Genomic DNA, 56879 nt, shown 5'->3' with positions numbered 1-56879 from the left:
ACTGGAGCACCTCCACGAGCAGTTCGACGTGGAGACGCTGGCGGCACGCGCGTACATGAGCAGGCGTACGTTCGACCGCCGGTTCCGTTCGCTCACCGGGAGCGCTCCCCTGCAATGGCTGATCACGCAGCGGGTGCTCCAGGCGCAGCGGCTCCTGGAGACGTCCGACTACTCGGTGGACGAGGTAGCGGGGCGCTGCGGATTCCGTTCGCCGGTGGCGCTGCGCGGGCACTTCCGCCGCCAGCTCGGCTCCTCACCCGCGGCGTACCGCGCCGCGTACCGGGCGCGCCGCCCGCAGGGTGAGAAGCACACCGACCCGGACGGTCCACCGGCACCGCCGCCGCCGGTGCTCCAGCAGGAGGCGCCCGTCCCGTTCCAGACCCGTCGTACGGCGGCCGCCCACGCGGTCGGCCCGGCGACGTCGTCCCTCTCCACGGATCCGGGACGCGCGGGCGCGGAACTGTATGCGGCCGGGCGGCACAGCCTGCCGGGCCAGCGGAGCGCGCCGTAGTACGTAGTGGCGTCGTGTGCCGGCCCCGGACCCGCTGCGGTCCGGGGCCGGCGCCGTTCGCGGCCCCGTGCCCCGTGCCCCCGCGGCAACGACTGCCGAGGTCCCGGGCCTGCCCGGGCGGGGAAGCGGGCCGTAGGGTGAGCCCATGAACGATCGCATGGTGTGGATCGACTGCGAGATGACCGGTCTCTCGCTGTCGGATGACGCGCTCATCGAGGTGGCCGCGCTGGTGACCGACTCGGAGCTCAACGTGCTCGGCGAGGGGGTGGACATCGTGATCCGTCCGCCGGAAGCCGCGCTGGAGACGATGCCGGAGGTGGTGCGCACGATGCACACGTCCTCCGGGCTCCTCGACGAGCTGGCCGCGGGCACGACCCTGGCAGCCGCCGAGGAGGAGGTCCTCACCTACATCCGTGAGCACGTCAAGGATCCGGGCAAGGCCCCGCTGTGCGGGAACACGGTGGGCACGGACCGGGGCTTCCTCCTCCGGGACATGCCGACCCTTGAGGGCTACCTCCACTACCGCATCGTCGACGTCTCCTCCGTCAAGGAGCTGGCCCGCCGCTGGTACCCCCGGGCGTACTTCAACAGTCCCGAGAAGAACGGCAACCACCGGGCGCTGGCCGACATCCGCGAGTCGATCGCCGAGCTCCGTTACTACCGCGAGGCGATCTTCGTACCCCAGCCCGGACCCGACTCGGACACGGCCCGCACCATCGCCTCGAAGCACGTCCTGCCTGCGGGGTAGCCCCCACGGCAAAGTCGGGAGCGAGCACCCCTTCCGACCCTGTACACTTTTTCTCGGCCGGTCGGTGAACCACTTACGGTGAACCACACGCAGAATCGCCGGTCATGGTGGGTGTAGCTCAGCTGGTAGAGCACCTGGTTGTGGTCCAGGATGCCGCGGGTTCAAGTCCCGTCACTCACCCTGATAATTCGAGGGCCGAACCGCGAAAGCGGTTCGGCCCTCGAATGCTTTCCGGGCCGGCGCTCCACTGCTCCCGGCCGGGCGGTCCGGCCCTACGACGAGCGCCGTGCCACCAGTTCCGTGGGCAGGACCAGCTGCCGTCGCTCCAGGCCCCGGGAGGCCGCCGGGCGGCGGTCCGCGATCTCGTCCATCAGCAGGCCGAGCATCGCGCGGCCCATCTCCTCGATCGGCTGGCGCACGCTCGTCAGGGGCGGGTCCATGTGGCGGGCGATCGCCGAGTCGTCGTAGCCGACGAGGGCCACGTCGTCGGGTATACGGCGGCCCACCTCGCGCAGGACCTGCCGGGCGCCGGCCGCCATCACGTCCGACCCGGCGAAGACCGCGTCCAGGGTCGGGCAGACGGAGAGCAGCTCGGTCATCGCTCGACGGCCGCCCTCCTCCGTGAAGTCCCCGGACACGATGAGGCGTTCGTCGATCTCGTGGCCCGCGTCGAGCAGTGCCGCGCGGTAGCCGTCGACGCGGCGCTGGGCACCGAACACGTCGAGGCGTCCCGCGAGGTGGGCTATGGTGCGGCGGCCCTGGGCGATGAGGTGCTCGACGGCGAAGCGGCCGCCGCCGAAGTTGTCCGAGTCCACGGACGGCAGCGTCTCCTCCGCCGACCTGCGGCCGCTGATCACCGCCGGGATCTCCAGCTGGGACAACAAATCGGGAAGCGGGTCGTCCGCGTGGACCGAGACCAGCAGGACCCCGTCCACGCGGTGCGCCGCCAGGTACTGGGCCAGCCTGCGCCGCTCCCGGTCACTGCCGGCGAAGATCAGCAGCAGCTGCATCTCGGTCTCGGAGAGCGCCGCGCCCACGCCCCGCAGCATGTCGGAGAAGTACGGCTCGGCGAAGAAGCGGGTCTCGGGCTCGGGGACGACCAGGGCGATCGCGTCGGTGCGGTTGGCCGCGAGGGCACGGGCGGCCGTGTTCGGTACGTAACCGAGTTCCGCCACCGCCGCCTCGACGGCCGCGCGGGTGGCGTCGCTGACCCGTGGAGAGCCGTTGATCACGCGGGAGACCGTGCCTCGGCCCACACCTGCGCGCGCGGCGACCTCCTCAAGAGTCGGCCGTCCGCCGCTCCGGCTCCGCGCTCCGTGGACTGCCATGACCCGCCTCCCGTTCGACACGGTCAACACCGCGTTCGGCCTGGAATCTAACAGCCGTGATCGAGGCCGGGCCGCCGAGGAGCACACCTCGCTCCCACGGCCGTACCTCGCCACGCCGACCGCCGGACAGCCGTGGTGAGCGCCCGGCGGCCCGCGCCGGGACCCGGCCCCGGCGCCGCGGAGGACCCGTTCCTCCGATCTCCACCGGCGTTTGCTAACAGCCCGATAACTGAAGACACATCTCTACGCCCTCTCCCTTGACACCCCCGCGCCGAGCGGCGAACCTTCAACACATCACCTGTGGGAGCGCTCCCACAGTACCTGACACATACACAACCCGCACGTTCCCCGCCCGAGCCGCAGCGTGAACAAACGGGCCCAACAATGCAGTTGGCCGGGGGGTCGGCACGTCAGGGCAACAGGAGGACGCAATGCGCACGAGTACCCGCGGGTCCCACAGGCTGATGGCCCTCGCGGCCGTCGCCGCGCTGGCGACAGGACTGCTCGCCGGCTGCGCCGAGGACTCGGACGACGGCTCGTCGAACTCGGACGGCGGTAGCGGAGGTGGCAAGACCACGCTGACCGTCGGCACGTTCGGTGTCTTCGGCTACAAGCAGGCCGGCCTCTATGACGAGTACATGAAGAAGAACCCGGACGTCACCATCAAGGAGAACGTCACCACCCGTACCGACGTGTACTGGCCGAAGACCCTCACCCGCCTGCAGGCCGGTGCCGGTACCGACGACCTCCAGGCCATCGAGATCGGCAACATCGCCGAGGCGGTGCAGACCCAGGCCGACAAGTTCGTCGACCTCGGCAAGGAAGTCGACAAGTCCCAGTGGCTGGACTGGAAGACGGCGCAGGCCACCACCAAGGACGGCAAGACCATCGGGCTCGGCACCGACATCGGCCCGATGGCGGTCTGCTACCGCAAGGACCTCTTCAAGACGGCGGGTCTTGAGACGGACCGCACCAAGCTCGCCGCGCAGTGGAAGGGCGACTGGTCCAAGTACGTCGACGTCGGCAAGAACTACATGAAGAAGGCGCCGAAGGGCACCAAGTTCGTGGACTCCGCCGCCTCGATCTACAACGCGGCACTCGGCGGCGAGAGCGAGCGCTACTACGACAAGGACGGCAACGTCATCTGGGACAAGTCCTCGGGCGTGAAGAAGGCCTGGGACACCTCGATGGAGGTGGCGACCAGCAACATGTCGGCGAAGCTCAAGCAGTTCGACAAGCCGTGGGACCAGGCCTTCGCCAACGCCAAGTTCGCGACGGTGGCCTGCCCCGCATGGATGCTCGGCTACATCCAGGAGAAGTCCGGTGACGCCGGCAAGGGCAAGTGGGACGTGGCGGCGGCGCCCACCGCGGCCAACTGGGGCGGCGCGTTCGTCGGTGTGCCCACGGCGGGCAAGCACCAGAAGGAGGCCATCGCGCTGGCGAAGTGGCTGACCGCTCCCGAGCAGCAGGCGAAGGTCTTCGCCAAGCAGGCGAGCTTCCCGTCGATCCCGGCGGCGTACCCGACCCTGAAGCCGCAGGCGGCGACCACGGCGTTCTTCTCGAACGCGCCGATCACGCAGATCTTCTCCGACTCGGCGAAGACCATCCCGACGCAGATCTTCGGCGTCAAGGACCAGCCGATCAACACCGCCATCTCGGACATCGGCATCCTGCAGGTCGAGCAGAAGGGCAAGACCCCGGACCAGGGCTGGGACGCGGCCAACAAGGAGATCAAGGACGTGCTCGGCCAGTGACAAGCTCCAAGCAGGCTCTCGCGCAATCCGCGACGAGCGCCGACGCCGCGCCCGGCTCCCAGCCGGGCGCGGCGCGCCGTGCTCAAGGTCGCGGTACACCGCCCCCGGGCCCCGGCTCCTGGCGCAGCCGGCTGTACCGCTGGGACATGAAGGCGTCGCCGTACGCGTTCATCACCCCCTTCTTCATCTTCTTCGGTGCCTTCGGGCTCGTCCCGCTGCTGTACACGGCCTGGTACTCGCTGCACAACGTGCAGCTGTCCAACCTGGACCAGCAGACCTGGGTGGGCCTGGACAACTACAAGAACCTGATGTCCTCGGACTTCTTCTGGGGAGCGCTGGAGAACACCTTCACCATCGGTGTGATCTCGACCGTGCCGCAGCTGGTCATGGCGATCGGCATCGCGCACATGCTCAACTACAAACTGCGCGGCTCGACCATGTGGCGGGTAGTGATGCTCACCCCGTACGCCACCTCGGTGGCGGCGGCGACCCTGGTGTTCGTCCTGCTGTACTCGTGGGACGGCGGCATGATCAACTGGCTGCTGAACTTCGTCGGGGTCGACCCGATCAACTGGCGTGAGTCCAACTGGGGTTCGCAGTTCGCCGTCTCCTCGATCGTGATCTGGCGGTGGACCGGCTACAACGCCCTGATCTACCTCGCGGCGATGCAGGCGATCCCCGCCGACCTGTACGAGTCGGCGGCCCTGGACGGCGCGGGCCGCTGGCAGCAGTTCCGCCACGTGACGATCCCGATGCTGCGGCCGACGATCCTGTTCACGGTGGTCGTCTCCACGATCGGCGCGACGCAGCTGTTCGGCGAACCGCTCCTGTTCGGCGGGGTCAGCGGCTCCAAGGGCGGCTCCGAGCACCAGTACCAGACGCTCGGCCTGTACATGTACGACCAGGGCTGGATCATCGGCAACCTCGGCAAGGCGTCCGCGATCGCCTGGACGATGTTCCTGATCCTGCTGATCGTCGCCGCGATCAACCTGCTGATCACCCGACGGCTGAGGAAGTCCCAATGACCACAAGTGAACTGACGCCCCCTCAGGCGAAGGCGAGCGACGCGGCGGAAAAGGGCGACCGGGCCGGCTCCGTGCGCCGCCGGCTGATGGGCGCGGGCAAACAACTGCACGCGGGACCTCTCACGTACGTCGCCCTGGCCGTCCTCGCCTTCGTCTCCCTCGCGCCGCTGCTGTGGACGGTGGTCGCGGCCTCGCGCACCAACCAGCGGCTCGCCGAGACGCCGCCGCCGCTGTGGATCGGCGGGAACCTGTTCAAGAACCTCCAGAGCGCGTGGGAGGAGGGGGGCCTCGGCACCGCGATGGTCAACAGCACGATCGTCGCCGCGACCATCACCGTCGGTACCGTCCTGTTCTCCACGCTCGCCGGGTTCGCCTTCGCCAAACTGCGGTTCAAGTTCTCCAACACCCTGCTGCTGCTGACCATCGGCACGATGATGATCCCGCCGCAGCTGGCGGTCGTACCGCTGTACCTGTGGATGAGCGAGCTGGGCTGGTCCAACCAGCTGCAGACGGTCATCCTGCCGACCCTGGTCAGCGCCTTCGGTACGTTCTTCATGCGGCAGTACCTGGTACAGGCGCTGCCCAGTGAGCTGATCGAGGCGGCGCGGGTCGACGGCGCGAGCAGCCTGCGCGTCGTGTGGCACGTCGTCTTCCCGGCGGCGCGGCCGGCGATGGCCGTGCTCGGGCTGCTGACGTTCGTGATGGCCTGGAACGACTTCCTGTGGCCGATCATCGCGCTCAACCAGCAGAACCCCACCGTGCAGGTCGCCCTCAACTCGCTCGGCACGGGCTACGTCCCCGACCAGGCGGTGATCATGGCGGGCGCGCTCCTCGGCACCCTGCCGCTCCTCATCGCCTTCCTGCTGTTCGGCAGGCAGATCGTGGGCGGAATCATGCAGGGCGCGATCAAGGGCTGAACCGCCGCGCCTTCTCACGACAGACCCGGCCCCGCGATGCCTGCCGGACGGGGCCGAGCCGCCGCGCCCGGCCGACGGGGGTCGAGCCGCCGCCTCGACCCCTACTACCGCCTCCGACCCCATATCCCTGGTCTCATACGACCTTCCTCCCATGGGAGCGCTTCCATGCCTGAGCCCGAAACACCTGTGACCTTCCCGCCCGCGTTTCTCTGGGGCGCGGCGACCTCCGCGTACCAGATCGAGGGGGCGGTCCGGGAGGACGGTCGTACGCCCTCGATCTGGGACACCTTCAGCCACACGCCCGGCAAGACCGCGGGCGGCGAGAACGGCGACATCGCCAACGACCACTACCACCGCTACCGCGACGACGTGGCGATGATGGCGGACCTGGGCCTGACCGCGTACCGCTTCTCGGTGTCCTGGTCCCGGGTGCAGCCGACAGGGCGTGGCCCCGCCGTCCAGCGCGGCCTCGACTTCTACCGCAACCTGGTCGACGAGCTGCTCTCCCACGGCATCAAGCCGGCCCTCACCCTCTACCACTGGGATCTCCCCCAGGAGCTGGAGGACGCGGGCGGCTGGCCCGAGCGCGACACGGCGCTGCGTTTCGCCGAGTACGCGCAGATCGTGGGCGAGGCGCTCGGGGACCGGGTCGAGCAGTGGATCACGCTCAACGAACCGTGGTGCAGCGCGTTCCTGGGCTACGGCTCCGGCGTGCACGCTCCCGGCCGTACGGACCCGGAGGCGTCCCTGCGCGCGGCGCACCACCTCAACCTCGCGCACGGCCTCGCCACCTCGGCCCTGCGCGCCGCGATGCCCGCCCGCAACAGCGTCGCGGTGAGCCTCAACTCCTCGGTGGTCAGGCCGCTGACCCAGGACCCCGCCGACCTGGCGGCGGTCCGGCGCATCGACGATCTGGCCAACGGGATCTTCCACGGCCCGATGCTGCACGGCGCGTACCCGGAGAGCCTGCTCGCGGCGACCGCCTCGGTGACGGACTGGTCGTACGTGCAGAGTGGCGATCTCGCCCTGATCAAGCAGCCGTTGGACGCGCTCGGGCTGAACTACTACACGCCGGCGCTGGTGTCGGCCGCGCCGGAGAACGGGTCGGCCCCGCGCGCGGACGGCCATGGGGCGAGTTCGTTCTCCCCCTGGCCGGGCGCGGACGACGTGGCCTTCCACCAGACTCCCGGTGAGCGCACGGAGATGGGCTGGACGATCGACCCGTCCGGCCTGCAGGACCTGATCATGCGCTACACCCGGGAGGCGCCGGGGCTGCCTCTGTACATCACGGAGAACGGTGCCGCGTACGACGACAAGCCTGACCCGGACGGCCGCGTCCACGACCCGGAGCGGATCGCCTACCTGCACGGACACCTGCGCGCGGTCCGCCGCGCCATCGCCGAGGGCGCGGACGTGCGCGGCTACTACCTCTGGTCCCTGATGGACAACTTCGAGTGGGCGTACGGCTACGGCAAGCGCTTCGGCGCGGTGTACGTGGACTACGCGACACAGGAGCGTACGCCGAAGTCCAGCGCTCTCTGGTACCGGGAAGCGGCCCGGACCGGAGAGCTGCCGCCGGTGAACCCGGTCGAATAGACGCCCCTCCTGGGGGAGGTGGGCGAAAGCGGGGCGCGGCACCGGTGAGGGGAGTGCCGCGCCCCACGGTGTTGGTGCGCTTCGCTGTGTGCGCGCTTCGCTGTGTGCCCGCTTCATGGTGTGCGCGTGCCCCGGCCGGGTGGGGGGAAGGCCGGCCGGGGCGCGCGACCCCCGCGTGAACATGGCCTGCGGGGGCGTTCGGGGCCGCCACTCAAGGACCGCCGCTCAAGGGCCGCCGCTCAAGGGCCGCCGCTCAAGGGCCGCCGCTCAGGGGCTGCCCGTAGGCGCTTGCGGGCGGCGGATCGAGGGCTACTTGTAAGCGGCGAAGGCCTTCGAGAAGGCGTTGGCATCCTGGAGGATCGAGCTGCAGGTCGCGTCGGCGGAGGGCTTGGTGCCGCCGGGGCACTGCTTGTCGCGGGTGGCGGACCAGAGGGAGAGCCAGCCGATCCCCTTCGACTTGGCGAAGTTCACGAGCTGGGTGGCGTCGTCGACCTTGAAGATCTCTGTCGTCACGTCGTTGACGCCGATCATCGGGGTGACGGCGACCGCCTGCCAGGCGGCGGCGTCGGAGAGCCCGAGGACTCCCTTGATCTGCGCCTGGGTCGCGGTGGCGGCCTGCTCGGCGTAGGTGCCCATGTCACCGCTGTACGCCGGTCCGTAGTCCATCGCCATGATGTTGACCGTGCCGATGCCGACGCCGTTCGACTTGGCGTCGGCGAGCAGGTTCACACCGTCCTGGGTGAGGCCCTCGGGCATCACGGGCAGGGTGTACGAGACGTCAAGGCCGGGGTGTTCGCTCTGGAGCCGTGCGATCGCCTTCGCCCGGCGGGTGTTCGCCGCCGTGTCCGGGAGCGCGCCGCCCTCCACGTCGAAGTCGACCTTCGTCAGCTTGTACGCGTCCACGACCTTGCCGTACGCCGCCGCGAGGGCGTCCGCCGACGAGCAGTTCAGCGCCAGCTCGGAGCCGGCCGCGCCACCGAAGGAGACCCGGACGTCTCCTCCCCCGGCGCGGAGCCCGCCGATCTGCGCGGCGACCGCGTCGCTGCCGAGGTCCGTCACACCGCCCCACTTGGGGGTGCAGCCGCCGCCGTCCGTGACGAAGGCGAGGTTGTAGTTCTTCACTCCGGTGGCCTCGGCGTGGGCGAGCAGGTCGAAGGCGGGATAGAGGGAGGTGTCGACGTAGGGCGCGAAGCCGGCGGTGGCGGTGGTGCCGCTGCCTGTGGTCCCGGAGGACGTCGGCTTGGGGCTCTGGCTCCGGGTCGCGGTGGCGGTCGCGGTGGCCGTCGGGGCCGCGGTGGGTTTCGCCGGCGCCGGTGACTTCGTCGATGTCGGGGACTGCGTCGGACGGCCCGTGGGCTCCGGCGCCGCCCCGTCGTCCACCGAGCACTTGGCGCCGTCGACGAGACAGCCGGCCGGGTCGCCGGATCCCTTCACCACGAAGCCGACGGTCGCCGCCTCGCCCTTGGCGAGCCCGTCCTTGTCCCAGGACGGTGGCGTCACGGTGACGTGCCGGCCGCTCACCTTCGACTCGGCGTTCCACAAGGAGCTGAGCCGGGCACCGGACGGCAGGTCGAACTCCAGGGTCCAGTCCGTCTTCGCACCGGCGCTGTCGTTGGTCACGACGTACTGAGCGGTGTAGCCCGTCGACCAGTCGCTGGTCCTGGTGTACGCGGCGCCGACGCCGGCCGCCTGTGCCGTACCGGAGAACACGAGGGCTCCGCCGCCGGCCACGGCCGCGGCGACCACACCGCCTATCGCCTTGTTTCTGCCACTGGCCATGCGTCGGTGCGTGCTCATCGCGTGCCTGCCTTCGCTGTTCACGGGGTCCTCGGTTTCCCGTGGAGAGCCCGAGGGTGGGGGTGCGGCAGACGCTAGCGATCCGGAACCGGGCAAAGCGCGTGATCCGGACGCGCGTTGAGGATCTTAGGGTGCGCTTAAGGAAGAGATCGGGAGCGGTTAAAGGTCGAGACCAATCTGGCGGGCCTGCGCCGTCGCACCGACCCCCGATGACCCCGCCGCTCCGGCTCACGCCCGTCCAGCTGGATCCAGATCCTGACCTCGGTCCCGCCCAGGACGGAGCGGCCGATCCGCACGTCCCCGCCCGTCGACTCCGCGAGCCTGCTCACGATGTCGAGCCCCAGGCCGGTCGAGCCGTCGGCGCCGGATCCCCGGCCGCGGGCCATCGCCGCCTCCGGGTCGGCTATCCCAGGACCCGCGTCCGAGACGAGGACGATCACGGCGTCCTCGCCGTTGTGCACGTCGACCGCGAAGGCGGTGCCCTCGGCCGTGTGCCGGAACACGTTCCCGAGCAGCGAGTCGAGCGCGGCGACGAGATCGGCGCGGGCCACGGGTATCCGTACGGGCCGGTCGACCCCGGCCACCCGCACCTTGCGTCCCTCGTCCTCCGCGAGCGCCGACCAGAAGTCCATGCGCTCCCGGACGACCTCGGCCGCGTCGCACCCTGCGCCGACGCCGACCGCCACGGTCTGCGGCTTGGCGTCACGGGCCGTGCGGATGATCGTGTCGACCTCGCGCTCCAGCTGCGCGACCGCGGCCCGGGTCTGCTCGGCGGCGGGCCCGTCGCCGAGTGAGGCCGCGTTCAGCCGCAGCACCGTCAGCGGCGTACGCAGCCGGTGCGACAGGTCGGCCGCCAGCTCCCGTTCGTTGGCCAGCAGCTGGACGACCTGGTCGGCCATGGAGTTGAAGGCGACCGCCGCGAGCCGCAGCTCGGTCGGCCCCTGCTCGGGCACCCGCGCGCCCAGCTTCCCCTCCCCCAGCTCGTGCGCGCTCTCCACCAGGCGCCGCGCGGGCTGCACCATCCGTACACCGAGCCGGTCGGCCACCGCGACCGAGCCGACGATGAGCGCGACACCGACCCCCGCGAGGACGGCCCAGGCCGTGTCCACGCCGTTGGTGACCTCCGCCTCGGGGATGTACACCTCGACAACCGCGATGTCGCCCGAGCTCAGCGCGACGGGCTGCAACAGCGTGGAGCCGCCGGGCACTTCGGTGGTGGAGGCCCGGCCCAGCTTCCGGGTCATGACGATGTCCTTGTCGACGGCACGCTGCCGCCCGAGGTCGACCGCCTGCTGCTCCGCGCCGGCGCCGCCGCCGTCGCTCCCGGGTATGTGCACCGCCATTCCCGCGTCCGAGCCCGCCGAGGCGACGACCCGCTCCAACTGATCCCGGTCGGTGGTGATCGAGAGGGCGGGGGCGATGGCCGCCGCCTCCCGCTCGGCGTTCGAGAACGCCCGGTCCCTCGCCATCTCCCTGATCACCAGACCGAGCGGGACCGCGAACGCCACCACGACCATCGTGGTGACGGCCACACAGACCTTGACCAGCGCCCATCTCATCGCGCCGGTCCCGGGCCGGGCGGTTCCAGCTTCACCCCGACCCCGCGCAGGGTGTGCAGATAGCGCGGCCGGGCCGCCGTCTCGCCCAGCTTCCGCCGCAGCCAGGACAGATGGACGTCGATGGTCTGGTCGTCCCCGTAGGACTGCTGCCACACCTCGGCGAGCAGCTCCTTGCGGGCCACGACGACACCGGGCCGCCCGGCGAGGAAGGCCAGCAGGTCGAACTCGCGCCGGGTCAGGTCCAGCCGTACGCCGTCCAGTTCGGCCTGGCGGCGCAGCGGGTCGATGGCGAGACCGCCGACCCGGATCTGCGGTGCGGACGCGGGCTCTGTGGCCGAGGACCGGGCGCGGCGCAGGACCGCCGCCATCCGGGCCGACAGATGCTCGACCGAGAACGGTTTGGTCAGATAGTCGTCCGCGCCGTCGTTCAACAGCCGGACGATCTCCGTCTCGTCGTCCCGCGCGGTCGCCACGATCACCGGCACGTCGGTGATGCCGCGCAGCATCTTCAGCGCCTCCGACCCGTCCAGGTCGGGCAGGCCGAGATCCAGGATCACGACGTCGAAACGGAAATGGGCGACCTCGCGCAGCGCCTCCAGGGCCGTACCGACACTGCGCACGGTGTGCGCCGCCTCGGTCAGATGCCGGATGAGGGCGGAGCGTACGAACTGGTCGTCCTCGACCACGAGCACACTTGCCATGGCCCGCACCGTACGCCATACGGGGAAGCGGTTCCGGGGCCTGTGGACAACTGCCCGCGGCTCTCTCCGGGTGTGCTCGCACGGGGACACACACGGGGCTTGTGGGGCAGGATGGCCCGCGATGCGCAGAGGACTCGTACACGTACTGGCCTGGTCGCTCGCCACGGGCGCGGCGGTCACGCTGTCGTGGTGGGGTGTGCACACGGTCATGACGGGGACGGCCTACGATCCGCCGCGGGCGCTGCCGATCACGGCGGGCGGGGCCACGCAGGGGGCGAAGCCGTTGTCCTCCTCGACGAGTCGGCCCGAGACCCCATCGGGCTCGAAGCCCGCTCCGTCGACGAGCCGTGAGCCGAGCGCGAGCCGTTCGCCGTCGGCCACACCCTCGGCGGCGTCGCCCTCGCCCTCGAAGCCGGCGGGGTCCGCTCCCCGCGCGGGCGCCTCCGGCGAGGTGAAGAGTTACGACACCGAGGGGGGCCGGGTCGTTTTCGACCTCGGGACGTCGTCGGCGTCGCTGGTGTCCGCGACGCCCGCGTCCGGGTGGTCCATGCAGGTGTGGAAGACCGAGACATGGATCCGGGTGGAGTTCTCGTCCGGGGCTGATCGGGTTTCCGTGTTCTGCACATGGCATGACTCTGCGCCGCGGGTCGAGATCAACGATTACTGAGCGCCATCGCCATAGCTCCGTAGCGCCATAGGGAGGGCTCGGGCAGTGATCGTCTGCCGCGCCGGTGGGGGCGCGCCTACTGGAAGGCGGACGGCGGAGGGGCGGGCGACGCCACCGCCACCGCGTCCGTCACGGGGCTTGCTCCTCCGGTGAAGTCCCGCAGGGTTCTGCCGTGTTCGACCCTTGCCGGGTGCGGGTCGGAGGCCGCGCGGCGGGTCAGTTCCGCGATGGGCAGGGGCCGGTCCGAACCGACCAGGACGGCGTTGCCGAAGCGTTTGCCGCGCAGGACCGTCGGGTCGGCGACGAGGGCGAGTTCGGGGAAGACGCCTGCGGCCGTGGCGATCTGGCCGCGCAGATGCGCCAGGGGCGGGCCGTCGGTGAGGTTGGCGGCGTACAGGCCACCGGCCTTGACGACCCTGCGTACGTCGCCGAGGAATTCGCCGGACGTCAGATGCGCGGGCGTACGCGCCCCGCTGAACACATCCGCGATGACCAGGTCCGCCCACCCGTCCGGCACCTTGGCGAGCCCTTCTCGCGCGTCGGCGGACCGCACCCTGATCCGGATGTTCGGGTCCAGCGGCAGCTCACGCCGTACCAGTTGGACGAGCGCCGCGTCCCGTTCGACGACCTGCTGGGTGGAGCGGGGGCGGGTCGCGGCCACATACCGGGCGAGGGTGAGGGCGCCACCGCCGAGATGCACGGCGTGTACGGGTTTGCCGGGCGGGGCGACGAGGTCGATGACGTGACCGAGGCGGCGTTGGTACTCGAAGCTCAGATACGACGGATCGTCGAGGTCGACGTGGGACTGCGGGGCCCCGTCGACGACCAGGGTCCAGCCCCGCGCACGCTCCCGGTCGGGCAGGAGCTCGGCAAGCCCGCCGTCCACGTTCTCGACGACTGCCGCACGTGCCGTACGCCGATTCCTAGCCCTGGCCATCCGTCCATTATCGACTATCGACCCGACAGGCCCGACAGGCCCGACAGCCCCAGCAGACCGGACAGACTGGACAGACCGGCCGGACGAATGCGGCTCAGCGGCAGTTGTCCGCCGCCTCGATCAGACGGGCCGCCTCCCCCAGCGCGGCCCGCAGCACAGCCGGATCCGTGGCCAGATCCGCCTCCCCGGGCGGAAGCAGCCAGTCCGACCCCTCGACGGGCGGCTCGGGCGCCAGTCGGACTCCCCGTCCGTCGGTCCGCGTACACGTACTGCCCGGGACATCCCAGGCGGAGGCCGTGCCGGGCGGCACCAGGAACCCGAGGGTGTCGCAGTTGTCGTCGTGCAGAACGGGCCCGACCGCCTCGGAGGGGGCTCCCCGCCGCAGGATGTCGACGGCCTCCAGCCCCTGCCGGGCAGGCACGGTGACGAGATCGCACAGGTCCTCGGGGCCTTCACCTTGTTCACCGCCGGACGCCGCCTGCGCCGGCGGCGGACAGCGGTCGACGCCCTGTCTGGTCTCCATCCTGGCCTCCACCACGGAACCCCTCCTCGATCGAGCACACCGCCGAGCACACCGCATGGTTCAACGCTCCACCACGTCAACGGCTACGGCGAAACTCGGCCGCAAAGGATGGCAGTTCATGGCAGAACAGGTGTGAGATATCCGGTTTGTAACCAAACTCCGCCTTGTGGGCTCGTCACAGCGGGTACGTTCGTGCCCGCCGGAACACAGGTGCGGCTCGATGGGGATCACCTGGTCAAGTCGCTCTGTTTCCGGTCTGGTTCGACGGTTCGCGAGAGAGGGCCCGGCCATGGCGTCGTCACCGATGACCGCCTCGTCCCAGTCACCTCGGCCGCCGCGGCCGAACCTCGTTTTCCGGCGCCTGCGCGGACAGCGCTCGCCGGGCGAGTTCGCCGCGGCCGTGCGGCGGGCGGCCCGGGAGATCGACGAGCGGGTCAGCTGCGACGCGCGCTACATCGGGCGGGTCGAGGCGGGCGAGATCCGCTGTCCCAACTACGCGTACGCGCGGGTGTTCCTGTACATGTTCCCCGGCCGGACGCTGACCGACCTGGGGTTCGTACCCCGTTCGGCGGTGCGTGGACGGGGGGCGCGCACCGCCGATCCGGCGCCCGCCCCGCACACCACGAGCCTGCCGTACGCCCCGCATGAGACGGAAGGGGCGTACGAGCCGTACGTGACGACGCACGACCCGCACGAGCCGCACGACCCGCACGGCTCGTACGAACTGCATGACCCGTATGACTCGCACGATCCTCATGACCCGTATGGCCTGTATGACCCGCATGACCCGCATGAGTTCGACGATCAGAACCACGAGGAGAGCGACGTGCAACGTCGCGCATTCATGAGCAGTGGTACCGCCACGGTGGCGGCAGCCTCCCTGGGCTCCTGGGGGCTCGCGTTCGGCGGCACGGCCGAGGCCGCGCCGCGTTCCGTGCGCCGGACCGGCGAGGCCGAGGCCGGCGCGCTGGAGGAGGCCGTCCGCAAGATCCGGCTGCTGGACGACCGGCACGGCGCCGACGGGCTGTACCGGAGGGCCGCGGCTCCGCTGCGGGCCGCGTACGCCCTGCTGGATGCCGGAGCGGCGAGGCAGGCGACCGCCGAACGGCTGCAGACGGGGGCCGGTGAACTGGCCATCTCCGTGGGCTGGCTGGCGCACGACTCGGGACGTTTCGACGACGCGCGCTCGCACTACGCGGAGGCGCTCGCGACAGCCCGGGTGGCCTCGGACCCGGCCCTGGAGGCACACGCCTTCTGCAACATGTCCTTCCTGGCCCGGGACGCGGGACGACCGCGCGAGGCGGTGCGGGCGGCGCAGGCGGCGCAGTTCGCGGCGCGTCCCCTGGGCTCGGCCCGGCTCCTGTCGCTGCTCGCGCTGCGCGAGGCGGGCGGCTGGGCGGGGCTGGCCGACCGGACGGGCTGCGAACAGGCGCTGGTGCGGGCGCAGTCCCTGTACGGGCGCGGTTCCTGTGGCGCCGATCCGGAGTGGATGAGCTTCTACGGAGACGCCGAACTGGCCGGCCTTGAGGCTCAGTGCTGGTCGACGCTGGGCGACTGGCCGCGCGCGGCCCACCAGGCACGCCGGGCGACCCGGCTCCAGGACCCGCACTTCACCCGCAACCTCGCGCTGTACACGGCCGAACTCGCCGACGACCTGGCCCGCGCCGGCCACCCCGACGAGGCCGCCGCGGCCGGGCTGCGTGTCCTGGACCTGCTGGACGAGGTCCAGTCGTCCCGGGTGCAGACGATGCTGGCGGGAACGGCCCGGGTCCTGCTGCCGCACCGCCGCGCCTCAGGAGTGTCGGACTTCCTGGAACGGCACAGGTCGCTGCCGAGGTCCGCCTGACGGATTTCCGGAATCCGGAATCCGGAATCTGAAGGCCGGAATCCGAAAGTCAGCAGTCGGCAGTCGGCAGTCCGTACGGGCCGGCTACACGACGAGGTGGCCGCAGTCGTTCCAGGTTTCGATCGCGGGCTCTCCGTAGGCCCAGCCCAGGACGGAGAGGGACGTGGGGTTGAGGCGGACACGGGCCGCGAAGTCGATGCCCAGACCCAGCCAGCGGGCGCCTATCGAGCGCAGGATGTGACCGTGGGCGAAGACCAGTACGTCCCGCTCCTCCGAGCGGACCCACTCGACCACCTCGTCCGCGCGCGCGGAGACCTCGGCGAGGCTCTCGCCCTTGGGCACTCCGTCCCGCCAGATCAACCAGTCGGGGCGGTCGGTCCGGATCTCCTCGGGGGTCATGCCCTCGTACGCGCCGTAGTCCCACTCCATGAGCGCGTCCCAGGGGGCCGCCCGGTCGCCGAACCCGGCGATCTCGCACGTCTCACGCGCGCGTGCCAGCGGGCTGGTGCGGATCTCCACTCCGGGGAGCCCGTCCAGCGGCGCCCGGTGCAGGCGCTCGCCGAGCAGTTCGGCGCCGCGCCTACCCTCGTCCAGAAGCGGGATGTCGGTCCTGCCGGTGTGCTTGCCGGACAGCGACCATTCCGTCTGGCCGTGCCGAGCCAGCAGGATGCGCGGTGCCATGAAGGGGGGCCTTTCCGGGAGGATCGAGCGGCGTGAGCGGTGAACCGCGGAAGAACGAGGGATGGATCACTCCATCATGGCTCACGCGCCCGTGAAGCAACCCGGTGGGCGATCCCAGCGTCTATGAGCACCAGGGGCGCCCCCGCATGGGAGACGCACAGAACGTACATTGGTCCGGCGGCACTGCGGCCGAGGAAGCAGGAGGGGGAGGGATCGGATGTTGCTGCGGACCGATGCACCAGTCACCGAGGCGGCACCACGCACCCGCCTCCGCTGGTGGACCGAGCTGCCCCTGATCCTGCTGGTGTATGCGGCGTACTCGGCGGGACGACTCCTCGCGCGCGGGGACGTGACCCATGCCGTCGACCACGGCCTGGCGATCCTGCGGGTCGAGAAGTTCTTCTTCCTCAACGCCGAGCACCCGCTCAACCGTCTTTTCACACGTCAGCCCTGGCTCGGCATCCCGGCGGACTTCTGGTACGCGTCGCTGCACTACATGGTCACGCCCGCCGTCATGATCTGGCTGTTCCGGTCCCGTGCGGTGCGTTACCGGGCCGCCCGGACCTGGCTGATGACGTCCACGTTCATCGGCCTGATCGGTTTCACCCTGCTGCCGACCTGCCCGCCGCGGCTGCTGTCGGCGAGCCACGGGTTCGTCGACACGATGGCCCAGTACAGCGACTACGGCTGGTGGGGCGGCGAGGCGAGCGCGCCCCGCGGGCTCGGCGGCATGACGAACCAGTACGCGGCGATGCCCAGCCTGCACTGCGGCTGGGCCCTGTGGTGCGGTGTGATGCTCTGGATGTACGGCGGCACCCGGCTCACCAAGATCGCGGCGGTTCTGTACCCGCTGATCACCACGATCGTGGTGATGGGCACCGCCAACCACTACTTCCTCGACGCGGTCGCCGGCTTCGCCGTCATGGGCGTCGGGTTCCTGCTCGTCCGGCCGGTGCTGCGGCTCGCGGACATGGTGCGGGCGCGGTACGGGATCCGTCCCTTCGCACCGTCCATCGGGGGCCCCACAGCCGCCTCTCACGGCGCAGGCTCCTCAATTGTCAGTGCGGGGTGCCAGACTTCCCCGGGTGAGCGACTTCCCCGACAGCGCAAGGTCCCAGCCACCCCGGGTACCACCGAGCCGGGAGCCGATCCTGCGGCCAGACCCGCCGAAGCAGGGGACGAGACTCCGGCAGCGGCTCGCTGAGCTGCGCGGCGCGGCCGTCCCGCCGCAGCCGCTGGACGCGCGTGCCCTGGCGGCGCTCGCCGCGAACCCTGGTTGCCGGCGGCGCGCGATCCTCGACGGGGCGGGCGTGAACAAGGCGGTGCTGGCGAGCGCGCTCGGCTCGCCGTCGGCCTTCGGGCAGTCACAGTTCGCGTTCATGCGGGGCAACGCGTTCGAGGCGCGGGTCAAGGCCGACGGAGGCGCGGAGGTGCTGCGTCTCGTGCACGAGAAGCTGGACGCGGGAGCCGAGCCGCCCGCCACCGGCGCCGTGCCGGACCTCAGCGCCGTCGGGCCCGAGGGCCGCACGGCCCGTACGGCACTGGCGCTGCGCGAGGCCACCGGGGCGGGCGTCTGGACGCTGCTCGACCATCCGTTGCTCGCTCTGGACGTGGCGGGCTCCCCCGCCTTCCTGGAGCCGGACGCGGTGGTCGTGCATCCCGACGGGAGCTGGACGGTCGTCGAGATCAAGTCCTTCCCGATGCTGGACGGTTCGGCGGACGCCGCCAAGGTGGGCGCGGCGGCCCGCCAGTCCGCGGTGTACGTACTGGCGCTGGAGCAGGTCGCGGCCCGGCTGGACCCGGTGCCCGAGGTCCGGTACACGGTGCTGCTGGTCTGCCCGAAGGACTTCTCCAACCTGCCCACCGCGTCGGCCGTGGACGTCCGCAAGCAGTGCTCGGTGACCCGCCGCCAGCTGGACCGGCTGACCCGCGTCGAGGACATCGCCGACGCGCTCCCCGAAGGGACCTGTTTCGCCCCCGACCTCCCTGCCGCCGAGCTGACGGCCGCGGTGGAGTCGGTCCCGGCGACGTACGCCCCCGAGTGCCTGTCCGCCTGCGAACTCGCCTTCCACTGCCGCGGCCGGTCCCGCGCACAGGGCGCTGTGACCACACTCGGCCGGTCCCTGCGGGCGGAACTCGGCGCCCTGACCTCGGTGGACGACGTCCTGTCGGCGGCCCGGGGCGACTCAGGCGACCCGACCGACCCGACGGTCGCAACCCTGCGCAGAGCAGCGAGGCTCCGCGCCGAGGCACTGGGCACTGCGCCGCTCCCGGCTCCGGCCCCGGCTGCCGCAGGGGGCGCGGGGAACTGCGCGACCAGCCACGACGGCGCCGCGGACAACCCACCAGCCCCCGCGGATCGCACGGCGAAACGCCCGGCGGAGCGCACCACCGAGCAGACCGGTCGGGCGGGGGCAGCATGTCCCTGATCACCACCCTCGCCCGGCTGGAGGCCGTGGACACCGGCAGAGCCCAACCCCTCGCCACCGTCCGGCACCGGCACCTCACCGAGCGCCCGCTCGTCCTCGTACCGCTCACCACCGCCGGGGAGGCCGGGGCCCCGCTGGGGGCACTCGTCGGCACCGACCGCGACGCTCCCCGGCTGCTGGTCGTGCCACAGCCCCGGGACCGCGACCTGCGGTTCGCGTTCCTCGCCGAACTGGCGGACATCGTCCTGCCGTACATCGACGGCTACTCCACGGACGTCGAGGCCGCCGAGCGCAGCGAGACCGATCCGGAGACCGGCAAGCGGGTCAAGGTCGAGGTCGAACTGTGCGCGGACGCACCACAACTGATCGTGCCGGGCCGGGCCGGCATCGACCTCGTACGGCTGCTCGGTCGCTCCATGCGCTTCAGGCGCACCGCCGAGCAGGACCCGGAGACCCCGCATCCGGCGCCGCCGCGTGTGCCGCTGCTCGGACGCTGGCTCACGCACTACGGGGAGCGTGCGCGAGTGCCAGGTTCGTCGCTCCTGACCGCCCTCACGGACGTCCTGTCCCGGCACTGGGCCACCGGCCAGTCCACTTTGGAGGACCAGCATCTGGGCGCGCTGCTCGCCTGGATCGACCCGCCGGAGGGCGGGTCCGGTGCCGAGGCGGCGCTGCGGGCCGAGCTGCTGCGGGACGCCCAGGGACAGCTCGTCTGCCCGCCCGCCGGGCCCGCCACCGACCCGGCCTTCGACAACAAGCTGCTCGCCCCCGCCATCGAGCGCTACGACCGCGCGCGTACGGCACTCGCGGCCGCAGAGGACGGAATCGAGGCGGACGACCGGTTCGGTGAACTCGCCGCCGCCGAACGGCACATCCGCGAGCTGGTGGCCAGCCGCACCCGTCCCACCTGGGACGCGGTGTGGCACGGGATCGACCTGCTGCGGGCCCTGCCCGAGGGCCCGCACGCGGCCGACCGGTGGACCCGCGACCGCTGGTCGTTCACCGGCCACCGGGACCGTGTCCTGGCCGGCGAGCCGCCGCAGCCGCGCCGCGACGACGCGGTCACGGCGGCGAACAAGCTCGCCACGCGCGAGCGCGAACAGGCCCGGCTGGAAGCGCAGGAGGCCCTCGACGACCCGCTCGTCATGGCCGGTCGGCGGCTCGCGGGCGAGGCCTTCGCGGGCGAGGTCACCGATGTCGTGATGGCATACAGCGAGGGGAAGCGGCCCAGCCCGCGCCCCCTGGTGACCGTGCGCACGGACGACCGGCCGCATCTCGGCGAGCGCGCGAAGGTCTACCGGTCGCTCGGTGGCAAGCCCCAGGCGGCCGTGTTCGTGGGGTACGAGGGGGACGGCTCGGCCGGCGTTCTTGAGCAGGACGCCTCGCCCGGCCCCGCGAACTCTTCCGAGGACGGGCCCGAGAACGGCGGCGCGCTCATCGTGCTGCGGATCGTCGACAAGATGGGACGTGGCAAGGAGCCGGAGCCCGGATCCGTACCGGAGAAGGGCGATCTGCTCTGCTTCACGCTCTTCGAGCACGAGCAGCGGGGCGGGGCGAAACTGCCCGAACCGGAGGACACCCCGTGGACGCACGGCGGGCCCCCGGAGAGACCGACGCCGCCCCGCGGCCCGACGCCGTGACCGAGGAGGACGTCCTGTGACTCCTGTGACTTCTGTGACCACCGTGTTCGACCCGGGGGCCGAGGCCGCCCGCGCCACCGACGCGATCCTGCGCGACACCCTGCACGGGACGCACCGCGGGGTCGTGGTCGACTCGCCGCCCGGCGCCGGCAAGTCCACGCTCGTCGTGCGGGCCGCGCTCGAACTGGCCGACGCCGGACGCCCGTTGATGGTCATCGCCCAGACGAACGCGCAGGTCGACGACCTGGTGCTGCGACTCGCCGAGAAGAATCCGGAGCTGCCCGTCGGCCGTCTGCACAGCAGCGACTCCGACCCGTACGACAAGGCGCTGGACGACCTGCCGACCGTCCGCAAGTCCGCGAAGGCGGGCGACCTCGCCGGGCTCGACGTGGTCATCTCGACAGCCGCGAAGTGGGCGCACGTCAAGGGGGTCGAGCCGTGGCGGCACGCGATCGTCGACGAGGCGTACCAGATGCGTTCGGACGCGCTGCTCGCCGTGGCCGGGCTCTTCGAGCGGGCGCTGTTCGTGGGCGACCCGGGCCAGCTCGACCCGTTCGCGATCGTCGGGAGCGAGCAGTGGGCAGGGCTGTCGTACGACCCCTCGGCCTCCGCCGTCACGACCCTCCTCGCCCACAATCCGGAGCTGCCACAGCATCGGCTGCCCGTCTCCTGGCGGCTGCCGGCGTCGGCGGCGCCGCTGGTCTCGGACGCGTTCTACCCCTTCACGCCGTTCCGCAGCGGCACGGGCCACGGCGACCGCCGGCTCACCTTCGCGGTGGCGTCGGACGGTTCGGGCCCCGACCGGGTCATCGACGAGGCGGCGGAATCGGGCTGGGGCCTGCTGGAGCTCCCGGCCCGGAACACCCCGCGTACGGATCCGGAGGCGATCCGGGCCCTCGCCCTGGTCGTACGCCGCCTGCTGGACCGGGGCGGCGCTGCGACCTCCGAACGCTCCCCCGACGCGGCCCCTCTGACGGCCGACCGCATCGCCGTCGGCACGGCCCACCGAGACCAGGCGGCGGCCGTCCGCTCGGCGCTGGCCGAGCTGGGTGTCCCGGAGGTGACCGTGGACACGGCGAACCGGCTGCAGGGCCGCGAGTTCGACGTGACCGTCGTCCTGCACCCCCTGTCGGGCCGCCCCGACGCGACGGCCTTCCACCTGGAGACGGGCCGTCTGTGCGTCCTGACCTCCCGCCACCGCCACGCCTGCATCGTCGTCTGCCGCGCCGGTGTGACCGACCTTCTCGACGACCATCCCTCCACCGAACCGGTGCAACTGGGTGTAACGGTCAAGTTTCCGGACGGCTGGGAGGCGAACCATGCCGTGCTGTCGCACCTGTCGGAGCACCGAGTCAGGTGGGAACCGTGAGCAGGCCACCAACTGAAGGCACCGGCACCCTCGGACACCCGATCGCCGGACAGAGTCCGGCACGCCGCCGGAGGCGGCCGATGGACACAGCCCGGACGGCTGGGAGGCGAACCACGCGGTGCTGTCCCACCTGACTGAACACCGCGTGGCATGGGAGCCGTAAGGGAGCGCGGAAGCGTTCAGGGGGCGTGCATCGGGGCCGGTCAGCCGGTACGTCGGGGCCCTCTTGCGCGGCCAGGGAACAATGGACGGTGGCCCACCCACAGGACGGGCCGACCACCCGTACGAGAAGGAGAAGTCATGGCGGAGCCCACGCCGCGTCGGAACGAGCCGCGGCTTCGCCCCGCGCCGCTGCTCTTCGAGCCCGCGGAGTCCGCCGCCGATCCGGAGCACTTCTTCGACCTGGAGTCGATCGACGACCCCCGGGCGCTGCTGATCCGCGCCACGGAGCTGACGCACGCGTTCCGCGCGGCCACCGACCGGGCCGTCGAGTTCCAGGCGATGGCCGCCGCACAGCTCGCCGACCCCCGTCGGTTCGACCGGCTCACTCCGGCAGCGATCGCCGAGCAGGCCGAGTGGACCGAGGACTACGCGAAGAAGATGGTCGAGTTCGGGCGGGAACTGCTGCGCGGCGCGGACGCCGAGGGGTATGCCGACCCGGTCTGAGCCCTGGCACATGCCAGATCGGGCATATGCCGAACGGGCAAGATACTCCACCCCGTCCCCCTTGTCCCGGATTCCGGAATCTCTGGGGAGTCGCTCGCTCACGCCCTGTAGATCTGGGTGCCATGAGCAGCGATCGGAACCTGGCAAGCACCGCGCCCCACGGCCCCGGTGCCGGCACCGGCACTGTCGAGGCACTCCCGGACCTGTTCGACGCCCTCGACAACCTCGACACTCTCGGCGCACCAAAGACCGATGCCACTGAAGTTCCAGAAGCCCTAGAAGCCCTAGAAGCCCTAGAAGCCCTAGAAGCACTAGAAGTCACAAATGTCGTAGAAGTCGCAGAAGCCGCAGAAGTCACCGGGGCCACCGGGGTCACCCCGGAAGGAGCGGCCTGGCTCGCCTCGGCGGGGACCTGTCCGCGCAGCACCCGCATCCTCTGGGAGGACCGGCCCACCGCCCCGGTGGTCCTGGCCTGCGGCTCCGCCTTCGACGTCGTCAACGCCCCCGCGATCTTCGGTCGCCTCATGCTGGACCGGCTGTGGGACGAGGGCCCGGGCTCGGGCCCCGTGGCCGCCCACCGGGGCCGGATGCTCCTGTTCGCCGCCCCGGGAACGGCACAGCGACTGCCCTCGCTCCTGGAGTGGGAGGAGCGGGGCTCGGGCGGCGCCTCCGACCGCTGCCGGGCCATCCCGCCGCTCCTCTGCCACGGCACCGGCGACGCGGTGACGGTCCCCGCGCCGACCCCCGCCACGCCGGCGGCACCGGCCTCCACCACCCGCCTCGACTCCCGCTGGCTCGTCGCCCCCGACACCCGCGATCCCTGGCTGCCGGGCCCGGAGGTCATGCTCTGGGCGGCGGTACGTGCGGCCCGGTCAGCGACCCGGCGACGGTTCCCGGAGCCCTCCCCCACGGCACCGATATCGATTTTTCCTCCCGCCGATCAGGGTGCTAAGGTCTACGACGTCAGCAGGCGCCGCTAGCTCAGTTGGTTAGAGCAGCTGACTCTTAATCAGCGGGTCCGGGGTTCGAGTCCCTGGCGGCGCACAGACGGTGAGAAGCCCCTCGCGAAAGCGGGGGGCTTCTCGCATACCCGCACGCGCCCGGCCCGGCGAGCGGCGCCCGTCCTCGCCCGTCAGCGTCCCGTTGAGATCGTCACCGTCCACGCTCCCGACGCCGTCCGGTCGTGCACCTCGATCCGTACGTCCTCGCCGGGCACGGTGAAGCTCTCGCCGAGGCCGACCGGCGCGTCCGCGAGCGGTCCGTAGACCGAGTCGTCCCAGCAGTCCCCCGAGCCGGGGTGCGCGTCGACGACCTCGATCGGCCCACGGCCCGACTCCGCCCCGCCGCGCACGCGGTAGACGAGTACACCCTGTGAGCAGGCCGCCCGGTCGCTGCCTGCCGGCCCCCGCACCTCGAAGGCGATGACGCGGTCCCGAGCCGTCCGCACCACGGCCAGCTTCGTCGCACCCCCCGATCCCAGCCCCGCCCATCCCGGCCCGGCTGCGGGCGCACCCGTCCGCTCGGACGCCCCCGCCCCCGCCCCCGCCCCCGTCCCGCCCGCCGCGGCCACCCCGGGACGCGCCGCCAACGGCTCCAGCGTCAGCCGCTTACCTCGGCGGCCCGCATCCCGTACGCACGCCACCTGGCGTGGTTCCAGCCACCCGAGTTTCCACTTGTGCCAGCCGAAGAGGTCGGGAGCGAGCCCGAACTGGCTGCCCATGAGATCCCAGTCGCCGACGTACGTGTCCCAGTCGCCCTTGCCGTCGGTGGGCCGGTGGTAGAGGTCGGGCAGATCGAAGACGTGGCCGGTCTCGTGGGCCAGGACCAGCCGGTCGGGCGGATGCTTCTCGAACACCGTGACGACCCGGCGGATGTCCGTGCCGTCGGCCCGCAGCGGCACGTCCATGTTGACCACCTTCGTCGCGTCCGAGTCGACTCCGGGAGCGTCGGGATCGGCGACGAAGTAGACGACGTCGTAGCGGGAGAAGTCGACCCGGCGGTCCGCCACCGTGAGGGCGTCCCGCAGATACGCGGAGCGCGCCGCGGCGTTCCAGTCGCGCTGTATGGCGTACGAGGTCGAAGCGCGGGGCATCTGGATCCACTCACGGAGCGGGTGCGGGTGCAGCCGGAACTTTCCGTACGAGGCCTGTTCGAAGAAGCGGCTGGTGGCCGGGAAGTAGTCGGCCGTCAGTTCGGCGGGCCTGGTCAGCGGCTCGGCATCCGGGAAGGACAGGAACACCATCACCGCGTCCAGCCGGCGGGCGGGGCGCGGATAGGCGGCGTTCCAGGTGTCCAGGCCCTCGGAGTGGTGGGCCGCGGTTCGCTTCAGCGCGCATGTCATCGAGAGCGGCACGGCGACCGAGGGGCCCGCCAGGGAGGTGGCGGCGAGCGCCGTCATGGAGGTGAACACAGCGGCGGGAGCACGCCATCGGTACCACCACCCGTACCGCCGTTCGCACCGCTGTCCGTACCCGCGCCATCGCCGCGCGTTCCCACGGGGTCGGACCCCGTCACGGGTGAGCCCCTTGAGGGGGAGCAGACGCGGCACGTCACCTCCGGATGCGGAATTCGGGATACCGCACCCAGACTGTGATGTTTTGAGCAGCTACGCCCTGTTTATCTGATCCAAAGGAGTGAGAGGGCCGACATCCGACCGAGAGCGTCGGGGAGCACCAGGGGGGCGCCAGGCCGCGCCGACACTTCGAGCACTCACAGAACGTCACAAGTGATCGGCCGGCGAAGGAACCCGTCCATGTGCGGGCAGAAACGATCTGTCAGAAAGGGATGCTCTTCCAGGACACTGGGCAGTAGCTGGAAGGGCTAACGGCCAGCCTCTATGATCGGCACACTTTCCTGCGCGGACACGGCTGGAGCGGCCGTCCACCACCGGCCGACCCCCGACGAGACCTGTTACGACGAACGACTGCACAGCGGGAGCGAACGGTGAGCGGAACGTCCGATGGGCCGGCGCCCACGGCAGACCTCGTTCGGTCGGCCGTCACGGAGAGTCAGATCGCGGCTTCTCCGCGCGCCGGGGCCCCTTCTCACGAGGAACGGGCCCGACGGGTCGAGCCCGTGGTAGACCCCCTGATCGACCCCCTGATCGACCCTCCGGTCGACCTGTCCACCGGGCTCCCGGTCGGCCTCTCGGCCGAGTTCCCGGTCGGTCTGGCGGCAGGACTTCCGGCGAGGCTCTCGGCCGCCGCCCCGGCCTTGCTCTCGCCGCACGCGGAGGCCGACACGGAAGCCGGTACGAGGGTCGATACGGGAGCCGGTACGGAAACCGGCACGGAAACCGGAGGCGGAGTCGATCCGGGAGTCGGCGGGGGATCCGGTACGGAGGTCGATGCCCGTACCTTTCGAGCCACCTTCGCCGCGGCTCCCCTCGCGATGGCCGTCGTGGACCGCGAGGGCCGGATCGTCACGGCCAACGACACCCTGGCCGCGCTGCTCGGCACGGCTTCCGACGGGACCGGTCTCACCGGCCGGATCGCCGCCGACCTGGTGGACCTCGCCTCGGACGTCCGCACCTGGCACGCGTACCGCGAGGTGCTCCGCGGCCGGCAGGCCAGGCTCCGCTGCACCCGACGGCTCAAACACCCCGACGGCCACTCGCTCTGGGCTCAGGTGACGGTCAGTCCGCTGCCCGAGGAGGAGCGGGCCGTACTGATCTCGGTCTCCGACATCAGCGGCCGCCGGGAGCTCCAGGCCCGCCTGCGGCATCTGCAGATGCACGACCCGGTGACGCGGCTGCCCAACCGCACCCTGTTCTTCGAGCGGCTCTCGGCCGCGTTGGAGGCGGAGGCGTACGAAGAGTCCGGCACCGGCCGCATCGGGCTGTGCTACCTGGACCTCGACGGGTTCAAGGCGGTCAACGACACGCTCGGCCACCGCGTCGGCGACCGGCTGCTCGCGGCCGTCGCCGAGCGGCTGACGCGCTGCGCGAACGAGGCCGGGTACGCCAGAACCGCCACGCCGCTGGTCGCCCGGCTCGGCGGCGACGAGTTCGCGCTGCTGGTCGAGGACTCGACGGGTACGGAGCAGCTCGCGGACCTGGCGGATTCCGTACTGAAGTCCCTGCAGGTGCCTTTCGACCTCTCCGGGCAGCGCCTCTCGGTCTCCGCCTCGATCGGTGTCGTCGAACGGCACGCGGCCGGCACCACCGCGACCGGACTGATGCAGGCCGCCGACACGACGCTGTACTGGGCGAAGGCCGACGGCAAGTCCCGCTGGACGCTCTTCGACCCGGAGCGCAACGCCCATCGCATGACCCGTCAGGCACTCTCCTCCACCCTGCGTCCGGCCGTCGAGCGCGGGGAGTTCACCCTGGAGTACCAGCCGTTGGTGTGCATGGAGGACGGGGTGGTGCGCGGCGTCGAGGCACTGGTGCGATGGAACCATCCTCAGTTCGGCACACTGACGCCGAATCGGTTCATCGGACTTGCCGAGGAGGACGGGTCGATCGTGCAGCTCGGCCGCTGGGTGCTGGCCACCGCCTGCCGGCAGGCGCGCCGGTGGCAGCTGGACCACCCGGACGCGGAGCCGATCTTCGTGAGTGTGAACGTGGCGGTGCGCCAGGTCTGGGACTCCGACCTGGTGTCCGACGTGGCGGCGATCCTCGCGGAGACCGGGCTCGCCCCGCGTCTCCTCCAGCTGGAACTCACCGAGTCCGCGGTGATGGGCTCCGCGGGCCGGCCGCTCCAGGCACTGCAGGCGCTCAGCGACATGGGCGTGGGCATCGCCATCGACGACTTCGGCACGGGCTACTCGAACCTCGCCTACCTCAGCCGCCTGCCGGTCTCGGTGCTGAAGCTCGACGGGTCGTTCGTGCGCGGCTTCCAGTACGAGAGCGGGGACTACGAGGGCGGCGACGGCGCCGCCGCGCCGCCCAACCCGGCCGACGAGGTCGTCGTCGAGGCGATGATCCAGCTCGCGCACCGGCTCGGTCTGACGGTCACCGCCGAGTGCGTGGAGACGGCGGGCCAGGCGACCCGCCTGCGGCGCATCGGCTGCGACACCGGCCAGGGATGGCTGTACTCCCGGCCGGTGGCGCCGGATCGTATCTCCGCACTTCTGACCGCGGCGGCCTGCCCTCAGACCTGAGGCGCCCCAGGCAGTCCGTAGGCGTCCGCGATCAGTTCGTACGAGCGCAGGCGTACCGCGCCGCTGTGGGCGTTGCCCGTGAGCATCAGCTCGTCGGCGCCGGTGCGCTTGCGGAGGTCGTCGAGGCCGGAGCGGACCTCGTCGGCGGTGCCGTGGACGACGTTCGCGTTCCACGAGTCGACGAAGTCCCGCTCCATCGGGCTGAACGCGTACGCCTCCGCCTCCTCCGGGGTGGGGACCAGGCCCGGGCGGCCGGTGCGCAGGCGGACCATGTTCAGCGCGGCGGCCATGACCTGGCGGCGGGCCTCCTTCTCGTCGTCCGTCGCGAGGGCGGAGACGCCGATGAGGGCGTAGGGCGCGTCGAGCAGGGCCGACGGCCGGAAGGACTCCCGGTAGAGGTCGAGCGCCGGGACGGTGTTCTGCGCCGAGAAGTGGTGCGCGAAGGCGAAGGGCAGGCCGAGGCTGCCGGCGAGGCGGGCGCTGAAGCCGGAGGAGCCGAGCAGCCAGATGGGAGGCCGGTGCGGGGACTGGACCCCGCCGGGCGAGGTCGACTGGACCGGGCCCGGGACCGCGTGGATGCGGGCGTAGGGGTGACCGTCCGGGAAGTCGTCGTCCAGGAAGCGGGTCAGTTCCGCGAGCTGCTGGGGGAAGTCGTCGGCGCCCTCGTTCAGCCGTTCCGTGCGGCGCAGGGCCGCGGCCGTGGCGCCGTCCGTGCCGGGGGCCCGGCCGAGACCGAGGTCGACGCGGCCCGGGGCCAGCGCTTCGAGGGTGCCGAACTGCTCCGCGATGACCAGCGGGGCGTGGTTCGGCAGCATCACGCCGCCGGAGCCCAGCCGGATACGGGTCGTGTGGGCGGCCAGGTGGGCGAGGATCACCGCCGGTGAGGAGGACGCCACGCCCGGCATGGAGTGGTGTTCGGCCACCCAGTAACGGTGGAATCCGCGGGCTTCCGCGAGGCGGGACAGCTCGGCACTGGTCCGCAGGGCCTCGGTCGCGGTGTGGCCGGCGCCGACAGTGACCAGGTCCAGGACGGAAAGGGGCACCGGGGCGGTGCCCTGTGCGGCGCCTCGGATCTCGTCGGTCTCGGTGGACGTGTGGTCCGGTACCGCCACGGGGTTCCTCCTGTTAGTGCTCGCGTCTTACGCGAGGTGCTAACGGGAGGTTGGCTCCGGTTATTCCTCCGTCCCCGCCGCCCCAGCCCGTCCGGCGTTTGAGGACCGGGGGTTCGGGGGCTGGCCCCCGAGACGGGACGGGCAGGGGCGGCGGGGGCGAGAACAGGCTCACGCCTGCACGCGTGGCTCCTTCGTGAAGAGCGCGCCCAGTTCCGGCGCGTTCACCCGGCGGTCGGTGAGACGCAGGGCCTCCCAGACGGTGACCTGGTTGGCGGTGAGCACCGGCTTGCCCAGTTCCTTCTCCAGGGCCGGGATGCAGGACGCCGTGTGCAGGGCGGTGTCCGGGAGCAGCAGCGCCTCCGCCTCGGGGTGGTCGGCCGCGCGCGCCAGCGCCAGGACCTCCGCCTCACCCCAGGTGCCCACCTCGGCGGCCGTGATGATCCCGGAACCGCGTACGGAGAGGACCTGGAGGCCCGCGTCGGTCAGGAACGACGAGAAGAGCGCGGCCACGTCGTCCGGGTACGTGGCGCCGATCGCGATCCGCTTCACACCCAGCTCACGTGCGGCGTGGGCGAACGCGAAGGACGTCGAGGAAGCCGGCAGCCCCGCCGTCACGGCCAGGGTGCGGACCTGGTCGTGGGCGCCCTGCCAGCCGTACACGAAGCTGCCGCTGGTGCAGGCCCAGATCACCGCCTCGGCACCGGACAGGCGCAGTTCTTCGACGCGGGCTCCGAGGCGGGCGGCCGAGCCCATCTCCAGCAGGGCGTCCACGCGGTGGGCGTCCTCGCCGATGTCCGTGTGGACGACCTGAAGGCGGATGTCGCTCCCGAGGAGCTGCTCGATGCGCGGGTAGTCGTCCTCGGCCGAATGGCCCGGGTAGAGAAATCCGAGAGCCGTCATGCCCAACCTTCCTGTTCTTCCGGTAGTGCGGGCGGTACGGGCCGCTGTCGGGCCGACTCGTCGGTCAGCGCCTGGTACGGCCCCACCGCCCGGGTACCCAGATGGCGCAGTGCGGCCCACATCGTCACCTGGTTGGCCGAGATCACCGGGATGCGCAGCTCGGCCTCCAGCTGCGGGATGACGTCGTACGTCGGGAGGTTGGTGCAGCTGATGAAGAGCGCGTCGGCGGACCCCTGTACCGCGCCGCGGGCCATGGCGACGACATCGCGGTACGGGACCTTCCAGATGTGCCTGGTCAGGCCCATGTAGTCGCGGCCGGTGACCGTGATGCCCGCTTCGGCGAGGTACTCCTCAAGGGACTGGGTGACGGAGACCGTGTAGGGCGTGACCAGGGCGATCCGCCGTACGTCCAGCTCCTCCAGGGCCTGGAGGAGGGCGCCGGACGTGGTCACGGAGGGCACCTCGCCTGCCCGGGTCATGGCCTCGCACATGGCGCGCTCGCCGGGGATCCCGCCGACGAAGCTGCCGGACGTGCAGGCGTAGGCGACGATCTCGGGCTGGACGGCGTTCAGCGCGCGCACCGCGTCGCCGAGCGTCTCGTGCTCGCTGACCAGGCGCGCCAGGTCGAGGCTGACCTCGACAGGCACGAACGGGGTACGGGTGAGGTGCAGCGACACCTCGTCGGGGACCCATCGCCACAGTTCGCGGTCGAGGGCGAAATCGAAGGGAGCGACGACGCCGACACCCCGTTGAGGGTGTGGTCCACCAAGGAAGGAGACGTCCATGAGCAGCCCCAAACTCGGGTCTAACGAGTGGTGGAGACCGGCCGCGGCCGGGGGACACAAGCCGGCGCAGGCCGGGACGTCGGGACAGGAGCAGACGGGATCCCCGGAACCACCAGGAAAAGAGCCCGTGTTGACGAAGGTAGGTTCCGGTGCGAGCGTGGTCAATCCGCCCATCTCAGACGGCTTGCCCGATGTCCCGCAGCAGTACTCCACCCAGAGAAGCGGACCTTCGTTGCGAAATGGTTTCCCCCCGATGACCACTGCCCTGACCTCTCCCCCGTCCCCGGACGTGGCCGAAAAGCCGATGTTGCTGGTGCTGGGGGCCGAGCCGCCCCCCCGGCTCGGCCGGCTCACCGGGCGGGCGCGTATCGAGTACGCGGACGAATCGACGCTGGCCGCGCTGCTGCCCTCGGCGGACGTACTGCTGGTCTGGGACTTCGGCTCGCACGCGGTGCGCCGGGTCTGGCCGGGCGCGGGGCCCCGGCCGCGCTGGGTGCACACGGCGAGCGCCGGCGTCGACCATCTGATGTGCCCCGAACTCGCCGAGTCCGACACGCTGGTGACGAACGCGCGTGGCGTCTTCGACCAGCCGATCGCGGAGTACGTGGCCGCGCTCGTCCTCGCCATGGCCAAGGACCTGCCGCGCACGCTGGAGCTGCAGGGGGCGCGCGAGTGGCGGCACCGCGCGTCGCAGCGGGTGGCGGGCACGCGCGCGTGCGTGGTGGGCTCCGGGCCCATCGGGCGGGCGATCGAGCACACGCTGGGGGCTCTCGGAATCACGACGGCGCTCGTCGGACGCACCGCGCGCGACGGCGTGCACGCCCCGGAGGAACTGGACCGGCTGATGGCCCGCGCCGACTGGGTGGTGTCCGCGGCGCCGCTCACCGAGGAGACCCGCGGGATGTTCGACGCGCGGCGCTTCGGGCTGATGCAGCCGTCGGCGCGCTTCGTGAACATCGGCCGCGGGCAGCTCGTCGTGGAGGACGCGCTTGCCAAGGCCCTGAAGGAGCGGGGGATCGCGGGGGCGGCACTCGACGTCTTCGAGCACGAGCCGCTCGGCCCCGACAGCCCGTTGTGGGAGGTCCCGGGCCTGATCGTGTCACCCCACATGAGCGGCGACACGGTGGGCTGGCGGGACGAACTGGGTACGCAGTTCGTGGAGTTGTACGAGCTCTGGGAGGCGGGTAGCCCTCTGCCGAACGTCGTCGACAAACGGCGTGGATACGTACCCGGCCACTGACGCACGGGCCACTGACACACGTGACACACGTTGGAGGGGCGGATGACCGAACTCACCGAGCTGACCGCTGTACGACTCGTCGAGGGGTATCGAAAGGGCGAATTCAGCCCCGTGGACGTGACGCGGGCCGCACTGCGCAGAGCCGAGGAGATCCAGCCCGCGGTGAACGCGTTCGTACGTCTGGACGAGGAGGCAGCTCTCGCGCAGGCCCTTGACTCCGCCGAGCGATGGCGGCGCGGTGAGCCGGCCGGCCTGGTGGACGGCGTGCCGGTCTCGGTGAAGGACATCCTGCTGATGCGGGGCGGGCCGACCCTGCGGGGTTCGAGGACCGTTTCCCAGACGGGACGCTGGGACGAGGACGCGCCGTCGGTGGCGCGGCTGCGTGAGCACGGGGCGGTCTTCCTGGGCCGGACGACGACCCCCGAGTTCGGCTGGAAGGGCGTCACCGACTCACCGGTCTCGGGGGTGACGCGCAACCCGTACGACCCGTCGCGCACCTCCGGCGGATCGAGCGGCGGCAGCGCGGCGGCCGTGGCGCTGGGCGCGGGTCCGCTGTCTCTCGGCACGGACGGGGGCGGCAGTGTCCGCATCCCCGGTTCCTTCTGCGGGATCTTCGCGCTGAAGCCGACGTACGGGAGGGTGCCGCTGTATCCGGCGAGCGCGTTCGGAACGCTCGCGCACGTGGGACCGATGACGCGGGACGCCGCGGACGCGGCGCTGATGATGGACGTCATCAGCGGGCCGGACATCCGCGACTGGTCAGGTCTCGGACCGGCGAGCGGCTCGTTCACGGACGGCCTGGACGGCGCCGTACGGACCGGTGATGTGCGGACCGGTGAGGTACGGGCCGGTGACGTGCGGGGGCTGCGGGTGGCCTACTCGCCCTCCTTCGGCGGGCAGGTGGCGGTGCGGCCCGGGGTCGCGGCGGCGGTGCGGCGCGCGGTGGAGGGGCTCGCGTCCCTCGGCGCGTACGTCGAGGAGGCGGACCCCGACTTCACGGACCCCGTCGAGGCGTTCCATGTGCTGTGGTTCAGCGGGGCGGCGCGGGTGACGCAGCGGCTCGGTCCGCAGCAGCGGAAGCTGCTCGACCCGGGACTGCGGGAGATCTGCGCGCTCGGGGAGCGGTTCAGCGCGCTGGACTACCTCGCCGCGGTGGACGTCCGTATGGAGCTGGGCCGGCGGATGGGCCGCTTCCACGACACGTACGACGTGCTGGTGACCCCCACGATGCCGATCACGGCGTTCGAGGCGGGTGTGGAGGTGCCCCGCGGTTCGGGGCACCGCAGGTGGACGGGCTGGACGCCGTTCACCTACCCCTTCAACCTGACGCAGCAGCCCGCGGCGACCGTGCCGGTCGGACTGGACGAGGGCGGCCTCCCGGTAGGCCTCCAGATCACAGCGGCCCGCCACCAGGACCCCCTGGTCCTCCGAACGGCCCACGCCCTGTACACAGCAGGAATGGCAGGCATCACACCCCCGCCACCCCTCTCCTAGGCCCGCCGCAGACGCCTTCCAGCGGCGCGCCCCTGAGGGCCCGCCGCAGGCGCCTCTCAGGGGCGCGGGGAACTGCGCGACCAGCCCCCACCGGCCCGCAGCTCCCCACACCCCGGGGCCGGGGCCCCAGTCCCTGGTCCCGAGGCCCACGCCCCGGGACCAGGGCCCACCCCGGGACCCGCACCCCACCCCGGGACGGGGCCCCTCACACCCGCCGAAAACTCAGCGACTCCCCCAGCGCCCCCGCACGCCACAGGTCGTTACAGGCCTCCGCCATCGCGTCCAGCCCCTCCACGATCTGCCCCCACACGATCCCCGGTACCCACCCCACATCCCCGTTGAGCAGCAGATTGTTCCGCTCGTAGAACAGCGCGAGGTCGATCACGGGCGTACCGGCCTGGACGCCGGAGGCACCCCCGTACCCGTACGCCTGCGAACCCAGCTGCGTGCCGGAGAACGAGAAGTAGCAGAGGTCGCCCGGAATGGGAGTGACGGTCGGGTTCTCCAGCGGTGGCTCGGCCGGCGCGAAGGCCGGAAGCAGGGTGTAGATCTCGTTGCGGGCGTACTTGGCGTGGTACACGTCTCCGCTGAGCGGCAAGGCGTTCCACACCGCCTCGCAGGTGATCGGCGCGCGGTCGTCGAGGAGCTTCGCCGTGCAGTGGACTCCGCGCTTGGGCAGGGACACGTCGATGTAGCGGTCAGCCATACTTTCCATGGTCCACCCGGGGTCAATACCGCCGCCACGGCAAGCGGGGCGCAAACTGATGCGCATATTTTGCGTCGTCCGGGGTAGCCACGCGCCCATGGCTCCACGAATTGGGAACGACTCGAAGGAAGCTTCGCCGGACGTAGGGCGCCACAGCCCACGCGGCGCGAGCCGCCGGTCGCTGCTGGCCGGTGTCGCGGCGCTCGGTGCGCTCGGCGCCGCCGGCTGCAGCCGGGTGGCGACAGCGTCGGGCAAGGACGGCGGTGACCTCCTGGACCGCTTGAAGGCCCAGGGTGTCGTACGCCTCGGCATCGCCGGTGAGATCCCCTTCGGCTACATCGACAAGGACGGCGAGCTCACGGGCGAGGCCCCGGAACTGGCGAGGGTCATCTTCAAGCGGCTGGGGGTGGACAGCGTCCAGCCCGTACCCACGGAGTTCGGCTCGCTCATTCCCGGTCTGAAGTCCCAGCAGTTCGACGTGGTCGCCGCCGGGATGTACATCAACGCCGAGCGCTGTGCGCAGGTGATCTTCTCCGACCCCGACTACCAGATGCTCGACGCCTTCATCGTGCGCAACGGCAACCCGAAGAACCTGCGCAACTACAAGGACGTCGTGAAGTCGAAGGCGAAATTCGCCACCGGCACCGGCTACGCGGAGATCCAGTACGCGGTCGAGGCCGGCTACAAGGAAAGCGACATACTGATCGTCCAGGACCAGGTAGCGGGCATGAACGCCGTCGAGGCGGGCCGTGTCGACGTCTTCGCCGGGACGGCGCTGACCACCCGCGAGGTCGTCAAGAAGTCCCGCAAGGTGGAGTCGACCGAGCCGTTCGCGCCCCTCGTGGGCGGCAAGCCGCACACCGACGGAGGCGGCTTCGCGTTCCGCCCGACAGAAACGAAACTGCGGGACGCCTTCAACGTGGAACTCAAGAAAATGAAGGAGAGCGGTGAGTTGCTCCGGGTCCTCCGTCCCTTCGGTTTCACCAAGAACGAGATGACCGATATGACCGCGAAGGAGCTGTGCGGCGGATGACATCGGGACTCTGGGAACTAGTACTGAAGGGGATCTGGGTCACGGTCCAGCTGCTGGTTTTCAGCGCGCTGCTGGCCGCGGCCGTCTCCTTCGTGGTGGGTGTCGCACGCGTCCACCGGCTGTGGATCGTCCGCTTCCTCGCGGGCTTCTACACCGAGGTGTTCCGCGGCACCTCGGCGCTGATCATGATCTTCTGGGTGTTCTTCGTACTGCCGCCCGCCTTCGGCTGGCAGCTGGTCCCGATGTGGGCGGGCACACTCGCGCTGGGTCTGACGTACGGGGCGTACGGCTCCGAGATCGTGCGCGGCTCCCTGAACTCCGTCGACCCGGCGCAGCTGGAGGGCGGTATCGCGCTCAGCTTCACGCCCTGGCAGCGGTTGCGGCTGATCCTGCTTCCGCAGGCGGTGCCGGAGATGATCCCGCCTTTCTCCAACCTGCTGATCGAGCTGCTCAAGGGCACCGCCCTGGTGTCCGTGATGGGCATGGGCGACCTGGCGTTCAGCGGAAACCTCGTGCGGCTCGCGCTGCAGGAGAGCGCGGAGATCTACACGTACATCCTGTTGATCTACTTCGTGATCGCCTTCCTCCTCACGCGGCTCATGCGCGGACTGGAGAAGCGGCTCAAGGCCGGAGTCGGAGAGGTTCCTGAGAAGGGTGTGTCCCAGGCCGAGCTGCACCGCCCGGAGACCACCGGAGTCGGCGGAGGTGCCGTATGACATGGGACTGGAGTGCCGTCGGCGACTTCATGCCGCACTTCTGGGACGGACTGCTGGTCACCCTGCAGGCCCTGGTGCTCGGCTCGCTGATCTCCTTCGCCCTCGGGCTGGTGTGGGCGCTGCTGATGCGCACACCGACCCGCTGGGTACGCTGGCCGGTCGGGGTGGTCACGGAGTTCATCCGCAACACCCCGCTGCTGGTGCAGCTGTTCTTCCTCTTCTATGTGCTGCCCGAGTGGAACATCACGTTCTCCGCGATGACCACGGGTGTCGTCGCGATCGGACTGCACTACTCGACGTACACGATGCAGGTCTACCGGGCCGGGATCGAGGGCGTGCCGGTCGGCCAATGGGAAGCGGCCACGGCACTGAACCTGCCCATGACCCGGACCTGGACGGCGGTGATCCTGCCGCAGGCGATCCGCCGGGTGGTGCCCGCTCTGGGCAACTACGTCATCTCGATGCTCAAGGACACGCCGATGCTCATGGCGATCACCGTCCTCGACATGCTCGGCGAGGCGCGTCTGTTCGCGCAGCAGAACTTCCAGTTCACCGAGCCCCTGACCGTCATCGGGGTGGCCTTCATCCTCATTTCCTATCCGGCTTCCCTCCTCATGCGAGCCCTGGAGCGACGTCTTGTCCGCTGACACCCCTTCCGAGACCCCGCTGGCGAAAGAGCCCGCCACCGACACCACCACCGACCCCGTCACCGACTCGGGCGCCAATCCGGCGGTGGACGGCAGCGAGCTGATCCGCTTCGACAAGGTCACCAAGCGCTTCGGCGGCAACACGGTCCTCGACGAGCTGGACTTCTCCGTCGCGTCCGGCAAGCACGTCACGCTGATCGGCCCGTCCGGCTCCGGCAAGACGACGATCCTGCGGCTGCTGATGACTCTGCTCAAGCCCGACGAGGGCACGATCAAGGTGGGCGGCGACTACCTCACCCACGAGGAGAAGAACGGCAAGCTGGTCCCGGCCGGCGAGAAGCACGTCCGCGAGGTCCGCAAGAACATCGGGATGGTCTTCCAGCAGTTCAACCTCTTCCCCAACATGAAGGTGCTGCGCAACATCACCGAGGCGCCGGTCACCGTACTCGGCATGTCCAAGGACGCGGCCGAGGAGCGGGCCCGCGAGCTGCTCGACCTGGTGGGTCTGGCCGAGCACATCGACAAGTACCCGAGCCAGCTCTCGGGCGGGCAGCAGCAGCGCGTCGCGATCGCACGGGCCCTGGCGATGCGGCCACAGGTGCTGCTTCTCGACGAGGTGACGTCCGCGCTCGACCCCGAGCTGGTCGTGGGCGTGCTCGACGTACTGCGGGACATCGCGAGCAGCACCGACATCACGATGCTCTGTGTGACCCACGAGATGAGCTTCGCCCGGGACATCTCCGACCAGGTCCTGATGTTCGACTCCGGGCGGGTTCTGGAGTCCGGCCCGCCGGAGAAGATCTTCGGCGACCCGGAGCACGACAGGACCAGGGAGTTCCTCGGCGCGGTGCTGTGACGCACAAGGACCGCCCGAGGGCGTCCGAGAACGCCCAAGGACGCACAAAGGCCCGAGGTCGGGCCGCCGGTTCATGACGTTGGCATATGCCAGCGGAGTGCGCCGCTGTTGAGAGGGACTGGAACGCGCCACCAATCTCGCCAACAGCCCCTCCCGGTACCCGCCTCGGCGGCTATCGTGGAGGGGGCCCGGCCGTCCGGGCTGCGTTGATGTGCAGGTCGAGGTGCGTTTCGTCGACGTGCACACCGGGCCGAAAAGCGCAGGGGGACAACCGTGGCCCTGAAGCACGAGCCGACCGCGCCGTACCACTCGGCCCAGGGTGCCCTGCGCGTCCTGGAAACCGTCGCACGGCACACCACCGGCGTCACGGACGTCGAACTCGCCCGCCACACCGGCCTCGGCGCCGAGCGCCTCACCGCGCTCCTGCGGATGCTGCGCCGGGAGGGATACGTCGAGCAGCTCGCGGACGGTGCGTACGTCACCGGGGACACCTTCGACAGGCTCGGCTCCGCGAGCGACCGGGACGAGGCCCTGCGCGCCCAGCTCCAGCGGAACCTCGGCCGGCTGCGCGACTCGCTCGGCGCCGCCGTCTACATGAGCCGTTACGTGGACGGCGAGATCCACGTCACCCAGTGCGCGGACGGCCCGGCCACCCCGGCGGTCAACGAGTGGGTGGACTTCCGCTCCGCGGCCCACGCCAGTGCGATCGGCAAGAGCCTGCTCGGCCAGCTCGACCTCAACGGCCGGCGCGACCACCTCTCCCGACACCGGATGGCCCGCCTCACCTCACGCACCATCACGAACGAGCGCGTCTTCCTGTCCCGGCTCGACGCCCAGGCACCCACCGTGCCCGTGCTCGACCTCCAGGAGTACGCGGTCGGCACGGTCTGCGCGGCGGTCCCCATCACGGCCGGCTCGGCCGTGGGCTGCCTCGCCCTCTCCCTCCCGCTGGAGCACGCCCACCGGCTGCGCGAGGCGGCGGACACCCTGAACCGGGGCGCGGCACCGGTGCTGCTCTCCCTGGCGATCTGAGCAGCTCCCTGACCTGCCCCTCCCAGTGACTCGCGGTCCATGCGGGTGGTCCGGAGCACCCCTGAGGACCGGGTAGTATTTTCCTCGTCGCCAACCGCGAGAGCGGTCGGCGAGAGTCACGCGCCGCTAGCTCAGTTGGTTAGAGCAGCTGACTCTTAATCAGCGGGTCCGGGGTTCGAGTCCCTGGCGGCGCACAGAAGAGGTACACAGAGGAAAGGCCTCCGCGAAAGCGGGGGCCTTTCGCGTTGCCGCGCGCATTGCCGTGCGTTGCCCCCATCGCCCGCATCATCTGCATCACCCGCACCGGCCCTACCTCGACAGCAGTTCCTCGCGCCCCCGCGCCCGGAACTGGGCCACCAGCCCCTCCACGTCAGCCTCGTCCAGGAGCCGGTACTCCGACTCCCCCGCCGGCCGCCACCACACCGGATCCGCGCACCGGAAGCCCTCGCGGCGCAGCCCCGCTCGGTGGATCTTGTTGGTGGCGGTGACCGGCATACGGTCGAGGATCCGTACGAAGCGAGGGGCCATCTTCGTGCCCAGGTCCGGCTGGGCACGCAGGAAGGCCTCGAAGGCGCGAGGGTCGAAGGGGCGAGAGTCGACGGGGCGAGGTCCGAAGGGGCCGGCCACGGTGGCCATGACCTGGTCGCCGGCCACCGGGTCGGGGACCGCGTACACGGCGACGGCGTCCGCGCCCTCGAAGCGGGCGAGGATGTTCTCGATCACCGCGGCGGCCAGGTTCTCGCTGTCGACGCGGAGCCGGTCGTCCGTACGGCCCGCGAAGTAGAGGAACCCGTCGGCGTCCCGGTAGAAGAGGTCGCCGGTCCAGTACCAGCCTCCCCCGCTCCCGGCTTCGTCCGGCCCCGGGGACCCCTGTCGCCGCCGCGCCGCCTCCGCCGCCGGGTTGCGCCAGTATCCCTCGAAGGGGTTGGGGCCGCGGTTCACCAGCTCCCCTATGGCGTCCTGCCCGTTGAGCAGCAGGCCGTCGGCCCCGAAAGCCGCCGCGGGACACTCGGCGCCCCTCGCCGGGTCGATCACCGCGAGGTCGTCGCCGGGCGCCGCCCGACCTATCGCGCCCCTGGGCGTCCCGGGCGTCCACTGGATCGCCGCCCCGCCCTCCGACGACCCGTACCCCTCCACCAGGCGCACCCCGAACCGCTCCTCGAAAGCCGCCGCGTCCACCGCCCCCGCCTCCGTCCCGAAGCCCGTGCGCAACGGGTTGTCTCGGTCGTCGGCCCGGGCCGGGGTCTGCAGGATGTACTGGACGGCACGTCCCACGTAGGTGAAGTACGTAGCCCCGTACGCCCGTACGTCCGCCAGGAAACCCGAGGCCGAGAAGCGGCGCCGCAGTGCCACGCCCGCGCCGGCCGCGAGGGCGGGTGCCCAGTCGGCGATCACCGCGTTGCCGTGGAACATCGGCATGCAGATGTAGTGGACGTCGTCCGCGCGCACCCCGAACTGGCCGACCAGCGACCGGCCGGCCGCCGCGAGCCTGCCCTGTGAGCAGATCGCCGCCTTGGGCGCACCGGTCGAGCCGGAGGTGAAGTACAGGAGGAAGCGGCTCTTCGGGGTGGCCTTCCCCGGCTCGGGGCACGCGTCCGCATACGGCGCGAGCAGATCCTCGTACGCCTGCTCATCGGTCACCAGCACGCATACACCGGGGAGTTCGAGTCCGCCGAGGAGCGGGAGGTGCGCCCGCTCGGTGACCAGGACGCGGCATTCGGTGTGGAGGATGTCGCGGGCGAGTTCGGGGCCGCGGCGGGTGGGGTTGATCCCGGCGACCGCCGCGCCCGCGAGGGCCGCGGCGCCCAGCCAGAGGGGGAACTCAGGGGTGTTGTCGAGCAGCACCCCCACGTGCGGTTCCGCGCCCGGCGGCAGCAGGTCGCCCAGCAGCGCGGCCCGCGCCGCCGCACCCGCGGCCACCTGGTGGTGCGTCAGGGACCGCCCCTCGAACCACAGCCCCGGCCGGTGGTCGCCCCACCGCTCCCGCACGAGCTCCGCGACGGTACCCGCGCCCGCCCCCACGCTCCTGGTTCCCATGAGGCCGCACCATAATTGACGGTCCGTCAGATTGACAGGGTGCAGCTCCACGCACGCCGTCACCGTCGTACCGGCGCGCGTGGAACCTACCCGCGGTTCAGAAAGTGACGTCCGAGCAGGCGTAGAACGCGTTCCCCGTGTCGGCGATCGTCCACACCGCGAGGATGACGTGGTGCCCGCTCCTGCCGGACGGCAGAGTACCGCTGTGCGAGAGCGTCGCCGGGGGCTGACCGCTGTAGGGAACGGTCAGGAACGGGGTGGTGTTCAGTGCGGACCGGGTCAGCGCCGCGTTCTGGTTCCAGCCGTTCTTGGTGATGTAGTACTTGAAGTCGGTCGTGGAGTGCCGTGCCGTGAACTGCCAGCGGAAGGTGTAACTCTGCCCGCCGTTGACCTTGGTCGTGGGCCAGGCACCGCCCGAGGGCGCCGTCGCCTTGTCGAGCGCGCCGAAGTTGGTGTGGTTCGCGGAGCAGATCCGGCCGTCCGAGGGCCCGGCCGCCGGGAAGCCCTTGGGGCCCTCGACACTCTGGGGCTCCCACTGGATGTCACCGCAGTTGGTGACGGTGCCGTTCTGACAGAGCTTCTGCCGGCTGATGGGGAGATCGGTGTAGCCGTGCCCGGTGGCCCCGCCACTGGAGAGCACGAACGCTCCGGTGGTGACGAGCCCGACGGCGGCGGCGTACCACTTGAGCCGCTTTCGGGGTGGGGGAGTTGACTGAGGGGCTGGCTGAGGAGTTTTTCGCATGCTGCCGCTCCTGGAGAACGTGGGGGAAGTTCCGTGAGCCGTGCGTGCGCATCGCGATACGTGCGGGTGAGGAGGGAGGTGAAGGTGAAGGTGAAGCGATGATTCAGGTCTAGACCAAGTATCAGATTATTGCCGCGACTTGGCTGTGTCCATATCAAAAGGACGACGGGTCCGTACCAGTCGTGGAAGGACCAGTCGCGGAGGTGCCGGTCGTGGAGGTGCCAGTCACGGACCGACCAGGCGCAGAGAGACCGGTCGCGGACGGGCCGGTCATGGAGAGGCCGACCGTGGAGAGGATCCGATGGCACCGGTCCCGCGACTTCTCCACCAGCTCGCCGTTCGGGTCGTCGTTGGTCGCGACCCAGTCCCGCGCCTGCGCCTCGCCCCTCCCGCCCGCCAGCTGCCGCTCCACCAGCCTCTTCTGCCGCACGTCCCCGGGCGCCTCCACGTACCAGCACTCCCCCATGAGCACGTACGCGTCCCGCCACCCGGGCAAATCGCAGGCGAGGTAGTTCCCCTCGGTGACGACGAGCCGGGCGGCCGGGGGCACCAGGTGCCGCGCGGCGACGGGCTCGTGGAGGTCGCGGTCGTAGTCCGGTACGTAGATGTCGCGGACCGTCTCGTCGAGGACCCGGCGCAGCAGGTCGGCGTACCCCCACACGTCGAAGCTCGGCTCGGAGCCCTTGCGGGCGGTCAGGCCGAGGCGTTCCAGCTGGGCGTTGGACAGGTGGAAGCCGTCGAGGGGCAGATAGGCGGCGCCCTCGCCGAGGTGCGCGACCAGGGCGCGGGCGAGGGTCGACTTGCCCGCGCCGGGCGGCCCTGCCAGGCCCAGAACGGCACGCGGCGTGCCCTCGGTCAGGCTCCAGGCGTCCGAGGCGAGGTCGGCAAGGGTGAGGGGGTCTCCGGCGGGGGTGTGGTCAGCGATCTCCATGCCCCGTATAGAACGCCACCGTCAGGTCCTTCACCAGAGCCTTGCGTTCGTAGTCGTCCAGTTCGACGAGCCCGCGCACGGTCAGCCGGGTCACCGTGTCCTCGACGGAGTCGACGACCGAGGTGAGGAGCGTGTCGCGGTGCTGGGCGTCCAGAGCCGCGATCCGGCGGCGCTGTATCACGGCGGCGATCTCGGGCGCGTACTCGACACCGACCGGCTGCGCGGAGAACACCTGGAGGCCGGCCGCCGCCGCGTCCGCGGCCACGATACGGGTCAGCGAGTCGCTGACGGCCTCCGTGTTGCGCAGGGTCGCGGAGTCCGCCGCCCTCAGCGAGTTCGGCGAGTTCGGCGAGACGTCGGCAGGCAGCTGCGCGAGAACCCGGGCGAGCGCCGCCTCCACGCACTCGCCCAGATACCGCTGGTGGTCCTCGACGCCGAGCGCGGCGCGGGCGGTGTCGCGCACCCGCCAGACGACGAGCACGACGACGCGCAGCGCGACCCCGTTCGCGTCGACCGCGGGCATCGGGTCGCTGCGCCAGTGCCGCAGCCGTACGTCGATCCGGCGGCGCAGCAGCAGCGGGTTCACCCACATGAGCCCGGTGCGCCGGACCGTGCCCCGGTAGCGGCCGAAGAGGCCGAGCACCCAGGCCCGGCCGGTGCGACCGCGCGCCAGCCCGCCGAACCCGAACAGGCCGAGCGCACCGCACCCCGCGAGCATCGCCCACTGAAGGCCGCCGAGCCCGGCGCCGGTGTGCGCCGGCAGGCCCAGCGCGTCCACGGCGAGCGGCGGCAGGACACCCGCCCACCACGACGCCAGGACACATCCGGTCGCGCCGACGGCACCGGCCAGCGCTCCGGCCGTGCCCGGCAGCACCCGCGCGGGCCGCTCCACCAGGTCGGGGTCGACCTCGGGCGCGGGCCTCGGCGGCAGCGGGGCCGGTGTGCGCCGGGCGATCCGCGGCTGTTCGCCGGTGCCGCGCCGACGGCTCACGACGGCGGGCGCGAGCGGTACGGACACCGGCTCGGGCTCGTCGCGGAACAGCAGGTGGACCGGGATCTCGGTGGTCGCCTCGGTCCGGATGACCCGCGTCCCGCGGCCACCCTTCTCGCGACCGTCGCGACCGTCGCGACCGTCGCGGCCGTCGCGGCCGTCGCGGCCGCCCGCCTCGGGGGTCCCCTCGGACTCCGGGGAGTGTGAAGTGGTCGTCGTACTCATACGTGCCTCCGTGCCTCCGCGCCGGGAAGAACAGCCATGAGAGAGGGAGAGAGGTGCCCTAGGAGAAGAGCCGCCGCCAGGTCTCCGGTCCCGGGTAGCCGTCCGCCGCCCCGCCGCGCCACCCCTGCGCGCGCTGGAACGCCTCGACGTTGCGCCGGTCGGCCTCGCCCCAGCGGGGTCCCGGACCCTGCGTGTAGTACGTGCCGAATCCCTTGCTCACCAGTTCCTCCCCGAGCCGGGTGACATGGGAGTTGTCGGCACCGGGCCGGAACAGCGCCCGCCCGGGATAGCCGGGGACGCCGTGCGAGGCGACGCCGGTGGCCGCGGGCCGCGCGGAAGTGCCGGCCCCCCCGACGTTCGCGGGCCTGACGTTCCGGCCCTTCCCGTTCACCAGGTACGACCAGGTCGTCGGGCCCGGCAGCCCGTCGGCGTCCGCCCCGGTCCAGCCCTGTGCCTGCTGGAACTCCCGGGTCGCCCGCCGGTCCGCGTCCGACCAGCGCGGCCCCGGCCCCGAGCGGTAGGCCGCTCCGGCGCCCCGCCCGACGAGCATCCGTCCCAGCCGGGTGATGTAGGCGTTGTCCGCGCCGGGCCCGAAGGCGTCCGCGCCTGGGTAGGCGGCCGTGGCGGGCGTGACGGCGCCCGCGCCGCCGCTGCCCGCTTCCACCTTGAGCTCCTTGTAGCGGTACGGGACATAGCGGTCCGCGTTGCTCCAGTAGGCGTAAGGGGTGGATTTCCTGCGGGCGTGCGGAGGGGTCAGCTCGTACGCGACGTACTGGCTCTGCGTGTAGTCCGTCCAGCCGCCGAAAATGACGACGTGTGACCCTTTCTCCGGGTTGGCCGGATTGTGGAAGAGCAGGATGTCCCCGGCCTGGAGCTCCGCTTTGGCGATCTTGACGCCGTATGTGTCGAGGCTGCCCGTCCATTCGTTCCCGCCGAGGTTCCAGGCCATCGAGACGAAGCCCGAGCAGTCCTGGCGGTAGCCGTCGGACCAGTACGCGTTCATGTTGTAGGGCACTTCCGCGTCGACCCACTTCTTGGCCCGGTTGATGATCTCCGCCCGAGTCATCAGGGGTGCCTTGACCGTGGTCGGAGTGCCGCCGGGGCCATGCAGCGGGGCCCTGGCGCCCTGCGGCGTGCCGGGGTCGTCGGCCGCGGGGACGCCGGGCCGCTGCGGGGCGTGCGCCGCGGCGACGGCGGGTACGGAGCCCGCCAGCACCGTGCCCGCGGCCGCCGCGAGGGCTAGCGCCATGGGGGTCCCGCCCGCCCGGGCGAGTCCGGGGGCCGCCCGGGAGAGTCCGCGGGCCGGGGAGCGGGCCGCCGGATGCCCGCCGAATCCGCCGGCCGCGGAATGGGGCAGCACTTGCCGCCAGTGCGTACATCCGGGGCAGTCACAGTCGCTCTCGGGAGAGAGTTCCTCGAATACCGGAGCCGCCATGCGATTCCCCTCATACTCCTGCTGGTACTCCTGCTGGAAATTTACGCGTTTCTGCACGTTCGTCAGTTTCTCAACTGTCTCCGGGTGCCGCATGTTGACGGTCCGAATGATGTAACCGGAATGCGTCCGGCAGGGTCGGCAGGGGGTTCACGCCTCCCCGGAGCGCCTCCCCAGAGGCACCCCGCGCACGGCCCCAGAGGCATCCCGCGCATGGCCGGAGGCACCCGCGAGGGACCCGCTACCCTCTGGCCATGGCGCGCGACCTCCAGGAGCAGATCAAGAAGCTCATCGTCGACCGTCGGCTGCCCTCGGGCGCCGTACTGCCGACCGAGCCCGACCTCATGGAGCTGCTCGGCGCCGGCCGCAACTCCGTGCGTGAGGCCCTCAAGGCTCTCCAGGCGATGGGCATCGTCGAGATCCGGCACGGCTTCGGTACGTATGTCGGGCCGATGTCCATGGCGCCGGTGATCGAGGGCCTGGCCTTCCGCACGGTCGCCGGGCACTACCGCGGCGAGGACAGCCTGCTGCAGTTGCTGCAGCTCCGCGAGGTGGTGGAGACCGGACTGGTCTCCCAGGTCGCGGGCCGGATATCACCCGAGAACCTGGCCACACTGGACGCACTGGTCGACCGCATGGAGGCCGAGGCCACCGCCGGCACCGGCCTCGCGGAGACCGACCGCGCCTTCCACGCCACCCTCTACCGAGGCCTGGGCAACCTGCTCCTGAGCGAGCTCCTGGAGGCGTTCTGGGACGCCTTCCACCGCGTGCGCACGGATCTCGTGGATCTTCCGCAGGACCCGCGGGTCACCTGCCGACAGCACCGGGAGATCCTCGACGCGGTGCGCTCCGGCGACGCGAACAGGGCAGAAGACGCCATAAGGGAACACTTCGGCAACATCCGTATGCGGTTGACAGCAACGGGACCAAACATGGCCAGACGGGACCAGCAGGCACCCCAATGAGCCCGTATGACCGGTAAACACCTTGTTTCGCATCTTGTGATCATGGCGAACGGCGTAGAACCCTGGGCTACAAGAGGCTGCGGTTACAACGCAGTTGGGGGCTTGGAACCGGTTGAGTCCGAAGGCGGGGATTGGGGACCCGTTCGTGAACGGATGCCGAGGGGGGCATCATGCAACCGGAAGGCCGCTTCACCATGTCTATAAGGTATGTGGACGATGTGGTGACGGGGGCCTGCTGTTGATACGCCTGTGCGGGTCTAGGGGGCCCCGCCGGCGAAGGGAACAACGAGCACGCGGAAACTCGCGTGTGGGGGGATGATTCATGACGTCGACGCCGACGGGCGCCCGGCAGAATTCCGATCCGTCCGAGACCACCCAGCTGAGGGTGCCGTCACAGACGCGGACCGGCACTTTCCGCAGAATCAAGAAGAACCTGCCGAGATACGACTACGAGCACTACAGCCGACTCGCAGGTCCTCTTACCCAGCCGGATCCGGGCAAGCCGTACAAGGTGCAGTACCGCACGCTCCTCTCGCAGGAGCCGCACCGGTTGCGCGCCGCCCTGATGCTGGGCGCCGCCCCGCTCCTGTCCCTCGTGCTGCTCGGCTGGCTGCTCCAGCCGGCGCACTGGACCGACCGGGACTATCCCGCCTACGACTTCCTGCCCGCGCTCGACATAGTGATGCTCGTCTCGATCGGTCTGATCGAGTTGTTCCGCTGCATGAACGTGCTGTCGAACGCGCACGCCACGCTGGTCGCCCGCGACCCGATCCCGGTGGTGCCCGAGTCCGGCACGAGAGTGGCCTTCCTCACCTCCTTCGTGCCCGGCAAGGAGCCGCTGGAGATGGTGACGAAGACCCTGGAAGCCGCGGTCAGGATCCGCCACCGCGGCCTCATGCACGTCTGGCTGCTGGACGAGGGCGACGACCCCGCGGTGAAGGCGGTCTGCGAACGCCTGGGTGTGCACCACTTCTCCCGCAAGGGCGTCGAGAAGTGGAACCAGAAGAAGGGCCCGCACCGCGCCAAGACCAAGCACGGCAACTACAACGCCTGGCTGGACGCGCACGGCGACCACTACGACTTCTTCGCCTCCGTCGACACCGACCACGTCCCGCTGCCCAACTACCTGGAGCGGATGCTGGGCTTCTTCCGCGACCCGAACATCGGCTTCGTGATCGGCCCGCAGGTCTACGGCAACTACGACAACCCGATCACCAAGGCCGCCGAGTCGCAGCAGTTCCTGTTCCACGCGCTGATCCAGCGGGCGGGCAACGCCTACGGCTCGCCGATGTTCGTCGGCACCTCGAACGCCGTACGCATCAAGACGCTGAAGCAGATCGGCGGCCTGTACGACTCGATCACCGAGGACATGGCGACCGGTTTCGAGATCCACCGCCACAAGAACCCGGTGACGGGCAAGAAGTGGCGCTCGGTCTACACCCCGGACGTCCTCGCGGTCGGCGAGGGCCCGAACGCCTGGACGGACTTCTTCACCCAGCAGATGCGCTGGTCGCGGGGTACGTACGAGACGATCCTCAAGCAGTACTGGAAGGGCACCTACTCGCTGCCGCCGAGTAAGTTCTTCAACTACACGATGATGATCATCTTCTACCCGATGTCGGCCCTCAACTGGATCCTGGCCGCGCTGAGCTGCGCCCTGTTCCTGGGGCTGGGCGCCTCGGGTGTGAACATCGACCCGGCGATCTGGCTGATGCTCTACGGCAACGCCTCCGCGCTGCAGATCGGCCTCTACGTCTGGAACCGCCGCCACAACGTGTCGCCGCACGAGCCGGAGGGCTCCGGCGGCGTGGCCGGCATGATCATGTCCGCGCTGTCGGCGCCGTTGTACGCGAAGGCGCTGCTCGACGCGATACTGCGGCGCAAGAGCAAGTTCGTGGTCACACCGAAGGGCGATTCCGCGAGCCCCGACACCTGGTTCGGGACGTTCAGGTACCACTGGTACTTCATAGCCATCTTCGGCGGTTCGATCACCGCCGGCTTCGTCTACGGTCACGCCCACCCGGCGATGATCACCTGGGCGACGTTCGCGCTGTTCATCACGGCCTCGCCGATGTTCGCCTGGCGCTGGATGATGCGACAGGACAAGAAGGGGAGGAAGCACCGCGACGGTGCTCCCCCGGAGCCCCCGGCGCCCGTACACGACAGCCGGATCCCCCTCCAGCCCAAGCAGTCCCCGGCCGCTCCCCCCACGCCTCACGCACCCCACGCACCCCAGCACAGGCCGAGCTGGGCGTCGGGCGGGGGAAACGACCAGACCGTACAGATCTCCCTCGGAGGTCAGCACCGTCCGTCCGGGGACTGAACCGGAGGACTGAGTCGGGGGACTGAACCGGGGGACTGAGAGCCTGCGTCAGGACTCCGGCTCTGAGGCCCGCGGCTGCTCCGCCGTGAACCTCGCCCCCGGCGACGTCGCCGGCGAACCTTTCCGGGCACCGCCGACCACTACGCCAAGCCAGCCAAGTCAGGCAAGCCAGATAAGTCAGTCAAATCAGACGGGAATTGAAGTGAAAGACGGTTCCAGCCGCCGCCGTGCCCGCCGCATCGCGATAGGTGCGGCGGTGGTGCTTGCGCTGGCCGGGATGAACGGGCCCGCGCTCTACCGCTTCGGGTCGGAGCAGTACCACGAGTACAAGATCAACAGACCTGAGTACAAGGCCGAGAACGGCAAGTGGGACACGGTCGAGTTCCCCGAGGAGTACCGGCTCAACACCATTCACGCCGCGCTTCTGCACACCGGCAAGATCCTGCTGATCGCCGGCTCGGGCAACAACCAGGACAACTTCGACGCGAAGAAGTTCGACACCCGCGTCTGGGACCCGGTCACGAACAAGATCAAGAAAATCCCGACGCCCGCCGACCTGTTCTGCACCGGCCACACGCAGCTGTCGAACGGCAACCTGCTGATCGCGGGCGGCACCAAGCGCTACGAGAAGCTCAAGGGCGACACCACCAAGGCCGGCGGCCTGATGGTCGTCCACAACGAGAACCCGGACAAGCCGATCACCCTGCCCGCGGGCACCCGCTTCACGGGCAAGGAGGGCGGCAAGACGTTCGTGTCGAAGGACCCGGTCGTCGTCGAGCGGGCCGAGAAGGTCTTCGACAAGGCGACCGGCAAGTTCCTGCGCAACGAACCGGGCCTGGGCCGGATCTACGTCGAGGCGCAGAAGAGCGGCGCCAAGTACGAGACGGGCACGCAGGACAACTACCGCGTGCAGGGCCTGTCCGGCACGGCGGCCCGCAACACGTACGGCATCGCCGAGAAGCTCGCCCTCGACAAGAAGGACTTCCAGGGCATCAAGGACGCCTACGAGTTCGACCCGGTCGCCGAGAAGTACATCAAGGTCGACCCGATGAACGAGGCGCGCTGGTACCCGACGCTCACCACGCTGTCCGACGGCAAGATCCTCAGCCTCTCCGGCCTCGACGAGATCGGCCAGCTGGTGCCGGGCAAGAACGAGGTGTACGACCCGAAGACCAAGAAGTGGACGTACACCGACGGCATCAGGCAGTTCCCGACGTACCCGGCGATCTCCCTGATGCAGAACGGCAAGCTGTTCTACTCGGGCGCGAACGCCGGCTACGGACCCGACGACGTCGGCCGTGACCCGGGCATCTGGGACCTGGAGTCGAACAAGTTCAAGAAGCTCAAGGGCATGTCCGACCCGAAGCGCCTGGAGACCGCGGGCACGGTGCTGCTGCCGCCCGCGCAGGACGAGAAGTACATGGTGATCGGCGGCGGCGGGGTCGGCGAGTCCAAGCTGTCCAGCAAGAAGACCCGCATCATCGACCTGCTGGACGACAACCCGAAGTTCGTCGACGGTCCCGAGCTGGAGAAGGGCACGCGCTACCCGCAGTACTCGATCCTGCCCGACGACGACGTGCTGGTGTCCGGCGGCTCGGAGGACTACCGCGGGCGCGGCGACTCCAACATCCTGCAGGCCCGGATGTACAACTCGAAGACCAACAAGTTCAAGCAGGTCGCCGATCCGCTGGTGGGCCGCAACTACCACTCGGGCTCGATCCTGCTCCCCGACGGCCGCGTGATGTTCTTCGGCTCGGACTCGCTCTACGCCGACAAGGCCAACACCAAGCCGGGCAAGTTCGAGCAGCGCGTCGAGATCTACACGCCGCCGTATCTGTACCAGGGTTCGCAGCCGACGCTCTCCGGCGGACCGAAGACCATCGCGCGCGGTGAGTCGGCGACGTTCTCCTCGAAGCACTCCTCGTCGATCAAGTCGGCCCGGCTGATCCGGCCCAGTGCGTCGACGCACGTCACCGACATCGACCAGCGGTCGATCGCGCTGGGCCTCAAGAAGACGAAGGGCGGCGTCGAGGTCACCGTCCCGAAGGGCCGCAACCTCGTCGAGTCCGGCTGGTACATGCTGTTCGTGACGGACGACCAGGGCACCCCGAGCAAGGCCCAGTGGGTGAAGGTCCCCTGACGGACGGGGAGTCGGACGTTACGTGACTGGGGGCGCCCTCCGAATGCGGAGGGCGCCCCCAGTCACGTAACGTCGCTGCCGGCCGGCTACTTGCTGGCCTTTGCGAGTTTCAGTGCGTACTCCGGCCACCACTCGCCCGCCTTCGGACCGTCCTTGCACGTGCCGTCGGACTCGCCGGGCCGTTTGACCCACAGGTAGGCGTCGACGAGGTCGTCACCGGTGTCCGTCGTGGGTGACTCGCCCAGCGCGCGCCCCGGCGGGTTGCACCAGTTCTGGTCCGGCTCGCCCCCCGTATACGGTCCGTTGCCGTTGCGGCTGGTGTCGATCACGAACGGCTTGTTGCCGACCTTCGCCGACAGCTCCTTGCCGTACTTCGTGCTGTCGGCCGTCTTGTAGAAGTTGGACACGTTGACCGCGAAGCCTTCGGCGTTCTCGGCGCCCGCCTGCTTCAGCGGCCCGGCGATGTCGTCGGGCTTGCCCCAGCCCGCGTTGCCCGCGTCCAGGTAGACCTTCGTGTTCTTCAGCGACTTGAACTTCTCGACCGCGCCCCGGAGCAGGTCGTAACGCTCCTCGTGGAACTCCTGCGGAGTGCAGCCGTCCACCATGTGCAGAACGGCGTCCGGCTCCAGTATCACCGTGGCCGCGCGGTCGCCGATGCCCTTGGCGACCTGATCGATGAAGCCCCGGTACGCGTTGCCGTCCGCGGCGCCGCCGCCGGAGAACTGGCCGCAGTCGCGGTGCGGGATGTTGTAGACGACGAGCAGCGCGTCCCGGTCGGCCTTCGCGGCGGCCTCGGTGAAACCGCGCGCCTCCTGCTCGGCGTTCTCAGGACTGAGCCACTGACCGGTGGGCTGCTCGGCGATCGTGCTGATCAGTTCGGCGTTCTTGTCCTTGCCGTCCTTCACATAGGTGGCGACCTGTTCGGCCGCGTTCCCCTTCGGGTTGACCCAGAACGGGTCCTTGTCCTTGGGCTGCTGGCCCACCTTGGCGCCCGACTTGTCCTTGTCGCCGTCGTCGCCGGAGGCTGAACACCCCGCGAACAGCAGCACAGCTCCCGCCACCGCCACGGACGCCCTTACCCCGGCCCCCCTACTCCCGTACATCAGAAAACTCCCCCTCGGGTGCACCGTGCGAAGTAGCAATCCTGACATACGTGTCGGGTCGCCTACGAGAACGCTCATACCTTGTCGGCCAGCTGTTACAGCCCGGGCAGCCGGCCGGGCGCCGGACGGTCCGAACACCCCGGCCAAGCCGGTCCTCGCGGGTGCGGACACCGGTCGAGGCCGTTGCCAACTGCACGGATAACTCAGCGCCACCGGAGCGGGACTTGGCGTCATTCGCACTCTAGGCCGGAACGCTCATCCGTTCTAAAGTCGTCCCAGACGGCCCCGGCCCCCGGCTGTCGAACCATCCGCACGTCCCCGGATGGGTCCCCGAACCTCCCGTGCCGGTCGCCGGGTTACTCCCGCAGCCCGTGCGCGCACGGTCGAGGACCAGCCCGGTCGACGGCTCCTGGGGGAGCGGGTCGTCGACCGGGCAAGGTGCTGCCGGCAGGGTGCCGCTCCGAACCGGACAGAGCCAGCTCTCAGGGACCTGTGCCGCTGAGGTACGCGGAGACGACCACGTTCGCCGTGTAGGTGCGGCTGTCCCGGTCGAAGGAGCCGCCACACGTGATCAGCCGCAGCTCGGCGCGCCCCGACTGCCGTGTCCCGTACACCTTCTGGGCGTCGAAGCGGTCGCGGGCGTAGACCTGTACGTCCTCGACGGTGAACTCGGCGATCACGCCGTCGTCCCGGACCACCCGGACCGTCGCACCCGGCCGCACCTCGCTGAGGTGGTAGAAGACCGCGGGCCGGGTCTCGGTGTCCACATGCCCGACGAGCAGCGCGGTCCCGGCGGCCCCGGGCCGCACGCCGCCCCCGTACCAGCCCACGGTCCCCGACTGACCGTACGGCGGCGGATCGATGGCTCCGCGCCGGTCGAGGCCGCGGGTCACCACGGGCGCCTGGACGCGCAGCGCGGGGATGTCCACGCGTTGCGGCCGCGCGTCCGCGTCCCCCAACGGCTCGACCGCGGGCGGCAGTTCGACGCCGAGCGGCCTCCCGACCGCCGCCACGTCGCCCGTGGTCGGCGAGGATATGCCCTGCCGTACGTCGGTGACCTCGCGGCCCCACAGCCACAGCCCGAGCAGCAGCAGCGCCCAGGCGACCCCCACCAGGAACCGGCCGCCGCCGGAGGCACGCCCGCGGCCTTCCTGATCTGCCCGGTCTACCCGGTCGTGCCGACCCTGTAGACCTTGCCGATCTTGCCGGTGCTTCCCTTCCGACATGGCCGCTCAGTCCGTACGACCGCGCCGCCGCCGGGCGCTGCTGACGGCCACGGCGACGGCGGCGCCTCCGGCCAGGACGAGGCCGACGACCGCGTCACGGATGCCTGGCCCCTTGGACTGGGCCTCGGCGGCGGTGAGCCGGGTGGTGCCGCCGCCGCCCGCGTGCACGGGCGCGACGGGGGACGCGGGTGCGGACACGGGTGCGGGTGCGAACGCTGAGGCGGGGGCGGGGGCGTAGATGGGGGCGTGCGTGCGAGCTGACGCGAACGCGGACACGTGGGGTGACGCGGGGGGCGACCCGGGAGGTGACGCGGGAGATGACGCGGGAGATGACGCGGGATTGTTCTTCTGCTGCTTGTCGGCGACGGTGAAGGTGCCCCTGACCTTGTCGTCGATGCTGTCGCAGGTGACCCTGACGTCGTACGTGCCCGGGGTGAGCGTCGAGCGGACGCGTGTCTCACCGAGCAGCACGCCGGCCTGGCCCACCAGTAGCGCGTCGGCGACGAACGCCTTCGACGCGGCCGTGCCCGTCGCCCCGCCGCAGCCCCGCACGCGTACCTGGATGTCGGTGCCGGGCGCCGGGGACGAGGGGGTCACCGAGATGCCCGCCTCGCCGGCGTACGCACAGAGGGTGAGTGCCGGGGTGAGAGCGGCGGCGACCACCGAACCTGCGCAGAGAGCGAGTCGCAGTGAACCCATTCGTGAACCTCCAGACACCTGGAGCGTCCCCCTCGGGAGACGAGGACGCATCCGGGGAGGGGTTCGACTGCGCCGTACGGGTGCCGGGAGGGACCGCGAAGGTTTAAGGCCGTTTGGGACCGTCTGGAGTTCCTGCTGCTGAACTCCCGGCCGGGCGCGGTCAGATCCGCTCGACGAGGTCCGCGATGGAGTCGACAACTGTGGACGGGCGGTACGGGTACTTCTCGATCTGCGAGGGCGTGGTGAGACCGGTGAGGACGAGGAAGGTCTCCATGCCCGCCTCCAGGCCGGCCAGGACGTCCGTGTCCATGCGGTCGCCGATCATCGCGCTGGTCTCCGAGTGCGCGCCGATGGTGTTGAGTCCCGTACGCATCATCAGCGGGTTCGGCTTGCCCGCGAAGTACGGCTTCTTGCCGGTCGCCTTGGTGATCAGCGCGGCGACGGCGCCGGTGGCGGGCAGCGCGCCTTCGGCGGACGGGCCGGTCTCGTCGGGGTTGGTGGCGATGAAACGGGCGCCGTCGTTGATCAGCCGCACCGCCTTGGTCATGGCCTCGAAGGAGTACGTACGGGTCTCGCCGAGGACCACGTAGTCGGGCTCGTGGTCGGTCAGTACGTACCCGATGTCGTGCAGCGCGGTGGTCAGACCCGCCTCACCGATGACGTAGGCGGAGCCGTCGGGACGCTGGTCGTCCAGGAACTGGGCGGTGGCCAGGGCTGACGTCCAGATGTTCTCCACGGGCACGTCCAGACCCATCCGCCGCAGGCGGGCGTGCAGGTCACGGGCTGTGTAGATGGAGTTGTTGGTGAGGACCAGGAAGGGCTTCCCGGACTCTCTGAGCTTCTTTATGAAGGCGTCGGCGCCGGGGATCGGCACACCCTCGTGGATGAGCACCCCGTCCATGTCGGTGAGCCACGATTCGATGGGCTTGCGCTCTGCCATGTGCCGTCTCCTGCCGTACGCGTACTGCGTGAGCCCCCAGACTAGCCATCCGCCCGATCTTGGTGGAGGGGGCGGGAGTGCCAGGGCCGGGGTCGGGACATCCAGAGCCGGAGGCAGCAGAGCCCGGGCTGGAGGCGGCAGAGCCAGGACCGGCGCCCGCGCGAGCTGCCCCGCCGCGGGCTCAGCGCCTGCGTCGGGCCACGATCAGTGCGGCGGCTCCGGCGCCGAGGAGCAGCAGCGCGCCGGCCACCGCGGCGAGGACCGTGCGCGGGGAGGGCCGCCCCGTGCCGGCCAGTTCCTCGGCGAACGGGATGTCGTCCGGTACGCCGTTGGAGGCGCCCTGCCGGTTCCGGTCGCCCGCGTCGCCGCGCCGCTCGCCCGCCCCTCCCTCCTTCTCGGCGTCCCCGCCGACGATGCGGAACCGGTAGTCGTTCGACTGCCCCACCCAGGCGCCGTCGTCCTCGTTCCGCTGGACGACGGCCGCGTTCGCGACGACGTCGTTGGCCACCGCGTCCGAGGTGACCGCGAGCCGCACCTTGACGGAGAGGGTCTTGCCGGGCGCCACGGTGAACCCCGGGAAGCCGTCGTCCTCGTCGGAGCCGAGCACTCCGATGTGCTCGTCCTCGTCGGTCCGCTCGAAGGTCACGGGGTGCGGCCGGGACCGCTCCCCGTCGTAGAACTCCAGGAGCGGCTGCTCCGGCTTCAGCGCCTTCTTCCCGTCCACCAGGACGACGACCGGGTGGATGTTCTCGCAGGTGGCGTCGGTGATGTTGGCGAGATCGATGTACCAGGTCCGGTACCCGCCCCCGGCGTCGTAGGCATCGGGTCCGCCGTGGATCCGCGTACGGACGGGGAACTCCCTTTCCCCGGACGCGACACAGCTCGGCCCGCCGGGTTCGAGCCGGCCGACGTGATGGTCGGGCCCGGCCGTCACGTCGGCCGGGATCGCCTGCGCGGCACCCTGTGCGGCGGGCACGGAGGTGAGGGCGGCTGCGGCCGTAACGGCGAGAGACACGGGCTTGCTCAGTCGCATGGAAACGGGAGCCTCCCACGGGGGCCCGGAGTGTCGGCTCCGGCACGCTGGGGGTGGGGCCGTCCGGGGGTGCGGGTGCGCTCGGTCGGGCCAGTGCCGGGGACTGCCGTCCGGGCCGCCGCCCGGGCTGTCCTCCGGGCCGTCGTCCGGGTCGCCATCCGGTCTGCCGTCCGGGTCGCCATCCGGTCTATCGTCCGGGCCGCCGTCCGGGTTCAGCCCTGTGTCCGTCCGAACAGCGGGGCCAGCAGCAGTTGGGCCGCGCCCTCCGCCACGGCCCGCGCGCCGCCGGGGGCGGTCCGTACGGGTACGGGCCTGCTCGCACCCTCGCGCCGGGCACGGGCGTCCAGGACGGCGCCGACGCCGCGTACGAAGCGCTCGGGCTCCGCCGCTACCGTACGGCCGCCGAGCAGGACGAGGTCGATGTCGAGCAGCCCGACGAGGTTTCCGGCGCCCTCGCCGAGGACACGGGCCGCCTCGTCGACGTCTCCCCGGGCCACCGCCGCGAGGCAGAGCGCCTCGACGCAGCCCCGGTTGCCGCACGTACAGGGCGGCCCGTCCAACTGGATGACCTGGTGCCCGAACTCCCCCGCCCCGGTACGCGTCCCACGGTGCACGGCCCCGCCCAGGACGAGCCCGGCCCCCAGCCCCGTACCGAGATGCAGGTACGCGAAAGCTCCGACCTCGCCCCCGACCGCCAGCCCGAGCGCCGCGGCGTTCGTGTCCTTGTCCAGCACGACGGGCACCCCGAGCCGCCGCACCAGGGCGTCCCGCAGCGGAAACCCGTCCCACTCGGGAAACCCGGTCACCCTGTGCAGCACGCCGTGCGTGCGGTCGAGGGGCCCCGGCATGGCGACGCCGACACCGAGGACGGTGGACCTGGTGGCGGAGTGAGGCTGGGTGCCGGGGTGGGGCTGAGTGCCGGGGTGGGGCTGAGTGCCGGGGTAGGACGGGGTGCCGGGGTAGGGCGGAACACTCGGCTGCGACCCGGTATCCGCAAGCGACCCGCTCAGCAGCCCCTCCGTCAGCGCCTTGGCCTCCCTCACGGCCACCCCCAGCACCGCCTCCGCCCCGGCACCCAGGTCGAGTCCGGCCCGCCGTTCCGCGACGACCTCGCCCGTGAGGTCGACCAGGACCGCCCGCAGCTCGTCCCGGTCGATGTGCAGTCCCACCGCATGTCCGGCCTCCGGCACCAGCCGCAGCGTGGTCCGGGGCTTGCCTCCCGTGGAAGCCTGCCGTCCCGCCTCGGTCACCAGCCCGTCCTCCCGCAACCGAGCGGTGATCTTGCTGACGGCCTGGGGAGTCAGCCCCGTACGCCCGGCGAGTTCGAGACGGCTCACTCCCGCCCGCCCGGCCCGCCGCACCAGGTCGAGCAGCAGTGCGGCGTTGTGGCTGCGCAGCGCGAGCAGGTTCACCCCACTGACCCCGCTCACCCCACCGACCCCGCTCATCCCTCCGACCCTGACCCCAGCCACTCGGCACCCCTTCCGCACTCAGCGCTTCGCACTGCCGGCTGCACTGCTCGCGTAGCTGCACTGCTCGCGTCCACACCCCATTGTCTCCGGCGCTTGCACTTTGGCAACAGCGTTGTTTAAGTGGAGGGCATGACTGGCACAGGCTCTGACACCTCCCTCCGCGAAGGCACCGTTCGCGAAAGCCCCGGTCGCGAAGGCCCCTTCCGTGTGGGCCTCGTCGGCTTCGGCCTCGCGGGCTCCGTCTTCCACGCCCCGCTGATCGCCGCCACCGAGGGCCTCACCCTCGACACGATCGTCACGAC

General features: G+C 70.8%; 48 protein-coding genes, 3 tRNA genes and 2 pseudogenes (2 of these 53 running past the window's edge). 30 read left to right on the top strand and 23 right to left on the bottom strand.

All coding sequences use genetic code 11. The features are described from left to right. The 3 genes from AB0D14_RS01215 to AB0D14_RS01205 form a co-directional block, all read left to right on the top strand. Positions 1 to 511, top strand: partial view of a helix-turn-helix domain-containing protein gene (locus AB0D14_RS01215; protein WP_362772846.1) — the 3' end only. 722 nt of this gene lie to the left of the window's left edge; the window shows 511 of its 1233 coding nt (coding positions 723-1233); its start codon lies off the left edge, out of view; it ends in the stop codon at positions 509 to 511. Positions 512 to 656: 145 nt separating this feature from the next. Next, positions 657 to 1259, top strand: a complete 603-nt coding sequence (gene orn / locus AB0D14_RS01210; RefSeq protein ID WP_362772844.1) for an oligoribonuclease — start codon at positions 657 to 659, stop codon at positions 1257 to 1259. 107 nt (positions 1260 to 1366) lie between these two features. Further along, positions 1367 to 1439: transfer RNA gene (locus AB0D14_RS01205), tRNA-His, on the top strand. A 92-nt stretch (positions 1440 to 1531) separates the two neighbouring features. Here AB0D14_RS01205 and AB0D14_RS01200 read toward each other — a convergent pair. After that, positions 1532 to 2587 carry a LacI family DNA-binding transcriptional regulator gene (locus AB0D14_RS01200; RefSeq protein WP_362772841.1) on the bottom strand — a complete coding sequence of 352 codons (1056 nt, stop codon included), beginning with the start codon at positions 2585 to 2587 and terminating at the stop codon, positions 1532 to 1534. Here AB0D14_RS01200 and AB0D14_RS01195 point away from each other — a divergent pair. The 5 genes from AB0D14_RS01195 (at position 2586) to AB0D14_RS01175 (ending at position 7879) form a co-directional block, all read left to right on the top strand. After that, a complete protein-coding gene (locus AB0D14_RS01195; RefSeq protein ID WP_362772838.1) occupies positions 2586 to 2726 on the top strand; it encodes a hypothetical protein in 141 nt (46 codons plus the stop codon). The genes AB0D14_RS01200 and AB0D14_RS01195 overlap by 2 nt on opposite strands. Positions 2727 to 3018: 292 nt before the next feature. After that, the gene (locus tag AB0D14_RS01190; protein WP_362772836.1) at positions 3019 to 4341 is read left to right on the top strand and encodes an ABC transporter substrate-binding protein; all 1323 of its coding nucleotides are present in this window, start codon (positions 3019 to 3021) and stop codon (positions 4339 to 4341) included. After that, positions 4338 to 5366, top strand: coding sequence for a sugar ABC transporter permease (locus AB0D14_RS01185; protein ID WP_362772834.1), 1029 nt, complete (start codon positions 4338 to 4340; stop codon positions 5364 to 5366). Before AB0D14_RS01190 ends, AB0D14_RS01185 begins: the two co-directional genes overlap by 4 nt. Beyond that, positions 5363 to 6283 carry a carbohydrate ABC transporter permease gene (locus AB0D14_RS01180; protein WP_362772832.1) on the top strand — a complete coding sequence of 307 codons (921 nt, stop codon included), beginning with the start codon at positions 5363 to 5365 and terminating at the stop codon, positions 6281 to 6283. Before AB0D14_RS01185 ends, AB0D14_RS01180 begins: the two co-directional genes overlap by 4 nt. Before the next feature lie 165 nt (positions 6284 to 6448). After that, positions 6449 to 7879: a GH1 family beta-glucosidase gene (locus AB0D14_RS01175; RefSeq protein WP_362772829.1), complete on the top strand. Its 1431-nt coding sequence runs from the start codon at positions 6449 to 6451 to the stop codon at positions 7877 to 7879. A gap of 309 nt (positions 7880 to 8188) precedes the next feature. Here AB0D14_RS01175 and AB0D14_RS01170 read toward each other — a convergent pair whose 3' ends face one another. The 3 genes from AB0D14_RS01170 to AB0D14_RS01160 form a co-directional block, all read right to left on the bottom strand. After that, positions 8189 to 9676 carry a cellulose binding domain-containing protein gene (locus tag AB0D14_RS01170; RefSeq protein ID WP_362772827.1) on the bottom strand — a complete coding sequence of 496 codons (1488 nt, stop codon included), beginning with the start codon at positions 9674 to 9676 and terminating at the stop codon, positions 8189 to 8191. Between the two features lie 137 nt (positions 9677 to 9813). Beyond that, positions 9814 to 11235 (bottom strand): HAMP domain-containing sensor histidine kinase, encoded by a 1422-nt coding sequence (locus AB0D14_RS01165; protein ID WP_362772824.1) that lies wholly within the window; start codon positions 11233 to 11235, stop codon positions 9814 to 9816. Further along, a complete protein-coding gene (locus AB0D14_RS01160) occupies positions 11232 to 11936 on the bottom strand; it encodes a response regulator transcription factor (protein WP_362772822.1) in 705 nt (234 codons plus the stop codon). Before AB0D14_RS01160 ends, AB0D14_RS01165 begins: the two co-directional genes overlap by 4 nt. A gap of 121 nt (positions 11937 to 12057) precedes the next feature. On the opposite strand from AB0D14_RS01160, the gene AB0D14_RS01155 reads away from it, so the two are divergent. Further along, positions 12058 to 12603, top strand: coding sequence for a hypothetical protein (locus AB0D14_RS01155; RefSeq protein WP_362772820.1), 546 nt, complete (start codon positions 12058 to 12060; stop codon positions 12601 to 12603). Positions 12604 to 12679: 76 nt separating this feature from the next. On the opposite strand, the gene AB0D14_RS01150 is transcribed toward AB0D14_RS01155, so the two are convergent. Both AB0D14_RS01150 and AB0D14_RS01145 read right to left on the bottom strand, forming a co-directional pair. After that, positions 12680 to 13540 (bottom strand): fused MFS/spermidine synthase, encoded by an 861-nt coding sequence (locus AB0D14_RS01150; RefSeq protein ID WP_362772817.1) that lies wholly within the window; start codon positions 13538 to 13540, stop codon positions 12680 to 12682. A 94-nt stretch (positions 13541 to 13634) separates the two neighbouring features. After that, positions 13635 to 14063, bottom strand: coding sequence for a hypothetical protein (locus AB0D14_RS01145; protein WP_362772814.1), 429 nt, complete (start codon positions 14061 to 14063; stop codon positions 13635 to 13637). A 289-nt stretch (positions 14064 to 14352) separates the two neighbouring features. Between AB0D14_RS01145 and AB0D14_RS01140 the strand changes: the two genes are divergently transcribed. Beyond that, a complete protein-coding gene (locus tag AB0D14_RS01140; RefSeq protein ID WP_362772811.1) occupies positions 14353 to 15909 on the top strand; it encodes a hypothetical protein in 1557 nt (518 codons plus the stop codon). Positions 15910 to 15993: 84 nt separating this feature from the next. On the opposite strand, the gene AB0D14_RS01135 is transcribed toward AB0D14_RS01140, so the two are convergent. Next, entirely contained in the window at positions 15994 to 16590 is a 597-nt protein-coding gene (locus AB0D14_RS01135; RefSeq protein WP_362772808.1) for a histidine phosphatase family protein, read from the bottom strand. A gap of 220 nt (positions 16591 to 16810) precedes the next feature. Between AB0D14_RS01135 and AB0D14_RS01130 the strand changes: the two genes are divergently transcribed. From AB0D14_RS01130 to AB0D14_RS01100, 7 genes and pseudogenes are all read left to right on the top strand, one after another. Further along, positions 16811 to 17794, top strand: a complete 984-nt coding sequence (locus AB0D14_RS01130) for a phosphatase PAP2 family protein (protein WP_362773151.1) — start codon at positions 16811 to 16813, stop codon at positions 17792 to 17794. Next, positions 17742 to 19019, top strand: a complete 1278-nt coding sequence (locus AB0D14_RS01125) for a hypothetical protein (protein ID WP_362773149.1) — start codon at positions 17742 to 17744, stop codon at positions 19017 to 19019. Before AB0D14_RS01130 ends, AB0D14_RS01125 begins: the two co-directional genes overlap by 53 nt. Next, positions 19010 to 20679, top strand: a pseudogene (locus tag AB0D14_RS01120) (hypothetical protein). Before AB0D14_RS01125 ends, AB0D14_RS01120 begins: the two are co-directional and overlap by 10 nt. Before the next feature lie 14 nt (positions 20680 to 20693). Then, complete coding sequence (locus AB0D14_RS01115) at positions 20694 to 22028, top strand: AAA domain-containing protein (RefSeq protein WP_362773146.1); 1335 nt, start codon at positions 20694 to 20696, stop codon at positions 22026 to 22028. A 300-nt stretch (positions 22029 to 22328) separates the two neighbouring features. Next, complete coding sequence (locus AB0D14_RS01110; RefSeq protein ID WP_362772806.1) at positions 22329 to 22694, top strand: hypothetical protein; 366 nt, start codon at positions 22329 to 22331, stop codon at positions 22692 to 22694. A 365-nt stretch (positions 22695 to 23059) separates the two neighbouring features. Next, positions 23060 to 23674 (top strand): annotated as a pseudogene (locus AB0D14_RS01105) (bifunctional DNA primase/polymerase); the annotation flags it as partial. Continuing rightward, positions 23665 to 23738, top strand: a tRNA-Lys gene (locus AB0D14_RS01100). The pseudogene AB0D14_RS01105 and the gene AB0D14_RS01100, both read left to right, overlap by 10 nt. 88 nt (positions 23739 to 23826) lie before the next feature. Here AB0D14_RS01100 and AB0D14_RS01095 read toward each other — a convergent pair. Further along, entirely contained in the window at positions 23827 to 25242 is a 1416-nt protein-coding gene (locus tag AB0D14_RS01095; protein ID WP_362772803.1) for a M6 family metalloprotease domain-containing protein, read from the bottom strand. Positions 25243 to 25769: 527 nt separating this feature from the next. Here AB0D14_RS01095 and AB0D14_RS01090 point away from each other — a divergent pair. Then, entirely contained in the window at positions 25770 to 27797 is a 2028-nt protein-coding gene (locus AB0D14_RS01090) for an EAL domain-containing protein (protein WP_362772800.1), read from the top strand. Here AB0D14_RS01090 and AB0D14_RS01085 read toward each other — a convergent pair. The 3 genes from AB0D14_RS01085 to AB0D14_RS01075 form a co-directional block, all read right to left on the bottom strand. Further along, positions 27788 to 28909, bottom strand: a complete 1122-nt coding sequence (locus AB0D14_RS01085) for an LLM class flavin-dependent oxidoreductase (protein WP_362772798.1) — start codon at positions 28907 to 28909, stop codon at positions 27788 to 27790. The two genes, AB0D14_RS01090 and AB0D14_RS01085, sit on opposite strands and share 10 nt — an antisense overlap. A gap of 168 nt (positions 28910 to 29077) precedes the next feature. Continuing rightward, a complete protein-coding gene (locus AB0D14_RS01080) occupies positions 29078 to 29809 on the bottom strand; it encodes a decarboxylase (protein WP_362772795.1) in 732 nt (243 codons plus the stop codon). After that, the gene (locus AB0D14_RS01075; protein ID WP_362772792.1) at positions 29806 to 30594 is read right to left on the bottom strand and encodes an aspartate/glutamate racemase family protein; all 789 of its coding nucleotides are present in this window, start codon (positions 30592 to 30594) and stop codon (positions 29806 to 29808) included. Before AB0D14_RS01075 ends, AB0D14_RS01080 begins: the two co-directional genes overlap by 4 nt. A 253-nt stretch (positions 30595 to 30847) precedes the next feature. Between AB0D14_RS01075 and AB0D14_RS01070 the strand changes: the two genes are divergently transcribed. Next, a complete protein-coding gene (locus AB0D14_RS01070) occupies positions 30848 to 31834 on the top strand; it encodes a D-2-hydroxyacid dehydrogenase (protein WP_362772789.1) in 987 nt (328 codons plus the stop codon). A gap of 42 nt (positions 31835 to 31876) precedes the next feature. Further along, positions 31877 to 33328 (top strand): amidase, encoded by a 1452-nt coding sequence (locus AB0D14_RS01065; RefSeq protein WP_362772787.1) that lies wholly within the window; start codon positions 31877 to 31879, stop codon positions 33326 to 33328. Between the two features lie 205 nt (positions 33329 to 33533). Here AB0D14_RS01065 and AB0D14_RS01060 read toward each other — a convergent pair whose 3' ends face one another. Beyond that, positions 33534 to 34034 carry a DUF3830 family protein gene (locus tag AB0D14_RS01060; RefSeq protein ID WP_362772784.1) on the bottom strand — a complete coding sequence of 167 codons (501 nt, stop codon included), beginning with the start codon at positions 34032 to 34034 and terminating at the stop codon, positions 33534 to 33536. 184 nt (positions 34035 to 34218) lie between these two features. Between AB0D14_RS01060 and ehuB the strand changes: the two genes are divergently transcribed. From ehuB to AB0D14_RS01030, 6 genes are all read left to right on the top strand, one after another. Next, the gene (ehuB, locus tag AB0D14_RS01055) at positions 34219 to 35067 is read left to right on the top strand and encodes an ectoine/hydroxyectoine ABC transporter substrate-binding protein EhuB (protein WP_362773143.1); all 849 of its coding nucleotides are present in this window, start codon (positions 34219 to 34221) and stop codon (positions 35065 to 35067) included. After that, positions 35064 to 35783 carry an ectoine/hydroxyectoine ABC transporter permease subunit EhuC gene (ehuC, locus tag AB0D14_RS01050; protein ID WP_362772781.1) on the top strand — a complete coding sequence of 240 codons (720 nt, stop codon included), beginning with the start codon at positions 35064 to 35066 and terminating at the stop codon, positions 35781 to 35783. The genes ehuB and ehuC overlap by 4 nt, the downstream gene beginning before the upstream one ends. Continuing rightward, complete coding sequence (ehuD, locus tag AB0D14_RS01045) at positions 35780 to 36430, top strand: ectoine/hydroxyectoine ABC transporter permease subunit EhuD (protein WP_362772779.1); 651 nt, start codon at positions 35780 to 35782, stop codon at positions 36428 to 36430. Before ehuC ends, ehuD begins: the two co-directional genes overlap by 4 nt. An 85-nt stretch (positions 36431 to 36515) precedes the next feature. Beyond that, positions 36516 to 37286, top strand: coding sequence for an ectoine/hydroxyectoine ABC transporter ATP-binding protein EhuA (ehuA, locus tag AB0D14_RS01040; protein ID WP_362773141.1), 771 nt, complete (start codon positions 36516 to 36518; stop codon positions 37284 to 37286). A 273-nt stretch (positions 37287 to 37559) separates the two neighbouring features. Then, positions 37560 to 38318: an IclR family transcriptional regulator C-terminal domain-containing protein gene (locus AB0D14_RS01035; protein WP_362772776.1), complete on the top strand. Its 759-nt coding sequence runs from the start codon at positions 37560 to 37562 to the stop codon at positions 38316 to 38318. A 120-nt stretch (positions 38319 to 38438) separates the two neighbouring features. Then, positions 38439 to 38512: transfer RNA gene (locus AB0D14_RS01030), tRNA-Lys, on the top strand. A 115-nt stretch (positions 38513 to 38627) separates the two neighbouring features. Here AB0D14_RS01030 and AB0D14_RS01025 read toward each other — a convergent pair. The 5 genes from AB0D14_RS01025 to AB0D14_RS01005 form a co-directional block, all read right to left on the bottom strand. After that, on the bottom strand, positions 38628 to 40355 hold the full coding sequence (locus tag AB0D14_RS01025; protein ID WP_362772773.1) for an AMP-binding protein: 1728 nt from the start codon (positions 40353 to 40355) through the stop codon (positions 38628 to 38630). Between the two features lie 97 nt (positions 40356 to 40452). Continuing rightward, on the bottom strand, positions 40453 to 41097 hold the full coding sequence (locus tag AB0D14_RS01020; protein WP_362772770.1) for a lytic polysaccharide monooxygenase: 645 nt from the start codon (positions 41095 to 41097) through the stop codon (positions 40453 to 40455). Between the two features lie 154 nt (positions 41098 to 41251). Further along, a complete protein-coding gene (locus AB0D14_RS01015) occupies positions 41252 to 42028 on the bottom strand; it encodes a nucleoside/nucleotide kinase family protein (protein WP_362772767.1) in 777 nt (258 codons plus the stop codon). Continuing rightward, positions 42015 to 43244 carry an SPFH domain-containing protein gene (locus tag AB0D14_RS01010; protein ID WP_362772765.1) on the bottom strand — a complete coding sequence of 410 codons (1230 nt, stop codon included), beginning with the start codon at positions 43242 to 43244 and terminating at the stop codon, positions 42015 to 42017. Before AB0D14_RS01010 ends, AB0D14_RS01015 begins: the two co-directional genes overlap by 14 nt. A gap of 58 nt (positions 43245 to 43302) precedes the next feature. Continuing rightward, entirely contained in the window at positions 43303 to 44679 is a 1377-nt protein-coding gene (locus AB0D14_RS01005) for a peptidoglycan-binding protein (protein ID WP_362772762.1), read from the bottom strand. A 251-nt stretch (positions 44680 to 44930) separates the two neighbouring features. Between AB0D14_RS01005 and AB0D14_RS01000 the strand changes: the two genes are divergently transcribed. From AB0D14_RS01000 to AB0D14_RS00990, 3 genes are all read left to right on the top strand, one after another. Continuing rightward, positions 44931 to 45641 (top strand): FadR/GntR family transcriptional regulator, encoded by a 711-nt coding sequence (locus AB0D14_RS01000; RefSeq protein WP_362772759.1) that lies wholly within the window; start codon positions 44931 to 44933, stop codon positions 45639 to 45641. Between the two features lie 322 nt (positions 45642 to 45963). Next, a complete protein-coding gene (locus AB0D14_RS00995) occupies positions 45964 to 47964 on the top strand; it encodes a cellulose synthase catalytic subunit (protein ID WP_362772756.1) in 2001 nt (666 codons plus the stop codon). A 202-nt stretch (positions 47965 to 48166) separates the two neighbouring features. Beyond that, positions 48167 to 50104 carry a kelch motif-containing protein gene (locus tag AB0D14_RS00990; protein WP_362772752.1) on the top strand — a complete coding sequence of 646 codons (1938 nt, stop codon included), beginning with the start codon at positions 48167 to 48169 and terminating at the stop codon, positions 50102 to 50104. A gap of 86 nt (positions 50105 to 50190) precedes the next feature. Here AB0D14_RS00990 and AB0D14_RS00985 read toward each other — a convergent pair whose 3' ends face one another. The 6 genes from AB0D14_RS00985 to AB0D14_RS00960 all read right to left on the bottom strand — a co-directional run bounded on the left by AB0D14_RS00985 (position 50191) and on the right by AB0D14_RS00960 (position 56553). Continuing rightward, the gene (locus tag AB0D14_RS00985) at positions 50191 to 51207 is read right to left on the bottom strand and encodes a glycoside hydrolase family 6 protein (RefSeq protein WP_362772749.1); all 1017 of its coding nucleotides are present in this window, start codon (positions 51205 to 51207) and stop codon (positions 50191 to 50193) included. A gap of 482 nt (positions 51208 to 51689) precedes the next feature. Then, positions 51690 to 52319 carry a class F sortase gene (locus tag AB0D14_RS00980; RefSeq protein WP_362772746.1) on the bottom strand — a complete coding sequence of 210 codons (630 nt, stop codon included), beginning with the start codon at positions 52317 to 52319 and terminating at the stop codon, positions 51690 to 51692. Between the two features lie 120 nt (positions 52320 to 52439). Next, a complete protein-coding gene (locus tag AB0D14_RS00975) occupies positions 52440 to 53132 on the bottom strand; it encodes a hypothetical protein (protein ID WP_362772743.1) in 693 nt (230 codons plus the stop codon). A gap of 160 nt (positions 53133 to 53292) precedes the next feature. After that, entirely contained in the window at positions 53293 to 54072 is a 780-nt protein-coding gene (locus AB0D14_RS00970) for an HAD-IIA family hydrolase (protein WP_362772741.1), read from the bottom strand. A gap of 181 nt (positions 54073 to 54253) precedes the next feature. Continuing rightward, positions 54254 to 55087 carry a hypothetical protein gene (locus AB0D14_RS00965; protein ID WP_362772739.1) on the bottom strand — a complete coding sequence of 278 codons (834 nt, stop codon included), beginning with the start codon at positions 55085 to 55087 and terminating at the stop codon, positions 54254 to 54256. 230 nt (positions 55088 to 55317) lie between these two features. Next, positions 55318 to 56553 carry an ROK family protein gene (locus AB0D14_RS00960; protein WP_362772736.1) on the bottom strand — a complete coding sequence of 412 codons (1236 nt, stop codon included), beginning with the start codon at positions 56551 to 56553 and terminating at the stop codon, positions 55318 to 55320. Between the two features lie 144 nt (positions 56554 to 56697). Here AB0D14_RS00960 and AB0D14_RS00955 point away from each other — a divergent pair, with 144 nt between their 5' ends. Beyond that, positions 56698 to 56879, top strand: partial view of a Gfo/Idh/MocA family oxidoreductase gene (locus AB0D14_RS00955; RefSeq protein ID WP_362772734.1) — the 5' end (the start) only. The gene runs 964 nt beyond the window's last position; the window shows 182 of its 1146 coding nt (coding positions 1-182); its start codon is at positions 56698 to 56700; its stop codon lies off the right edge, out of view.

It is taken from the genome of Streptomyces sp. NPDC048484, assembly GCF_040651415.1.
In the GTDB taxonomy this organism is placed as follows: Bacteria; Actinomycetota; Actinomycetes; order Streptomycetales; family Streptomycetaceae; genus Streptomyces.
The sequence above is the reverse complement of the archived record's forward strand: the minus strand, read 5'-3'. Positions and strand labels throughout refer to the sequence as shown.

What these genes read in the sequence shown, in the direction of transcription:
- orn (WP_362772844.1), top strand. Translation starts at nt 657, where the DNA reads ATGAACGATCGCATGGTGTGGATCGACTGCGAGATGACCGGTCTCTCG.
- AB0D14_RS01195 (WP_362772838.1), top strand. Translation starts at nt 2,586, where the DNA reads ATGACCCGCCTCCCGTTCGACACGGTCAACACCGCGTTCGGCCTGGAA.
- AB0D14_RS01200 (WP_362772841.1), bottom strand. Translation starts at nt 2,587, where the DNA reads ATGGCAGTCCACGGAGCGCGGAGCCGGAGCGGCGGACGGCCGACTCTT.
- AB0D14_RS01190 (WP_362772836.1), top strand. Translation starts at nt 3,019, where the DNA reads ATGCGCACGAGTACCCGCGGGTCCCACAGGCTGATGGCCCTCGCGGCC.
- AB0D14_RS01180 (WP_362772832.1), top strand. Translation starts at nt 5,363, where the DNA reads ATGACCACAAGTGAACTGACGCCCCCTCAGGCGAAGGCGAGCGACGCG.
- AB0D14_RS01175 (WP_362772829.1), top strand. Translation starts at nt 6,449, where the DNA reads ATGCCTGAGCCCGAAACACCTGTGACCTTCCCGCCCGCGTTTCTCTGG.
- AB0D14_RS01170 (WP_362772827.1), bottom strand. Translation starts at nt 9,676, where the DNA reads ATGAGCACGCACCGACGCATGGCCAGTGGCAGAAACAAGGCGATAGGC.
- AB0D14_RS01165 (WP_362772824.1), bottom strand. Translation starts at nt 11,235, where the DNA reads ATGAGATGGGCGCTGGTCAAGGTCTGTGTGGCCGTCACCACGATGGTC.
- AB0D14_RS01160 (WP_362772822.1), bottom strand. Translation starts at nt 11,936, where the DNA reads ATGGCAAGTGTGCTCGTGGTCGAGGACGACCAGTTCGTACGCTCCGCC.
- AB0D14_RS01155 (WP_362772820.1), top strand. Translation starts at nt 12,058, where the DNA reads ATGCGCAGAGGACTCGTACACGTACTGGCCTGGTCGCTCGCCACGGGC.
- AB0D14_RS01150 (WP_362772817.1), bottom strand. Translation starts at nt 13,540, where the DNA reads ATGGCCAGGGCTAGGAATCGGCGTACGGCACGTGCGGCAGTCGTCGAG.
- AB0D14_RS01145 (WP_362772814.1), bottom strand. Translation starts at nt 14,063, where the DNA reads ATGGAGACCAGACAGGGCGTCGACCGCTGTCCGCCGCCGGCGCAGGCG.
- AB0D14_RS01140 (WP_362772811.1), top strand. Translation starts at nt 14,353, where the DNA reads ATGGCGTCGTCACCGATGACCGCCTCGTCCCAGTCACCTCGGCCGCCG.
- AB0D14_RS01135 (WP_362772808.1), bottom strand. Translation starts at nt 16,590, where the DNA reads ATGGCACCGCGCATCCTGCTGGCTCGGCACGGCCAGACGGAATGGTCG.
- AB0D14_RS01110 (WP_362772806.1), top strand. Translation starts at nt 22,329, where the DNA reads ATGGCGGAGCCCACGCCGCGTCGGAACGAGCCGCGGCTTCGCCCCGCG.
- AB0D14_RS01080 (WP_362772795.1), bottom strand. Translation starts at nt 29,809, where the DNA reads ATGACGGCTCTCGGATTTCTCTACCCGGGCCATTCGGCCGAGGACGAC.
- AB0D14_RS01075 (WP_362772792.1), bottom strand. Translation starts at nt 30,594, where the DNA reads ATGGACGTCTCCTTCCTTGGTGGACCACACCCTCAACGGGGTGTCGGC.
- AB0D14_RS01070 (WP_362772789.1), top strand. Translation starts at nt 30,848, where the DNA reads ATGACCACTGCCCTGACCTCTCCCCCGTCCCCGGACGTGGCCGAAAAG.
- AB0D14_RS01065 (WP_362772787.1), top strand. Translation starts at nt 31,877, where the DNA reads ATGACCGAACTCACCGAGCTGACCGCTGTACGACTCGTCGAGGGGTAT.
- AB0D14_RS01060 (WP_362772784.1), bottom strand. Translation starts at nt 34,034, where the DNA reads ATGGCTGACCGCTACATCGACGTGTCCCTGCCCAAGCGCGGAGTCCAC.
- ehuC (WP_362772781.1), top strand. Translation starts at nt 35,064, where the DNA reads ATGACATCGGGACTCTGGGAACTAGTACTGAAGGGGATCTGGGTCACG.
- ehuD (WP_362772779.1), top strand. Translation starts at nt 35,780, where the DNA reads ATGACATGGGACTGGAGTGCCGTCGGCGACTTCATGCCGCACTTCTGG.
- AB0D14_RS01025 (WP_362772773.1), bottom strand. Translation starts at nt 40,355, where the DNA reads ATGGGAACCAGGAGCGTGGGGGCGGGCGCGGGTACCGTCGCGGAGCTC.
- AB0D14_RS01020 (WP_362772770.1), bottom strand. Translation starts at nt 41,097, where the DNA reads ATGCGAAAAACTCCTCAGCCAGCCCCTCAGTCAACTCCCCCACCCCGA.
- AB0D14_RS01015 (WP_362772767.1), bottom strand. Translation starts at nt 42,028, where the DNA reads ATGGAGATCGCTGACCACACCCCCGCCGGAGACCCCCTCACCCTTGCC.
- AB0D14_RS01010 (WP_362772765.1), bottom strand. Translation starts at nt 43,244, where the DNA reads ATGAGTACGACGACCACTTCACACTCCCCGGAGTCCGAGGGGACCCCC.
- AB0D14_RS01005 (WP_362772762.1), bottom strand. Translation starts at nt 44,679, where the DNA reads ATGGCGGCTCCGGTATTCGAGGAACTCTCTCCCGAGAGCGACTGTGAC.
- AB0D14_RS01000 (WP_362772759.1), top strand. Translation starts at nt 44,931, where the DNA reads ATGGCGCGCGACCTCCAGGAGCAGATCAAGAAGCTCATCGTCGACCGT.
- AB0D14_RS00995 (WP_362772756.1), top strand. Translation starts at nt 45,964, where the DNA reads ATGACGTCGACGCCGACGGGCGCCCGGCAGAATTCCGATCCGTCCGAG.
- AB0D14_RS00985 (WP_362772749.1), bottom strand. Translation starts at nt 51,207, where the DNA reads ATGTACGGGAGTAGGGGGGCCGGGGTAAGGGCGTCCGTGGCGGTGGCG.
- AB0D14_RS00975 (WP_362772743.1), bottom strand. Translation starts at nt 53,132, where the DNA reads ATGGGTTCACTGCGACTCGCTCTCTGCGCAGGTTCGGTGGTCGCCGCC.
- AB0D14_RS00970 (WP_362772741.1), bottom strand. Translation starts at nt 54,072, where the DNA reads ATGGCAGAGCGCAAGCCCATCGAATCGTGGCTCACCGACATGGACGGG.
- AB0D14_RS00960 (WP_362772736.1), bottom strand. Translation starts at nt 56,553, where the DNA reads ATGAGCGGGGTCGGTGGGGTGAGCGGGGTCAGTGGGGTGAACCTGCTC.